This is a genomic window from Arthrobacter sp. ISL-28, from assembly GCF_018613875.1.
GTDB lineage: Bacteria > Actinomycetota > Actinomycetes > Actinomycetales > Micrococcaceae > Arthrobacter.
On sequence record NZ_JAGGPJ010000002.1, the window covers coordinates 144,626 to 202,296 of the forward strand.

Here is a 57,671-nt window from a genome sequence, read left to right on the forward strand (position 1 = left end):
GACGAGGTTTGTTGCCGTCCCCTCAAGAGACGTCAAGACGGCCCTCCCCAAGCTGGCTCCATGAGCTACAGGATTCGCAAGGACCAGCGTAAGTTTTGCCGGCGCCAGGACTATACCGCGCCGGGCGGGAAAGAGCAGCAGAACCAGCAGTATTGCGGCAGTTGCAAAGGCCCTTAAGGTTTGATGACTGTGGCGCAGGTGATCCCCTTGCTTCAATGAGTCGGCAACTTCATCGGCAAGACTGCTCAGGTTAGGGTGGCGAACTCTCACGGCCTCGAGGGCCTTACTCTCCGCACCAGGGACACTGCGCTTCCCATGACGGCAAACGAGACTGACCGTAGCCATGCCAGCGACGGAGCGCCCAGCTTCGGTTTCGGGGAAGCCTGGAGAGGACCCGCGTTTCGTTGTGTGGCCTCGAGAAAAGCGGTCCCCCAGGTAGCGTCGGGCTCAAGATATGCTCCCTCGGCCCATTCGTTCCATGCGTTGATGAAAACGAGCCCCGTCCCCTGGCGGTCATCCTCGGCTCTTCGGGCGTGGGTCAGCCACTCCCCATAACTCCGCGGATTGTGGCCCACATAAATTGTGGCCCTGTTCCCCCTGCGTGCCGTGTTGTCCCACCCGGGGACAACGCCGCGGTACCTGGTGAATGAGGGAGGTCTTCTTCGCATGAATCGTTTGGCCATTCGTTCGTAGGACATGATCCTGCCTGAGAAATCAGACCGAAGCCCTTTGACCGGAAGCAGCTGCGCTGATGCCAAAGTGTTTGAACCTACCGGGGGAAACTCTGAGATTGCATCGACGCCATACCAGGTCGGTTCTATGCCGAACTTTGTTTCAGCCGCAATGATGTGGAGCTCGCCCAGTCCATATTCCTTCGCCAACCGGCGCCAACTAGACATCAGCTCGGCAGCGTCGGGAACGTGATCGACCCTATGGATGACGAGGACCAAGGCGCCGTCGACGCGCAGGTAACGCTCATCCCTGAAGTATGGAAGAAAATCGTCAAAGATTTCCTCGGCTGTGGTGCCAGAGTAGTTCTGACCCATCAGGACCTCATGTTCCTTGCCGTCCCAGCGCCGCGTCCAGTTTTCGTTGGCCCAAGATAGGCAGAAGGGAAAGTTTGGTCCGGCTTGGAGATAGTTGTCGACCGGCCGCTCTAGGAGGCGATGGCCGTCGAACCAGTAAAAGTAGAAGCAGAAGGCGTCGACATCGTGCCGTTTGGCGAGGTCCGCCTGCCGGTGCATGACTTCAACACTCCGCAGGTCGTACTGTCCAAGCGTTTCGACGCGTCTCGGATGGTCATGCCCGTCATACTGAGGCCTTGCTTTCCTGACATTGGTCCATTCCGTAAATCCCGCCCCCCACCATTCGTCATTCTCAGGAATTTGATGGAACTGAGGAAGGTAGTAAGCGACGGTCAAGGACGACGCAATGCGCGACAGGCTGGGCAAACTAAACCTCCGAAGGGGTAAGTGGATAACTCTTGCGGATTGTGGTCCGGGAAAGCGTGTTGGCTTTCACGAAGTGGCCGGCCACCATGGCCAGAAGCAGATAACCGAGCACTTCATACAGTGACCCTCTCAAAACAATGAAAAGGAGGGCCGCGACTGGTGCATCGGTAATACCCGAAATATCGTAGTGATGTCCCGGTGTATGCCCTGTACGTCCCGTCATACGGCTCCCAACTCCACGGAGTCCGTATCCTAAGGCAAAAAACGCCACGACGACTCCCGGCGACGAACCAATCAGATGGGCCTCTCCCCACAGCGGCATCGAAACGTTGGTGTAGCTCATTCCCGTGATGTGGGCTACTACCGGCCCCCCGGCGTCACCTGTCACTTGTGCCGAGAGGAACGGTACCCACCTTAATAAAGGGGCAACGATTAGTTCCGCGGCGGTCGGATAGCTATCCGGGATCTCGCCCCACAGCGAAGTCTCACGGCTAAGCATCTCGAAGGAGTCAAAATCGAACGAGGCAAGCGTTGCCTCTGGCGCGCCAGCTTCAATCGCCGCCGCTCCTGTTCCGTCCCCTCTGAGTAAATCAAGCGTGGGGAACACCGTAACCATCAGCACCACTGCACCTACCGGAATCCACCTGGTCGATGGACGCTGGACCAGCCAGGCACCGACGACTGCAACGAGAAAGCTGCCGGTCAGAAACCTCGAGCCGATGAGGGGGTTGGAGGCCACGAACCCGGCTACAAAGGCTATGGCGATGAGTAAGCGAGGAACTTCGTAACCCACTCGACGGGCGTAAATCGCAAATGCAGGTACAAATATCGCTCCCGCGGTGGAGATGAAATATAAGGTGCCTATTGCCGGAATGTCTGCAAGGTTAATTAGTTGGCTACTAAAAGCCGAACGGCCTGAGAACATAGCCGTCCCCATTGTGGCAACGAAAACAACGGTGGCCGCTGACTGCACGAGGATTAGGATTTTCAGCCGGCTAAGCAGGACCGATTTTGTTTTCTCAGCTGGCTCGTCGAGAGCCCAAGGCGTTGATGCATCGTTCTTACGGCGTAGCGTATACCCCGCGAAAGCGGCCACACATCCGAAAATAACGCTCCATTGAGCAGAGTCAACGATATCAGCGCCGAAGAGTCCGCCCCAAGGAAATGTGCCCTTTGCAAGCTGGAATGCCGGAGCCAGGCCCATGAAAATATATGTCCAGGTCCAGAATATGGCCCATGCAAGACTCCATGTTTTCTTGGCAACCAAAAACACCAAGATCAAGCCAGGAAGAACAGCCAATGCCACGGCTTTAGCAATAACGGCTTGCGGCCATGTGAATCCGTTCAGGAGACCATAGGTGGCGGATGATGAAAGCCATCCCACCACAATGATGGTCGCAGCGAGCGGCAAAATCCTAGGGCGAAGCCGTAGGGTCCGGTTGACGCCTTCCGTTCCGTGGGACTCGGAGGGCAAACTCACGAGGCACCACGTTGCTTTACTGGCGTCCCGAAATTATGGGCCTGTCCCCGCCATCTGCGACGTACGGTGGGAATGGGCGCCAGCAGCAATTCCGGGTAGCGAAAGTAGAAGCGGGACGCCGAGGCTATTTCCCTGATCCAAGGCTGAATTCGAAACGCTTTGGTCTCCCGCTTCCAGGCATGGACCCATGAAACGCCGGGGACCACGATAACCTCTTGCCCGCGAGTCCAGGCGTCCAGTCCAAATGCGTGATCCTCGTAATAAAGGAAATACCTTTCGTCCCATCCGCCGGCGCTTCGGATCCGTTCCGTTTCACCGCACACGGCGGCGCCCATAGCCCACGCAACGTACGTAGGTCCATGTGAAGTGTCAGGAAGGTAGCCCTCCACTGAACTGCCAGGCAGTGTTATGCCGCGATGCGCCAGCTTATCCACGAAAAAGGGCAACCCTCGTCCGTTTGGCTGGATCGTCCCGTCAGGATTCCTCAGTTGGGGACATACAATGGCGTCACGCTCACTGATGATGCGTTCCAGAACCTCGAACGACGAGGCATCAACTTTTACGTCTGGATTGACGAAAGCAACGTACGCGCTTCGCGCTGCCTTCAGCCCGATGTTGTTGGCCCGGCTGAAACCTACATTTTGGCCAAGGCGGATAACTTCGGCACCCAGTCCTTCTGCGAATTCTGGCCCACCGTCGGAGGAGTTGTTGTCGACGACGATCCACTGTGCGCCGTGCTTTTCTGTCCCCTCCCACCACGTACGCAGCTCCTCGCGGTTGTTGTAGGTGACGGTGATCAAGGTCCATGCGGACGCGTCATGCTTCAACCGTGAACTCCTTTAGGGCAGGGGCCAGGACAGAGGCGACAAGGATGGCTGCGACGCGCATTCGTGAACAACGTCCGCGGACGAAGGCGCGCGCGCAAAGAAGGGCCAAACGAGGTGTAGAACGGCCGGACGCGAATGCCTCCAGCACCTCACCCTCGCGGGGCGGCACAGCGTCAAGGCGTTCCAGTGCCAGCCTGCACATGTTCACCCGCCACTGCCACCTGTGATTGACCACATAATGAGCCGCCGCAGTGATCCCAGCGGATCGCCGCCAGAGCTTGACCGCACGAAGCAGGGGATTCCGGTCCATTTCCTCGCCAATGACGTTCGCTCCATGCTGGTGGTAATCCTGAACGACGTCCGGAACAGTCAGGATTCCCTTATCAAGGGCTGCACACAGCCCCAGCCAGTGATCGTGGTACGCCACATCGGTAGCCGCCGGAAAAGGCAGGGCTATTTGGAGAAGATCAGAGCGGAACACGGCCAGGGCGCCACTGATGACATTATCCAGAAGCAGTTCTTCGACGTTGAAAAAGCCGCGACTGGTCTCCCCCAGCACTTTCTGGTCCTCGCCGGCTAACCGCGTACCCACGATCCGCGCCTGGCCTGATACGAGGGACGCGTTGTCGAGGTGGTCAAGCAAGACATTCAGCTTTTCCTCGTACCAGAAGTCATCCTGGTCGGACAGGGCCACCCACTGGGCAGCAGGAGGCACCAGACAAAGTATGCGTTCGAAGTTCCGATAGAAACCAACCCGATTTCCGAATTCGTGGACAACGAACCTAGAGTCGTGCTCGGCCAACCTTCGAATGTGCTCGGCGGTGGCAGTGTCAGTGCCGTCTATTCCTATGATGCAGGTCCAATCCGCAACGGTCTGGCCTGCAATGGAGGCTATTTGTTTCTCCAGCAGGGCAAGGTCAGGTTTGTACACTGCCAGGCAAATGGCGCCATTCTTATCCTGCACGAAGCACCGCCGCCCGCCGGAGATAACCGGCAACCTGCCTTCGGCGCAAACAGGTGAGTGCAACGAGGAGCCCCAGGGACAGGAGCATCAGTGGCCCGGCGTTGTCTGCCAACAAAAGTCCGGTCAGGGTAAGAGTCACTACCACGGCAAACTCCGGAAGAAGCTTCAGCACCGGGATCTCGATCTCACTGCGCCCGCGCCGGATCCATATGCTCATAAACAGTTGGAAGACGTGGAACAAGGGTACCGCTAGGGCCAGAATCCTGATGTCTCGGGGCAAACCGGCAAGTACTGAAATGATCACTAGCAACAATGCGACGCTTGCGGAAATGGGGGTCGTTACGGCGAGGACAGATGTTCTCCCGGAAATGAAAACAAGGTGAATATTGGCAAGGTAGGCCGTCATGAACGGGGTGCCCAACGCCACGATAAGCGCAACCTGAGTGACTGGGAATCCAACGGCGAGTGGGCCAGCTACGAAAGGAACGACGACGGGAGCAAGAGCAGCGAAACCGCATACTACAACCACCACCATCAGCATCATGGTCCTGTATGACGACCACAACACATCGCCACGAGATTCTGTTGGCGTCCGGTAGATCATGGGAGCCCACGCGTTGTTGACCGCACCCAGCAGCATCATAGGAGCTGAACCGATGAGTAAACCGAGCTGGAGGCCGCCTGCAGCCTCAAGGCCGGCGAGGCGGGAAGTCCCAGCCACGAGCAGTAGGGCCAGAAAGCTTAGGGCCATTTGATGCGGAATTGTGGGTAACCCAATACCGAGGCTCTTTACAAACTCCAGCCGGTTGAATTGCGGGCGCTGCCGCGCCAAGCACAGTGCGAGCGCGACGGCCCCCACGCCGAAGTGAATTGCGGATAAGCCGCTTAGGTACGTTTGCGCAGTCCGCTCGATATTTAGCATCAGTACGAGTCCCGCTGATGGCCCCAGCACCGAAGCTGCCACCCCCAGCAACACAAAACTGGCCACTTGCTGCTCAGCGCGGAAAAAGGACTGAGCATTCTGAAGAAATGCCAAGCCAAGGCACGATATGAGTGGGTATATCAGGACGCCCGGACTTGCCCCATGCAGGATGGCAGGACCCCACAGCGGCAACAGCAGCAGCGCAAAACCAAATAATCCAATGGCGCAACCAGCGCCCGCCAGGACAGTCGCGGTTGCACCGGAGCTGCCAGATTCTTCCAGGATGGCCTGGCGTGTTATGGAAGCAGCCAATCCTAAAGTAAGGATCACTATCCCGAATTGGAACAGGGATATGGAGACAGCGACGGCGCCGTAGGACTCAGGTCCCAAGATGCGGGTTACGAACGGCGTAGCCACAAAATTCATCAAGATGGGCGCAATCGAAACCGACGCGTAGACCAATCCTTGACCAAGGAAACGGTTATTCACTGCCAATCAAACCCGCTATATAGGCAACGGCATGCCGTTCGACTGCACATACTGCCGATACCCAAGAAATCCCCCACCCCTCCCATGCAGACCACACGCTTAACGCCCACTACGCGCCATCGAACAAGGTTAGCAGGCAAGGACTTCTCCGTCCGATAGTGAAGCACACGTGCAAATCTCTGATAGCGGCTCATGTAGGCTTGCCGTTAAAATTCTGCCGGTTACTGCATGATGTGCCGCAGGCCAAACAGATATATCGCAGGACATTGCATAGATGCCGCTGCCTGAGTCAACAGGGGGATGCCTTGAACGCGCTTAAAGATGCTTCCGTGCTTATCACCGGAGGCACCGGCTCGCTGGGGAAGGCCCTCATCCGCGAACTGCTGGACAGCGACCAGGTGGCTCGGCTGGTGGTTTTCAGCAGAGATGAGCTAAAGCAGTTAGAGGTCCGCAGGATGTTCGACGATGATCCGCGGCTGCGCTGGTTTATAGGCGACATCCGGGACCGTAAACGTTTGGATCGCGCGCTTCACGGAATCGACTACGTCATCCACGCAGCTGCGTTGAAGCAGGTAGATACCGCAGAGTACAACCCTTTCGAATATGTGGAAACCAATGTCCGAGGTTCGCAAAACGTCATCGATGCCTCGATAGACGCCGGCGTGAAGAAAGTCGTTGCTCTATCCACCGACAAGGCATCCAGCCCCATCAATCTGTACGGCGCAACCAAGTTGTGCGCTGATCGGATGTTCATTTCAGCCAACCATTACGCGGCTTCTTACGAGACCCGGTTTTCTGTGGTGCGCTACGGCAATGTCATGGGTTCTAGGGGCAGCATTGTCCCGATTTGGAAGCAACTGGCGTCCGAAGGCCGTTCCCTTCCAATCACGGATTCCCGCATGACGCGCTTCTGGATCACCCTCCCGCAAGCGGTGGATTTCGTGCTCGACTCATTCGACATGATGCATGGTGGCGAGCTCTACGTCCCAAAAATCCCCTCCATGCGCGTCGCTGACCTTGCTGAGGCAATCGCTCCCGGATCGGCCACCCATGAAATCGGCATCCGCCCGGGGGAAAAACTTCATGAAGAAATGATTGCCCTTGATGATGCCCGGCGCACGCTCCTCCTCGACACACGCTATGTTGTCATGCCGCACGTCAGCGGCTGGGGATTCATACCACCCCTTGAAGGTATTCAGATGCCCGAGGAGTTTTGCTTCCAGTCGCATACCAACGATGAGTGGCTTGATGTGGACCAGTTGCGGGATCTCATCGCTGACGAAGAGATGGCCGGCCGTTGATTCCCTACGGGCGGCAATCCATCAGCGACGAAGATATCGAAGCTGTTGTCCAAGCCCTCAAAAGCGACTGGCTGACAACCGGACCGGCCGTTGAAGCCTTCGAAGTCGCTATAGCGCGAACGGCGCAAGCCAAATACTCGGTATCGGTTACGTCCGGAACGGCTGCTCTTCACGTTGCCTACAGCGCGCTCGGTCTGGCTCAAGGCGACGAGATTGTCACGTCTCCCTTAACTTTCGTGGCTACCGCTTCAACAGCCATACTCCTAGGTGCAAGGGTACGTTTTGCTGACATCGATCCCGATACCGGTAATCTGGACCCGGCCGCTGCGGAATCCGAGATAAACAGTCGAACACGTGCCATCACCGCCGTCGATTACGCTGGACTTCCAACCAAGATCAGCGACTTCAGGTCAATCACGAGTCGTAATCGGCACGTTCTCCTCATCCAGGACGCTGCCCATTCCATTGGATCCCTCCATAGCGGCAAACCTGTAGGGTCACAGGCCGACTTGACTACGTTTTCATTCTTCCCGACCAAAAACCTCACTACGGCAGAGGGCGGGGCGGTTGTTACCAACGACGACGACCTGGCCAGAAATTGTCGGCGCTTTAAAAATCACGGACTCGTCCGGGATCTTGACAGCCTACGCGAGCATGACATCGGCCCCTGGCACCAGGAAGTTCACAACTTCGGGCTTAATTACAGATTGCCCGACGTGCTGGCGGCGCTCGGGTTCAGCCAACTTCAGCGGCTCGAGGACTTCAAGGCTAAAAGGCAGCGGGTCTTCGATTTCTACACGGAGTCGATGCAGGGGATCGATGGACTCAAACTGCCATCGCACATTCCAGGAACAGAACCCATGTGGCACCTGTATCCCATCCGCGTGCCCGCTTCTCGCCGTCGCGCGATATTTGAGCGGCTGCGGGCATCGGGAATCGGCGTCCAGGTAAACTACATCCCGGTCTATTGGCACCCTGTTTTCGAAGACTTGGGCTATAAGCGCGGCTTGTGCCCCGAAGCAGAGCGGTTCTACACTGAGGAAATTTCGTTGCCGATGCATACGGACCTCAAGCACAGCGAGCTGGAGATGATTACTGAGGCGGTTCGGAAAGCTGTCCGATATGCATAGCGTCGGACCGACGGTAAATTTGGGGGCTTTGTGAGTCGCCGGGTAGTGGCCATTGTCCAGGCCCGAATGACGTCCACACGATTGCCTGGCAAGGTCCTCATGCCGCTGGCAGGCAGACCCATCCTGGACTGGGTATTCCGTGCTGGACAGAGCAGCTCGGAAATCGATGAAGTTGTCTTGGCCACGTCTGTGGATGCCAGTGACGATGTGCTTGAACGTTTTGCTTCCAGCCGGGGCATCACCTGTGTGCGAGGGGCCCTTGACGATGTTCTCGGGCGATTTCTGCTCGCTGCCGATGCGGTGAATGCAGATGCTGTGGTTAGGCTGACGGCTGATTGTCCTTTGCTGGATCCGGCACTGATCGACTCCGTCGCCGGCCTCTGGCGCCGCAATATGAGCACGGATTATGTATCTACTACCTTGCAGCGTTCGCTTCCCCGTGGCCTGGACGTTGAATGTGTCAGGGCAGGTGCTCTGAGATCCGTGGATGCCGTAGCCCGCGGCTATCACCGCACTCACGTTACGAGCCTTCTGTACGCTGCGGAGTCCAGATTCTCTCGTCTCGGCCTGGTAACCCAGCCGGATTGCTCGCACTATCGGGTAACCGTCGATACTCCTTTGGATCTGGAGGCCCTCCGCGCGATAACGGACCAAACGGGGGATCGGATCGTTCCATGGCGCGAACTCATTCAAATTCTTGGTGATCGTCCGGGCATCCCCGCGATAAACGGCAGCGTGAGGCAGAAGGAAATAGTTGAGGGTTAGCCAATGAAGGTTCTCTTTACATGCAATGTCACCAAGGCCGGTGGGGCGGGTCATTTGATACGTTCGATCGCCTTGGCCGAGCAGGCTCGAACATCGGGACATGAAGTCGTCTTCTGCGGACGCTTTGAGACTGAATTCGCACAGAAAGTGCTGGCCCTTCGAGGTTTTGACATGAGACCATTCAATGGGCGTTCGGAGGCTCTCGCAGACTTGGCCGCCGCAATGTCTGCTGACTTGGTCCATTGTGACGATTACGACGCGGATGAGGACCTCCACGCCTTTCTCTCATCGCGAGGAATACTTCTTTCCAATATGGAAGACGGAACTTTCGGCGCACGGGCTGCAGACTTCATCCTGGATCCGTCAGCGGGGGCCGAGCGCCTGTACCGATCAAGCGCAGCCTCCGCGACCCATTTGAGGGGGCACGAGTACGTCCCTCTGCGTGCCAGCGTATGTGCTGCGGCCAAGGCCCGAACGATTAATTTTTCTAGGAGCCGGCCAATCGGGACTCCCTTTCGGGTTCTGCTGATTCTTGGGGGAACTGACGCTACCGGCTCCACTCAAAAAATGGCTGAGTTATGGGCGCACGCGGTCCCTGATTCGGTCTGTCACGCCATCCTTCCTACCCTGGAGGAGCGATTCATCGAACAGACCGGATCCTGTCAAATCGAGTGGCTCCCTTCTTCGGAAAACGTTGTCTCACTGTTCTCCGAAGTAGATGCCGCGGTCGCTGCTGCCGGAACCACCGCTTGGGAGCTGGCAGCCGCCGGGGTTCCCACAGCTTTAGTCACACAGGCCACAAATCAGACGAACAACTACGACTACTTGGTCGGACACAACGCTATGTTGGGAATGGGTGATGTGGAGGACCTGCGGGAGAGGTCTGCTGACATCCAACTGATCATGAAACGCCTTCGGGCTGGATGGTCGCCTCACGACAGTTCTGTACCCAATGCGATGGTCGACCTAGAGGGGTCACAAAGAATTATCTCCGAATGGAATGCCCAGGCTGGTCCCAGGAATCGGATTTCGATACGCGAAGCACGCATGAGCGATGCCAGCGTTCTCTTCGATTGGCGGAACGATGAGCAGGTCCGTGCCGTGTCCAGAGACAATGGAACGGTGAGTTGGGATGGGCATGTAGCGTGGCTTCGTTCCTCGCTCGACAACCCGCAACGAGAGGTATTTGTCGGTCATATTGGGCCGGAACTGGTTGGCACTGTCCGTTATGACCAGTCCAAGGCGGACCCAAGCAGCTGGGAGATATCAATCGCTCTCAATCCCGCGCACCGTGGGAGGGGGCTGGGCACCCCGCTGCTGGCCCAGGCCGAAGCTCTTCTGGGCCAGATGCTGAAAGCCCCGTTCGTTTCAAGAGCCGTTGTCAGGGCGGACAACTACGCGTCCAACCGCCTATTCGACACCAACGGATACAGCAAGGACCCGGTCACCGATTCTGATGGGTTCTTTGCTTGGTGTAGAAAGGTCAGCTGATGCATGCTGCCTGCGGTGGCTCAATGATGACCATAGTGAACGTCATCTTTCAGAACAGGTCAGCCGCCCAACGAGCTCCCAAAGCTGGGGAAGCTTATAGCATCATCAAGCGGCGTATATGATCGACCAGCAAGGAACAGATGTGGGGACTTTCCGGCAGCCGGACCCATGGCGTCGGCGTTACGCACGGCGGCTTCAGGTTGTCGACGCCTGCGTTGTCAGTTGGGCAGTTGCCGGTGCCTTTGCGGTCCGCTTTGGCTTAGCTGACTTGGCCAAAGGACAGGTGCAAGAAGGCGAATACGTAGCCCTGTCCCTCGTACTTGCAGCGGTTTGGTGGGCCGTTATGGGTCTCTGGGGTGCGCGGGACGCTACGATACTGGGCGCTGGTTCAGAGGAATACAAGCGCGTTTTTGCAGCATCCGCCTGGCTCTTCGGATTTCTTGCGATCTTCTCCTACGCCCTCCGGATCGATACGGCGAGGGGCTTCGTCGGCTTGGCTTTTCCAGCCGGTGCCATGGGTCTGCTTATCGGCCGATGGCTCGTGCGCCAACACCTCACGGTCGAGCGGAAAAGGGGCAGCAGCAGCGCACGCGTCCTGATAGTAGGAAGTCCCCCATCGACGGACCACCTTATTCGGTCGCTGCGGAGCGTGCCGGCCGCAGGGTACCTGCCGGTCGCAGCCCATTTACCTGGGGCCAGTTCCTCCATGGCCCGGCTGGAGGAAAAGGGCGTGCCGATCACTGGCATTCAATCAGACATAGGTTCCATACTGGAAGTCATTGACTCCTTAAAGGTCGATGCGGTGGCGGTGTCCGCTGGGGTCCACATGACACCGCAGGATCTACGGCGGCTTGGATGGGAACTTGCTGCGCGCGATGTAGGCATGATTCTGGCACCTGCCCTGACTGATGTTGCCGGACCAAGAATCCACACTCAGCCCGTTGCCGGTCTGCCGCTCATCCACGTGTCAACCCCGAAGCTCACTGGCGGAAAAAGGGTGGCCAAGCGGGCGTTCGACCTCGCTTTTGCGAGCCTTCTCTGCATATGTCTCCTGCCACTGATGCTTGTGTTGGCGGCGTTGGTGAAGGCAAGTAGCCGCGGCCCGATCTTCTATAGACAGGAGAGGGTTGGCCTACGTGGCACGACGTTCAAGATGCTTAAGTTCCGATCCATGAAGGAGGACGCCGACGCCGAGCTCCTTACACTGCTTCGAGCACAGGGGTCGAGTGACACCCCGCTGTTCAAGGTAGTGAATGACCCTCGGGTCACGCGGATCGGACGTTTACTCCGTAAATACTCGTTGGACGAGCTGCCGCAACTCTTCAACGTTATAGGCGGCAGCATGAGCTTGGTCGGCCCTCGTCCCCAGCGGGAAGGCGAGGTGGCCCTGTACGATGACGCGGCGCACCGACGGCTCTACGTGAGTCCGGGCATGAGTGGGCTGTGGCAGGTCAGCGGTCGCTCGAAGCTCAGTTGGGAGGAGAGCATCCGGCTGGACCTGTACTACGTCGAGAATTGGTCACTCATGGGCGACATCGTGATTTTGTTCAAAACCTTCAAGGCAGTTCTGAAAACTACCGGAGCGTTTTAGCTCCTCGACCGACCAAGCGCTCGAGCCGTTCGCATCAATCAAAAGGCAAATCATTTCATGGACGAATCTAAAGAATCACGAGGCCGCGAGGGAAAGGGCAGTAAGTCCACCGGCCACAAGCGAAAGCGCAGGCGTCGTCTTATTGCCGCGGCAACTGCCAGCGTTCTGCTGGTCGCGCTAGCCCTGGCTGCGGCTGCCTCTCTGGCAGCGAAGGCCTCTACGATCCGGACGGAACTGGAGTCGGCGAAGCACCTGCTCACACAACTGAAAACGGACATTGCGAGGAATGAGCCGAAAGCTGCACTGCAGACGGTGAATCGGCTCAAGCAGCACACTTCTTCCGCACGCCAACAGTCATCCGGTCCGCTTTGGGCCGCCGCTAGCATCGTCCCTTGGCTGGGCGCGAACTTTCAGGCAGCCAGTGAAATTACAGCGTCGGCAGATGACGTGGTTCGTTTAGGAGCAGAACCATTGGTGACGGAATTCCATTCACTTGACTGGGATTCGCTCGCTCCCAAGAGCACGGGCGTAGACCTTGAGCCGCTCGAAGCGGCCGAACCGAAAATCGCCTCGGCAGCGCACGCTGTTCGCGCATCGGCCCAGCGAATCAATCGAATCAACGGAAGTGCCCTGATTCCTCAAATATCAGAACCATTGGACGAAGTCAGGGAGCAGTTGAATTCCGCGAGCAGCAGCCTGGACGCAGCTGCCAGCGCCGCCGCGCTGCTCCCTCAGATGATGGGCTCAGAAGCACCGAGGCATTATCTCCTGTTGATTCAGAACAATGCAGAGGTCAGAGCTTCCGGCGGAATTTCCGGTGCTCTTGCTGTACTCACCATCGATAAGGGAAAGATCGGCCTGGAATCCCAATCGAGTGCCTCCGAACTCGGCGTGTTTGTTCCGCCCCTCCCTGTCCCGGCTGAGCAGGAGGTCATTTACTCGGAACGAATGGGCCGGTTCATTCAGGACGTCAATCTCACACCAGATTTTCCAACAACCGCGGGCCTCGCCCAGGATATGTGGGAGCGGAAGACGGGCCAAAGGGTTCACGGAGTGGTATCGATCGACCCGGTCTCCTTGAGCTACATTCTGGAGGCAACAGGTCCGGTACAGCTGACCAATCCAAAGGCGCAGTACCCTAGGCTACCCGTCGAGCTGAATGCCAAAAACCTGGTTTCGACACTTCTATCAGATGTGTACGCGGCTATCCCCGAACCAGCCATGCAGGACGAGTATTTTGCTACCGTTGCTGCCGACATATTTGGCGCCCTGTCAACGGGCAAAGCTGACTCTAAGAGGCTTATAGATGGCATTACGCGCGGAACTCAAGAGGGAAGGATCCTTTTGTGGTCAGAAGACAGCAGGGAGCAATCAATACTCGCCGCCCACCCGCTGAGCGGATCAATCGATGGTCCCAGCGTCTCGCCTGCTCAATTCGGGGTGTATTTTAATGACGGCACAGGCGCGAAGATGGATTACTACATGAAGCGCACCGTGCAGTTGGTGAAGGAATGCTCCAGCAACGAATATGGCCGCGTCAAAGTCCGCGTTACCAGCAAGAATACTGCACCGGTCGATGCTGCTACCTCCTTGCCAAAATACGTCACCGGCGGTGGAGCGTTCGGCATCCCTCCAGGCACAGTACAAAGCAACGTGTCAGCATATGGCCCGATGCAAGCAAATGTGGAATCAGTAGTGCAGGACGGAGCGAAGATCCCATTCGGTGCGCAGCGACATGCGGGGCGTCCAGTGGGAACCGTTACTACAAGCCTCGCGCCAGGAAAGAGCAGCATAGTTGAACTGACCTTCAGCAGAATCATTCAGCATTCGGAACCGGAACTCGTTGTCACACCGACCGTTCAAACCGTGAAAGATGTCGCTCTGCCTACAAAGTCCGTGCAGTGTGGGGGAAAGTAGTAGATCCGGTTAAGGCTATGTAAATTAACTTGACAGGCTTTGTGCGGCCCACTGTTTAGTGGTAGCGTCTACACGGGCGGGAGGCAAAAGATTTCACCCTGTGGTCTCTTAGGGATCGGAAATCTGCGCGCTACGTGACGAAGAATTTTAGGTCTCAGGGGGATAAATGAAGAAGTCTTTTGCAGTAATTGCTCTTGCAGGCTCCATCACACTGGCAGGTGCAGTTCCGGCGCTGGCAGATCACGAGGCGCCAGCTTACCCAGGCGGGACCACCCAGGGCACAGTATCTGACGGAACGGTAGCACCGGGCGAAGTTTTCACCTTCTCTGGAACTGGTTTTGAACCAGGCGAAGCCATCACCATCACTGTAACCCTTACGTCCACGCCGCAAGCGAGCGGTGGCATCGGCTCTGGTAGTGCCAGCCTGGCAGTGCCCGTCAAGATCGTGCTGCCGCTTGCCCCCCAAACGTTCAGCACCACTGCCGACAGCAGCGGCGCGTTCGCCTTCCCTCTTACGATCAGCGAACCGGGCACGTACCTCCTCACCGCTGAAGGTGCCTCCGGCCATACTGTGACTGCGACTGTCACAGTTGCTGGCGCAGCCGGAGACACGGATCTTGCAACCACGGGTGGCAACTCCGGAACCGGCGCTCCGCTGGCAAACACCGGCGCCGACCAGAGTCTTGTTCTTTGGTCCTTGGTTGGCGCAGGGGCAGTGGCCGCCGGCGTCACCTCGGTGGTTGTTGTCCGCCGTCGGGCCAAGGCAGACACCGTCTAGTCGCAGGCCCTGCATAGAACAATAGAGGGTGGGTGGCACCGGGAAACCGGAGCCACCCACCCTCTGCTCGTCGTTAACCGTCTAAAGCATAGGGAAACCTTGGCCAAGTACACTTCAATCTGGCATTGGATCCTGGGAGTATATTTCGTTGCCCTCGCCCTGGTCGGTTTCTGGCCAACCCCGGTAGACCAGCCGGCGCAAGGGACACTCGACCGGTTTCTCACTTTCCTTCACAACCACGGTGCACCGTTCTGGTTCAACTACCAATTTGTGGAAGCCGCAGCGAATGTACTGCTATTCGTTCCCGTAGGCCTGGCAGGCACCTTGGCATTCGTGTCAAAAAAACGATGGCACATCGCGGTACTTGGAGTTTGCGCCTCCATGTCAATGGAGGCAGGGCAGTTAATATTTCTTGACAGGCGATTTCCCAGCTTGCTGGATGTTGTCACAAATGTGTCCGGCACGCTCATTGGAATTCATCTTGCCAGCATCTTTCAGAGAGCACTGGTAAATCGCCGGTTCAATGACGAGGGCAAGCTGCTGTAGGTTTCCGCAGGCTTGCTGGTTTCGCAAGCTCAACCAGCGGTGATTTCGACAGGCTCAATCAGCCCTTGAAGTTGGGCTCGCGCTTCTCCTGGAACGCCCGGAAGCCTTCGGCGTAGTCCTCGCTCTTGCAGAGCCGCGCCTGCTCGGCGTTCTCCTCCTTCATGGAGGCCCACAGGCCCAGGCGCTGGTCGCGGATGTGCGCCACCAGTTCCTTGCTCGCTTTGAAGGCACCGGTGGCCCCAGTCGCCACTCGGGAGACGATCAACCGCGTCGACTCCAGCAGCTCATCCCCGGGCATCGCGCGACTGAACATCCCCTGGGCCACTGCTTCGGCACCGCTCATCAGCTCGGCCGTGTAGATCAGGTCCAACGTCCGGTGCATGCCCAGCCGCTCCGTGAAGTACCAGTGCCCGCCCGAATCCAGCGTGGCCCCCAGCTTGGCGAACGGCGAGCCGAACTTCGCGTTCTCCGCCACGTACACGACGTCCGTGGCCAACAGCAGTCCCAAGCCAACACCCAGGCACGCGCCCTGTGCCGCAGCGAACGTCGGCGCCGGGAAAGAAGCCATCTTCTGCAGCAGCGGCTGCACCAGCCCACCCAGGTAGGCCTCGGCGTCGTCGTTCTCCGGCGTCACCCCCGCGATGTCCCGGCCCGCGCAGAAGGCGCGGCCCTCTCCCCTGAGCAGCAGCGCCCGGACTTCACCGCGCGAGGCGGCGGCAGCGGCGTCGTCATACGCCTGTGACAAATCCCTGAGGGCCTGCTCATCGAGGGAGTTCAGCTTGGAGGGGGCGTTAAGGACGACTTCGGCGATGCCGTCGGCGATGGAGAGGGAGATCATTGGTTCCTTCTTTCAGGGTTCGGCGGCCTTGGTCTCGACAAGCTCGACCGGCGGTGACTAGACGTCGAAGTCGACTGTGACTTCCTTGCTCGTGGGGTGCGACTGGCAGGTCAGGACATAGCCCTTGTCCAGCTCATCCTGCTCCAGTGCGTAGTTTTCGTCCATGGTCACGCTGCCGGTGACCACCTTGGCCCGGCAGGTGCCGCACACTCCCCCGGCGCACGCGAACGGCACGTCCGGGCGGACCCGCAGGGCCGCGTTCAGGATCGACTCGCGGGCGTGCGTGGGGCTGGCCACCTCGCCCTGCAGGCCGTCCAGCTTGAACGTGATCTTGTAGGTCTCCTTGGATTCGTCCTCGATGACGGGACGGCCGGCGTTGCCCTCCGGGCGGTCCGGCTTGCCGGAGGTGAACAGCTCGAAGCGGATGTGCTCCGGCTTCACCCCGCGCTCGGCCAGGGTGTCGCGGCACAGCTGCACCAGCTCGAACGGCCCGCACAGGAACCACTCGTCCACATCGTCCGCGTGGATGGCGGTGCCCAGCAGCGCCCGGAGCTTCTCGGCGTCGATCCGTCCGCTCAGCAGCGGCGCGATCCGCTGCTCCCGGGACAGCACGTGGTGCAGCGCCAGGCGCGACGGGTACCTGTCCTTCAGGTCAGCGAGCTCCTCCAGGAACATCACGTCCATGGCGGCCTTGTTGGCGTAGATCAGGTCGAAGCGAGTGTCCGGGTTCGCGGCCAGCAGCGTGCGGGCGATCGCGATCACCGGGGTGATGCCCGAGCCCGCGGCGATCGCCACGAAATTGCCCGGCTGCCCCGCCAGCTCGCCTGCCATTTCCTGGGGGCGGTTCATGGAGTTCATGACGTTCTGGTCCACGGCTTTGCCGTCCCGGCCGTGCTTGGAGACGAACGCGCCCATCGGGCTCATCACCTCGAGGGTGTCCCCGGCCTTCAGCTCGGCGTTCGCCCACGTGGAGAACAGCCCGCCCAGGTCCTTCTTGATGGCCACGCGGATCTCGCTGGTGCCGTCCGCGAAGCTCCGCGGTTCGGCGCAGATGGAGTAGCTGCGGCGGATTTCCTTCGGCTCGCCGTTCTCATCCGGCAGCGTGGTGCGCAGGGCCACGTACTGCCCCGGCAGGTAGTCGAAGTGGCCGGCCAGTTCGGCCGGCACCGCGAACGTCACCTCAATCGCGTCCTCGGTCAACCGGCGCACCTCCTTGACGGTGAGGGTGTGGAAGGACGGACGACGGCGGCCGGTGGCCTGCGCCGATTCGGCGGCAGTCTGGCGGACAACGGGCATGGGAGCACCTGTTCCTTACAAAACTTTGAAGTAGTCGAACGGTTCCTTGCAGTCCTGGCAGACGTACAGCGCCTTGCAGGACGTGGAACCGAAGCGGGTGAGTTCCTTGGTGTTCAGCGACGAGCACTGCGGGCATTTCACGGCGAGGGTAAGGCGGACCGTTCCCCGGGAGGGGTGACCCAGTCCGCCGGCTGCGGCGCGGCCGCTGGGCGGGGCGATGCCGTACTCCTGCAGCTTGGCCTTGCCGGCGTCGGTCATCCAGTCCGTGGTCCAGGCCGGGGCGAGCACCAGTTCCACGTGGACGCTCGGGTAGCCCTCTTTATGGAAGGCGGCCTTGAGGTCGTCGCGGATCGCGTCCATCGCGGGGCAGCCCGAGTAGGTCGGCGTGATGGTGACCTGGACAGCGGGCACCATCCCGCCGTCGTCGAACAGCCGGACTTCGCGAAGAATGCCAAGGTCCTCGATGGTGAGGACGGGGATCTCCGGGTCGCAGACGGTGGCCGCGATGGCCCAGGCCTTCTGCCCGGCGGTGGCCTCCGCGTGCCGGGTGCCCGGTTCCTGGACGTACACGGCAGTCACCAGCTCGCTCCGGGATGCTCGCGGGCCAGCACCTGCATTTCGGCGAGGATGTAGCCCAGGTGTTCGGAGTGCCGGCCGCGGCGGCCGCCGCCCGGAGCTGCCGGAACGTCCGGGACCTCCAGCCCCGCTTCGGCGAGAACCTCGCCGGTGAGGCGGTCAAAGTCCTCTTTGATGCTGGACGGTTCGACGGCGGCACCGGCTTCAGCCAGGCGGTGGGTCAGCTCGTCGTCTTCGAAGAGTTCCTGGACGTACGGCCAGATCAGCCGCAGGCCGTGGATGATGCGGCGGCGGGATTCCTCCGTGCCGAGGGCCAGGCGGAGGATCCACTGCGCGCTGTGGTCGCGGTGGTAGTCCACCTCCTTCACGGCCTTGGCGGCGATGGCGGCCAGCGTGGCATCGCTGGACTGGGTCAGCCGGCGGTACAGCTCGAACTGGTAGTAGCTCACCACGAACTGGCGCGCGATGGTGACGGCGAAGTCCCCGTTCGGCTGCTCAAACAGGTGGGCGGACCGGAACTCGTGCTCGCGGCGGAAGTAGGCGAGATCGTCCTCGCTCTTCTCCCAGGCTCCCCCGGCGTAGCTGAGGAACGACCGGGCGTGGCCCAGCTGGTCCAGGGCGATGTTGCCCAGCGCCACGTCCTCCTCCAGCTCGGGGGCGCGGGAGATCCAGTGGCCCAGGCGCTGGGCGAGGATCAGGGCGTCGTCGCCGAGGCGCAGGGCGTATTCGGCCACGTCCTCGGTGGGCTTGGCCAGGCCGGTGCGCACCTCGAGGGCGATGTCCTCGGGGCGGAGCGCATTGCCGGGCGTGATGCGCGTGGCGCTGGCGGACGAGTCGCCGCTGCCTGCGACGCCGACGGAGATGTCGCCGTGGCCTGTTGTCTCTGTCTGTTCCGGAGCGGTCACAGGTGCTTCACTCCTTCGCTCTTGGTGTAGTACGTGGCATGCCGGTAGTCCTTGCCCTGCGGGGATTCGAAGAACGAACCCTTGGCGTCGGGGTCGCTGGCGGCGATGGCGTCGGCCGGGACAACCCAGATGGACACGCCCTCGTTGCGGCGGGTGTAGAGGTCGCGGGCATTGCGCAGGGCCATGGGGGCGTCCGGGGCGTGCAGGCTGCCCGCGTGGACGTGCGAGAGCCCCCGGCTGGACCGGACAAAGACCTCCCACAGCGGCCAAATGCTGCGATCGCTGGTTGAGCCTGTCGAAACCGCCGAAACCGGATATCCGCTGGTTGGGCTGGTCGAAACTGAAACCTCGGCCGCGGAGCTAGTCAGCACGGAGATTTCCTCACCGTTGCTGCTGGTTGAGCTTGCCGAAACCGAGTCCGGGCCTGCCGGGACCCGGGCTGCGGACCGTTCTCCCTCGCTGGCCGAACCTGCCGGGAACTCCGGGTTGCCGTGAGGGCTCATGCTGCAAATTCCTTCTGTGCGTTTTTACGTGCCTGTTTTGCCGCATAAGCCGCGGCTGCTTCCCGAACCCAGGCGCCGTCGTCGTGCGCTTCCCGGCGGCGTTCCAGCCGCTGGGCGTTGCAGGGGCCGCGTCCGGCGAGGACTTCCTTGAACTCCTCCCAGTCCAGCGGGCCGTGCTCCCATTTCTTGGTCTCTTCGTTGAAACGGACTTCACTGTCCGGGAGGGTGAGGCCCAGAACCCGGACCTGCTCCACCATCATCCCGACGAAGCGGCTGCGCAGTTCGTCGTTGCTGAAGCGCTTGATGTTCCATGCCATGGACTGCTTGGAGTTGGGTGAATCGTCATCCGGCGGGCCGAACATCATCAGCGCCGGCGCGTACCAGCGGTTCACGGCGTCCTGGGCCATCTGCTTCTGCGCGGGCGTTCCGTTGGAGAGTTCCAGCAGGATCTCGAAGCCCTGGCGCTGGTGGAAGGACTCTTCCTTGCAGATGCGGACCATCGCCCGGCCATAGGGGCCGTAGGACGCACGGCAGAGCGGCACCTGGTTGCAGATGGCGGCGCCGTCAACCAGCCAGCCGATCGCGCCCATGTCCGCCCAGGTGAGGGCCGGGTAGTTGAAGATTGAGGAGTAGCGGGCCTTGCCGGCGATGAGGTCGTCCATCATCTTGTCGCGCGACTGGCCGAGCGTCTCGGCGGCGGAGTAGAGGTACAGGCCATGGCCGGCCTCGTCCTGGACCTTGGCCATGAGGATGGCCTTGCGCTTCAGGCTCGGGGCGCGGGAAATCCAGTTGGCTTCCGGCTGCATGCCGATGATCTCGGAGTGCGCGTGCTGCGAAATCTGGCGCAGGAGGGTCTTTCGGTATGCCGCGGGCATCCAGTCCTTGGGCTCGATCCGGGAATCCTCAGACATGACGCGGTCAAAGTACGCCTGCCCCTCCGCCTCAAGCTGTGCCGCCCGCTCCTGTTCTCCCTTCAACCCTTCGGGCGATAGTGCGTCAGGCACTGACTGCAGATTCTGCGCTGCCATGGTTGCTCCTATGCATTCACGTGCGTACTTGGAAATTATTTACCGACCGTTCGTTCAGGATATGCGGAAGCCGTGATGGGCGTCAAGCACGAGGCGCAGCTGCGGGGCGTTGTTTCTCGGGATCGCTCCCCACGACGATAGGCTTCTCTGTGGGGTCCTTGGCCCGCCCGAAAACAGGCCACACAAACCTTGGGGAAAGCCGTGGGTGGACTGTTGGCACCGGTCAAACTGTCAGGGCCGGGGCGCGGGACACTGGCGGTCCTCCTGTGGGCTTCAGTTGCCGGGCTGCTTATCGCGGTCGTCTCCACCGGGTTCGAGATCTATAGCATCTGGCAGGGCGAGGCTTCGATGTCCGTCAACGTGGCAAACAGCTACTTCCCCGAGTTGGCCGAGGATAATCCCCGCGTGCTGTCAGGCTCGTATGAGACGGCCTGGCTCACGGTTGAGGGCATGCCTGCCGCTGCCAGATGTCTGCTGTCGGCGGCGGTTGTGATGAGGCACCTTGTGGTGGTGGCCGTTTGTGCTGCCATGGCCCTTGTCTGCCGCCGCATCCTCCAATACCGGCCCTTCGCCAAATCCAGCGCGATTGCCCTTGCAGTAGTGGGCGCCGTATTTGTCGCCACAGCCGTGCTTCCGGGCATGTTTGAGTCAGTGGCAACCATCATTTCCGCCGAGTCTCTCGGCTTGCCTGGTCCGGACCAGATCGAGACGAGGGAAGTGGTGGACGTCCCCATGCCGCCTATCGACGTACCGCTGGTCGCATTGGGCCTGTTCTTCGGCATGATCGCAACCTCCCTGCAGATGGGCGGACGGATGTTCCGGGATCCACCTTCGCCGGCGGCAACCCTGCCGTACGGCCCCGAGGGCATGGTCTTCCCTAGCCACAGCAACTTTTCAGGCCGCAATGTGGCAGGGATGTCCGCTACTTGAGATAGTCCTCCAAGGCGTCCGCCACTAGGCGGGGAGTGAATCCTGCGGCGCGGATCTTTTTCAGATCGAGTGCGCTGTTCATCGGCCTCGGAGCTGCCGCCTTATCCTTGAAGTACTCCGCGGTGCTGACGCCTGTTACTTCATTCCTTGAGGAACCTACAAGCTCGTATACGTCGGCGGCGATGTCTGCCCACGACTGTGGCACGCCGTCATTGCTGAGGTTGTAGGTACCGTATGGAGCCTTTGACTCGAGCAGGTGCACAAGGCCGGCCGCAATGTCCTTGGCGAAGCTAAGACGCCCAACCTGGTCATTGACCACGGAAGGATTAATGCCCCGCTGCGCCAGGGTCTGCATGGTGCGGACGAAGTTATTTCCCGCACCAATCACCCAACTGGTTCGCACGATATAGTGCCTCCGCACCACGCTAACCACTGCGTCTCCTGCGGCCTTGGTCTGACCGTAGACGCCCAGCGGACTAAACAATTCGTTTTCGTCGTGTATGTCACGTGTACCGTCGAAGACGTAGTCCGACGACACGTGAACGAGGGTCAGGTCATGCTCCACTGCTACACGAGCCAACCGCGCCACAGCAGTGACGTTGACCTCCCAGGCGGCTGCCCGGCCTTCGGGAGTTTCCGCGGCGTCTACAGCCGTATAGGCGGCAGCGTTAATGATGGTGCTGTAGTTTTTCCAGTTCCTGCTGCTAAACGCCGCATCGCTGGACAAATCGAACTCCCCCCGTCCAGCAAACTCGACGGAAGTGTCCCCTTCGTAAAGCGCACGGAGGGCCTTACCGAGCTGTCCGTCGGCTCCGAGCACGAACGTCTTCCTGGGTGCCATCGGGACAACCTCACCCAGCTGCGGATGAGCTTTGTCCTTGTCCGACAGCTCTGCCTCGTCCAGGGGAATCGGCCAGGGGATTGCGACGGTTTCGTCGGCCAGGTTCAGGAATGTGTACTGCTCCTGGGCGTCGGCGGACCAGTGGTCGTTCACGAGGTACGTGTACGCCGTATTGTCCTCAAGTGTTTGGAACGCGTTGCCCACTCCCCGCGGGATGAAAATGGCCTGACTGGCATCCAGTTCGGCAGTAAATACAGCCCCAAAGGACGGCCCTTCGCGCAGATCCACCCAGGCACCGAAGATCCTGCCCGTGGCGACAGAGATGAACTTATCCCAAGGCTCGGCGTGGATGCCACGGGTTGTCCCGGCTCTTTCATTGAAGGAGATGTTGTTTTGGACGGGCCGGAAGTCCAGCAAGCCTAGCCCGATCATTTTCTCGCGCTGCCAGTTCTCCTTGAACCAACCCCGATTGTCGCCATGCACGGGAAGGTCGTAGAGCACCACGCCAGGGATAGGTGTCCCGCGGGAGCTGAGCTGCTTCGAGAATTCGATTGTCATGCCTTATTGGCCCTGTTCCTTGTACTTTGCTTCCGTAGCGGCTTTCTGTGGACGCCACCAGTCTTCGTTTTCCCGATACCAGGCGATGGTGTTCTCAATGCCTGAATCGAAGTCAGAGAATTCAGGTCGCCAGCCCAGCTCGTTGCGCAGCTTCGAAGAATCGATGGCATACCGCAGATCATGCCCGGCCCGGTCCACTACATGGTCATAGGAGTCTGGGGACTCCCCCATGTGCTTCAGGATGAGTTCCACAACGTCCTTGTTGTTCTTCTCACCGTCGGCGCCGATCAGATAGGTCTCGCCGATCCTGCCGTTGGCGATGATGGCCAGGACCGCCGACGAATGGTCATTTGCGTGGATCCAGTCACGGACATTTTCGCCCTTGCCGTAAAGCTTGGGGCGGATGCCATCGATTACATTGGTGATCTGACGCGGGATGAACTTTTCCACGTGCTGGTACGGACCGTAGTTGTTCGAGCAGTTGCTGATGGTTGCCTGTAGGTCGAAGGACCGAACCCAAGCTCGGACCAGCAAATCCGAGCCGGCTTTGGTCGAGGAGTACGGACTGGACGGGTTGTAGGGAGTGTTCTCCGTGAAACGCTCCAAATCATCCAGCTCCAGGTCCCCATAGACCTCATCCGTAGAGATGTGATGGAAGCGCTTGTCATGCTTCCGTGCCGCCTCGATCAGCGAGTAAGTCCCGATGATGTTCGTATCCAGAAACGGGCGCGGATCATGGAGGGAATTGTCGTTATGTGACTCAGCTGCGTAATGGACCACAACATCGCAATTAGCCACCATGCCGTCAACGAACGCTGCATCTGCAATATCCCCCTCGACCAGCTGGAAGCGATCAGCAGGCAGGCCTGCCAGAGAGGCCCGATTTCCGGCGTAAGTGAGCTTATCTAGGACCGTGACATGGTTGTCCGTGTGCCCCAGAACATAGTGGACGAAGTTGGAACCAATGAAGCCTGCGCCACCGGTCACGAGGAGTTTCTGCATGTTTTCCATAGTTCCATAACGCCGCGATTTGGTTGAACTCCGAATGATCCGGAAACTTGGATTTATGCGCGGAATTATCCTCGCCGGGGGGACCGGTTCAAGACTTCATCCGATTACATTGGGCATCAGCAAGCAGCTGGTTCCGGTTTATGACAAACCGATGATTTACTACCCTCTGTCTACCCTGATGCTCGCCGGCATTCAGGACATCCTGATCATCACCACACCTCACGACGCTGACCAGTTTCAGCGGCTGCTCGGTGACGGCAGCCAGTTCGGTGTCAACATCACTTACACCCAGCAGCCCTCTCCCGACGGACTTGCCCAAGCCTTCGTTCTAGGCGCAGAGCATATCGGCGATGGCCCAGTAGCACTGGTTCTTGGCGACAACATTTTCTACGGCCATGGCATGGGCACCCAACTCCGGCGCTTCTCGAACATCGATGGAGGCGCTGTCTTCGGCTACCACGTCGCAGACCCCACGGCCTACGGCGTAGTGGAATTCGATGAATCAGGCAAGGCCATCTCCCTAGAGGAAAAGCCGGAAAAGCCGAAAAGTCACTATGCAGTACCGGGCCTCTACTTCTACGACAACGACGTTGTCGAAATCGCTCGGAATCTCAAGCCCTCACCGCGCGGAGAACTCGAGATCACCGACGTCAACCTCGAGTACCTCGAACGTGGCAAACTCCAAGTGGAGATCCTCCCGCGCGGAACCGCCTGGCTGGACACCGGTACCTTTGACTCTCTCAACGAAGCCTCGGAATTTGTCCGAACCGTTCAGAAACGACAGGGACTTTCCATCGGTTGCCCAGAAGAAATTGCCTGGCGCCTCGGTTTCCTGAGCGACGACGAACTGCAGGAACGGGCCGAGCCGCTGGCCAAGAGTGGCTACGGTCGCTACCTGCTGGACCTCATCGCCGAAAGCGCTACAGATCTTCCCACGGAACGCCTCGAACTTTCACTCCGCTAGTTGGGCAGGTAAGGCGGCAGACGATCGAGTCTGCGTGCAGGTAGGAGAGTTCGGCCACTTTACTTCTGTCGGGCTTCGAACGAGACAGCTTCAGAAGCCTTGTTCCGGCAGACGACATCGGCATGAACGTTCTGACGCTCCACGATGCTTGGGTAATCGCATACATGGCTCCCTGACCGCCGGGAGCCGACCTTGAACGGTGCCGTGTCGCTGGAACTAAAGGACCGACGTCGTGCTCTCCCGGACCGGGACCAGCGGTCCCTCAACTGGCGCTGTCGGCTCCTACCGGAAGATGTTGTACGGCCCCCACCCGCTGCCCTCCATGGTGCGGGTCCCCCAGGTCCCATTCAGGATGGGGTAGTAGGCGAGCCTGCCGTCGGTGAACCGGCCCATCAACCCGTAGCTGCCGGGGCCTTGGTAGCCTTCGAGTTTGGTGATGCTGTTGATGCTGTTCCAGCCACTGCCGATAACAGGACGCGTGCCCGGCTGGAAACTTCCGGCGCCGGTCGAGCGGTACAGCACCAGGCTGCCGTCGCTGCGTTTGGCTAGGATGTCCTGGGCGCTGTCTCGGTTGTAGTCGGCCATGGTGAGGTACAGCCCGTTCCAGCCGGTACCGATCTTGGTACGGCTTCCGAAGATCGTTCCGGTGGTGTGGGGATAGTGCCAGAGAGTACCGGCGGCATCATACGCCACCACGCTGGGGTACGTGTCAGCCTTACGCCAGCGGCCCACGGTCACGTGGAAGTTGCTCCAGCCCGAGCCGATGGTCTGTCCTGCGGCCAGGCCTCCCGCTGCCACTCCTTGGTAATAGCTCATGCGGCCGTCTTTCCATTGGGCGATCACGTCAAACACGCCGTCCTGGTTCCAGTCGGTGACGAATCCGTTCTTCAGCCCGCTCCAGCCGGCGCCGATCTTAACGGGCGGCTGCAAGCCGCCGTTGCCGTCGGCTGGGTAGTTCCAGAGCACCCCGTCGGGTCCTGCGGCCACAATGTCAGCCGGCCCACTGATGGAGGGGGTGGCGCCCGGGTCGACCGTGATCGTCGTCGTGCTCGACGTCGAGCCTGCTTCGTTGGCGGCGGTCAGCGTCGCCGTGTACGTCCCGGCCGCGGTGTAGGTGTGAGACGGGTTCTGGGCGGTTGCAGTCGCACCGTCCCCGAAATCCCAGGCCCACGACCTCGTATCTCCCATGGAGGTGTCCGTGAAGTTAACCGTCAGGGGGGCCCTGCCGGCCGTCGGTGTCGCAGTAAATGAAGCGGCCGGCGGAGTGCCGATGCTCCGGTCCGAGAACCAGTAGCGCTTGGCGACGTGGTCGGTGGACATGACGACGATCCCGGTCGCGGCGTTCACGCTCTGCTTGGTGCTGGTCACGTTGTTCATGTTCGCCGAGTTTGCGTCTTCGATGACGACGGTGCCGCGACCGGTCCCGAAGACCGGGTTGTCCATGGACGCGGTCTTTTCGTAGATGCTGCCGGCCACGCCGTCGAAGGCGCAGCCGCTGACGGAGGTCGAGGGCGCGGTGTGGAACGCGCGGACCAGGTTGTTCGCGGTATCGAGCATGATCTGCGGACGCGTCACGCAATCACCGGTCCGGGCAATCGTGGTCTGTTCAAAGACACCGGTGCCCGGTTTGAACACCACCAGCACCTCCTGGGGCAAATCCGGGTTCGTCGAGGCGGAACTGTGGCCGGTCTTCACCACGGCGTAGACCCGGCCGCTGGCGTCGGCCTGCAGCGCCTTGATGTTCAGGTGGTCATCGACCAGCCGACTGCCGCGGATGGCTTCCCGGTGCCGCCATGACGACGCGGCCCTGGGATCGTCGCCGTCGGTGTGGGTCGACCAGTACGCGGACCCGGTGGCCTGGTCGGTCCACATGATCCCGATTTCATCGCCTTTGAAGGCGACGATGGCCGAGAGGTCATCGGGCATCGGGTTCGGGTCCGCCGCCCCCGGCACCACGAACGGTTCCCCCCACCCGGTGCCGCCGGGCAGGGAGCTGTTGACGAAGACGGTGCTGGTGGTGCCGGAGGCCTGGGTCCAGGTGGCCCAGATTGCGTCGGTGGAGTCCTGGGCGATGGTCAGGGACTCGCTGCTATTGTTCGAGATGGTTTCGGGGAACCCGCTGTCCAGCGTGTAAGTCCCGGCCGAGTAGCTGTAGCGGTACAACAGGGCCTGCTGTCCGGCCCCGGAATCGCCTGCAGTCACAACGTTGGACGCAATGTACAGGTGGATGCCGTCCCACAACGTGTCGGACGATGTAGTGCCCCGGCTGTCGCTCCGGCCCCCCGTGTCAACCCACGTGGCTGTACCCCGGTCCAGGCGGTAGATGGACCATCCGCTGCCGGTCTTCCACATGTTCGCCCACCAGGAACCGTCATTCCACCACAGCTTGCTCTGCGGCTTGTCCGCCGTCGGCGGGTTGCTCACCCCCGAATACGTAATGCTCGGGGTACCGACAGTGGCCGCCTGGGCGCTGGTGGAGGTACCCACCAGGCCTCCCGCGACGGCGAGGGACAGGACGACCAGTTGGCTCAGCCGGCGGAGGCTCTTCTTCATCGTGATCAGCATTTCACTTGGGCGGGGAAAGTCTCTTCAGCCGGATCGGGCAGCGTCCGATCCAGGATCAACGAGGGCCCCATCCGCGGGCCCACGGGAACTGCGATGGCAATTTATCGTGCATCCGCAACGTTCTGAAAACCTTGGAGAAACTACTGCCGCACGGGAATTTCCCCCGGTTTTGGGGGCTTGCCGGGGCCGAAAACCGGCCAGCTGCAGGCATCTTCGCCCTCAGCCCCTCCCCCGGCTGGCGCCCGATGCCTACCGGAAGATGTTGTAGGGCCCCCACCCGCTGCCCTCCATGGTGCGGGTCCCCCAGGTTCCATTCAGGATGGGATAATAGGCGAGCCTGCCGTCAGTGAACCGGCCCATCAGCCCGTAGCTGCCGGGGCCTTGGTAGCCTTCGAGTTTGGTGATGCTGTTGATGCTGTTCCAGCCGTTACCGATAACAGGACGCGTGCCCGGCTGGAAACTTCCGGCGCCGGTTGAGCGGTACAGCACCAGGCTGCCGTCGCTGCGTTTGGCCAGGATGTCCTGGGCACCGTCCTGATCGTAATCAGCCATCGTGGTGTACAGCCCGCTCCAGCCGGTACCGATCTTGGCACGGCTTCCGAACGTTGTTCCGGTGGTATGGGGATAGTGCCAGAGGGTACCCGCGGCGTCATACGCCACCACGCTGGGGTACTCGTCAGCCTTACGCCAGCGGCCCACGGTCACCTGGAAGTTGCTCCAGCCCGAGCCGATGGTCTCTCCTGCGGCCAGGCCTCCCGCTGCCACTCCTTCGTAATAGCTCATGCGGCCGTCTGTCCATTGGGCGATCACGTCAAACACGCCATCCTGGTTCCAGTCGGTGACGAATCCGTTCTTCAGCCCGCTCCAGCCGGAGCCGATCTTAACCCGGGGCTGCAATCCGCCGTTGCCGTCGGCTGGGTAGTTCCAGAGCACCCCGTCGGGTCCTGCGGCCACGATGTCGGCCGGTCCTCTGATGGAGGGGGCACCGCCGGCCGGGTCGACAGTGATCGTCATGGTTCTCGAGTTAGAACCGGCCTCGTTGGTGGCGGTCAGCTGCACCGTGTAGATCCCGGCCGCGGTGTAGGTGTGGGACGGGTTCTGTTCGGTTGAGGTGCCGCCGTCCCCGAAGTCCCACGCCCACGACCATGGAAAACCGGTCGAGGTATCGGTGAAGCTCACCGTCAGGGGCGCCTTGCCCGACGTGGGCGAGGCCGTGAAGGACGGCGCTGGGGGGGTCGGATCTGCCGGGGGCGCCATGCCGAGTCTGCGTTCCCCGAACCAGTAACGTTTGGCCACGTGGTCGCTGGCCATGACGACCAGCCCGGTCGCAGCGTTCACGCTCTGCTTGGTGCTGGTCACATCGTTCATGTTGGCCGAATTGGCGTCTTCGATAATCGGGGTGCCGCGGCCGCTCCCGAAGACGGGGTTGTTTATCGGGGCGGTCTTTTCATAGATGCTGCCAGCCACCCCGGCGAAAGCGCAGCCGCTGACCGAGGTCGAGGGCGCCGTGAAGAAGGCGCGAACCAGGTTATTGGTGGTATCGAGCATGATCTGCGGGCGGCTAACACAATCACCGGTCCTGGCGATCGTGGTCTGCTCAAAGGAACCCGTGCCGGGCTTGAACACCACCAGCACCAACTGGGCCAGATTCGGATCGGACGAGCCATCGTCGAGACTGGTCTTCACCGCGGCATAGACCCGGCCGCTGGGATCGGCCTGTAGCGTCTTGATGTTCAGATGGTCATCGACCTGGTTGTCTCCCGTGATGGCTTCCCTCACCTTCCACGACGAGGCCGCCTCTGGCTCCGCGCCGTCCATGTGACTGGCCCAGTACGCCGTTCCGGTGGCCTGGTCGGTCCACATAACCCCGATTTCGTCGCCTTTGAAGGCGACGATGGCCGAGAGGTCGTCCGGCGTCGGATTCGGATCCACCGCCCCTGGTACGACGAACGGCGTCCCCCACCCGGTCCCGCCGGGGTCGGAGCTATTGACGAAGACAGTGCTGGTGCTGCCGGAGACTTGCGTCCACGTGGCCCAGATAACCCCCGTGGAATCCTTGGCGATGGTCAGCGACTCGCTGCTGTTGTTCGAAATTGTGGCAGGAAAACCAGTGTCCAGCGTGTACTTCCCGGCCGAATAGCTGTAGCGGTACAACCGGGCCTGCTGCCCGGACACAGAACTCCCCGCAGCCACGACGTTGGAGGCGATGTACAGGTGCGTGCCATCCCAGAGCGTGTCGGAAGAGGCAGTGCCGCGGCTGTCGCTCCGGACCCCGGTGTCCACCCAGGTGGCCGTGGCCCGGTTCAGGCGGTAGATGCTCCATCCGCTGCCGGTCTTCCACATGTTTGCCCACCAGGAACCGTCATTCCACCACAGCTTGCTCTGCGGTTTATCTGCCGTCGGAGGGTTGCTGACCCCCGAATAGGTGATGCTGGGGGTACCGACCGTGTCCGCCTGGGCGGCGGTGGAGATACCCACCAGGGCCCCCGCGACGACGACGGACAGGACGACCAGTTGGCTCAGCCGGCGGAAGGTCTTCTCCATCTTGATCAGCATTTCAGTTCGGCGGTGAGAGTCTCTTCATCCGGATAGGGCGGCACCCGATCCGGGATAAGCGAAGGCCCCATCCACCTCATGGCCGGGCCGACGTGAACTGCGATGGAAGTTCATGGTACACCGGCAAACTCTTGATAACCTTCGAGAAATACTGCTGCACGGGAATGCCCCACCCCCTCCCCGGCTGGCGCCCGATGCTCCTTACCGGAAGATGTTGTAGGGCCCCCACCCGCTGCCCTCCATGGTGCGGGTCCCCCAGGTTCCATTCAGGATGGGATAGTAGGCGAGCCTGCCGTCGGTGAACCGGCCCATCAGCCCGTAGCTGCCGGGGCCTTGGTAGCCTTCGAGTTTGGTGATGCTGTTGATGCTGTTCCAGCCGTTACCGATAACAGGAGGCGTGCCCGGCTGGAAACTTCCGGCGCCGGTTGAGCGGTACAGCACCAGGCTGCCGTCGCTGCGTTTGGCCAGGATGTCCTGGGCACCGTCCTGATCGTAATCAGCCATCGTGGTGTACAGCCCGCTCCAGCCGGTACCGATCTTGGCACGGCTTCCGAACGTTGTTCCGGTGGTGTGGGGATAGTGCCAGAGGGTACCCGCGGCGTCATACGCCACCACGCTGGGGTACTCGTCAGTCGTACGCCAGTGACCCACGGTCACCTGGAAGTTGCTCCAGCCCGAGCCGATGGTCTCTCCTGCGGCCAGGCCTCCTGCTGCCAGTCCTTCGTAATAGCTCATGCGGCCGTCTGTCCATTGGGCGATCAGGTCAAACACGCCGTCCTGGTTCCAGTCAGTGACGAATCCGTTCTTCAGCCCGCTCCAGCCGGAGCCGATACTAACCGGGGGCTGCAATCCGCCGCCGCCGTCGGCCCGGTAGTTCCAGAGCACCCCGTCAGATCCTGCAGCCACGATGTCAGCCGGTCCGCTGATGGAATGTGCACTCGTCGACGCTAGGGAAGGTTTGCCGACGGCCCGCTTGACGGTGATGGTCCTGGCGCTGGAATCCGAACCTGCCGCGTTGCTGGCGGTCAGGCGTACCGTGTAGGTCCCGGCCGCGGTGTAGGTGTGGGACGGGTTCCGTGTGGTTGAGGTGCCGCCGTCTCCGAAATTCCAAGCCCAGGAGGCGGGCGAACCGGTGGAGGTGTCGGAGAAGTTAACCGTCAGGGGAGCCCTGCCGGACGTGGGGGAGGCGGAGAAGGACGCCACCGGGGCGGTCGGGGCCGGTGGGGGGTTCGGGCCCGGGGGCGGGGCTACCGAAGTGCCGAGGCTGCGGTCCGAGAACCAGTAGCGCTTGGCGATGTGGTCGGTGGCCATGACGACGATCCCGGTCGCGGCGTTTACGCTCTGCTTGCTGCTGGTCACGTTGTTCATGTTGGGAGAGTTGGCGTCTTCGATGACGACGGTGCCGCGGCCGGTCCCGAAGACCGGGTTGTCCATGGACGCGGTTTTTTCATAGATGCTGCCGGCCACCCCGGAGAAGGCACAGCCGCTGACCGAGGTCGAGGGCGCCGTGTGGAAGACGCGGATCCGGTTGTTCGCGGTATCGAGCATGATCTGTGGACGGGTGACACAATCACCGGTCCTGGCGATCGTGGTCTGCTCAAAGGAACCCGTGCCGGGTTTGAACACCACCAGCACCAGCTGGGCCAGATTCGGATCGGACGAGCCGTCGTCGAGACTGGTCTTCACCGCGGCATAGACCCGGCCGCTGGGATCGGCCTGCAGCGTCTTGATATTCATGTGGTCATCGACCTGCCGGTCCCCGCGGATGGCTTCCCGGTGCCGCCAGGACGACGCGGCCCTGGGATCGTCCCCGTCGGTATGGGTCGCCCAGTACGCCGTCCCGGTAGCCTGGTCGGTCCACATGATCCCGATCTCGTCGCCGTCAAAGGCGACGATGGCGGACAGGTCATCCGGCGTCGGATTCGGATCCACCGCCCCTGGTACGACGAACGGCGTCCCCCACCCGGTCCCGCCGGGGTCGGAGCTATTGACGAAGACAGTGCTGGTGCTGCCGGAGACTTGCGTCCACGTGGCCCAGATAACCCCCGTGGAATCCCTGGCGATGGTCAGCGACTCGCTGCTGTTGTTCGAAATTGTGGCAGGAAAACCAGTGTCCAGCGTGTACTTCCCGGCCGAATAGCTGTAGCGGTACAACAGGGCCCGCTGCCCGGCCGTGGAATTGCCGGAGGTCACTGCGTTGGAGGCGATGTACAGGTGGGTGCCGTCCCACAACGTGTCGGACGAGGCAGTGCCCCGGCTGTCGCTCCGGACCCCGGTGTCCACCCAGGTGGCTGTGCCCCGGTCCAGGCGGTAGATGCTCCATCCGCTTCCGGTCTTCCACATGTTTGCCCACCAGGAACCGTCATTCCACCACAGCTTGCTCTGCGGTTTGTCCGCGGTCGGCGGGTTGCTGACGCCCGAATAAGTGATGCTCGGGGTACCGGTGGTGGCCGCCTGGGCGGTGGTGGAGATAGCCACCAGGCCCCCCGCGACGACGACGACGGACAGGACGACCAGTTGGCTCAGCCGGCGGAGGCTCTTCTTCATCGTGATCAGCATTTCAGTTCGGCGGTGAGAGTCTCTTCATCCGGATCGGGCGGCGCCCGATCCGGGATAAGCGAAGGCCCCGTCCACCTCATGGCCGGGCCCACGAGAACTGCGATTGCAATTCATCGTGCATCGGCGAGGTTCTAAAAACCTTGGAGAAATACTGCGGCACCGGTAAATGCCCCACCGGTGTTGGGGGTCTGCCGGGGCCGAAAACGCGCCCAACTGCAGGCCGCTTCGCTCTCAGCCCCTCCCCCGACTGGCGCCCGATGCCTACCGGAAGATGTTGTAGGAGCCCCACCCGCTGCCCTCCATGGTGCGGGTCCCCCAGGTTCCATTCAGGATGGGGTAGTAGGCGAGCCTGCCGTCAGTGAGCCGAGCCATCAGCCCGTTGCTGCCAGCGCCCTGGTAGCCTCGGATTCTGGTGATGCTGTTGATGCTGTTCCAGCCGTTGCCGATAACAGGACGCGTGCCGGACTGGAAACTTCCGGCGCCGGTTGAGCGGTACAGCACCAGGCTGCCGTCGCTGCGTGTGGCCAGGATGTCCTGGGCACCGTCCTGGTCGAAATCGGCCATGGTGAGGTATAGCCCGCTCCAGCCGCCACCGATTTTGACGCGGCCTCCGAACGCTGTTCCGGTGGTGTGGGGATAGTGCCAGAGAACACCCGCGGCGTCAGAGGCCACCACGCCAGGGTATTTGTCAGATTTGCGCCAGCGGCCCACGCTCACCTGGTAGTTGTTCCAGCCGGAGCCGATGGTCTGTCCCGGAACGAACCCTCCTGTGGCTTTTCCCTGGTAATAGCTCATGCGGCCGTCTTTCCATTGGGCGATCACGTCAAACACGCCGTCCTGGTTCCAGTCGATGACGAATCCTTTTTTCAGCCCGCCCCAGCCAGCGCCGATTGCGACGCGGGGCCGCAATCCGCCGCCGCCGTCGGCCCGGTAGTTCCAGAGCACCCCGTCAGATCCTGCGGCTACGATATCTGCCGGTCCACTGATGGAGTGTGCAGTCGGCGATGTTGGGGAAGGGCTGTCCAGAGCCGAGTTGACGGTGATGGTCCTGGCGCTGGAATCCGAACCGGCCGCGTTGCGCGCGGTCAGGCGTACCGTATAGGTCCCGGCCGCGGTGTACGTATGGGACGGGTTCCGTGTGGTTGAGGTGGCGCCGTCCCCGAAATTCCAGGCCCAGGAAGTGGGCGAACCGGTGGAGGTGTCGGAGAAGTTTACCGTCAGGGGAACCCTGCCAGACGTGGGGGTGGCGGAGAAGGAGGCCACCGGGGCGGCCGGGGTCGTCGTGCCGAGTCGGCGGTCGGAGAACCAGTAGCGTTTGGTGATGTGGTTGCTGGCCATGACGACGATCCCGGTCGTGGCGTTCACGCTCTGCTTGGTGCTGGTCACGTTGTTCATATTCGCCGAGTTCGCGTCTTCAATGACTACCTTGCCGCGGCCGGACCCAAAGACCGGGTTGTCCATGGACGCGGTTTTTTCGTAGATGCTGCCGGCCACGCCGGAGAAGGCGCAGCCGCTGACGGAGGTCGAGGGTGCGGTGTGGAACGCGCGGACCAGGTTGTTCGCGGTATCGAGCATGATCTGTGGACGGGTAACACAATCACCGGTCCTGGCAATCGTGGTCTGGCTAAAGGAGCCCGTGGCGGGTTTGAACACGACCAGCACCAGCTGGGCCAGATTCGGGTCGGACGAGCCGTCGTCGAGGCTGGTCTTCACGGCCGCATAGACCCGGCCGCTGGGGTCGGCCTGCAGCGTCTTGATATTCATGTGGTCATCGACCTGTTTGTTCCCCTTGATGGCTTCCCTCACCTTCCACGACGAAGCGCTCCGCGGACTTTCCCCGTCGTCGTGCGTGGCCCACCACGCCGTCCCGGTAGCCTGGTCGGTCCACATGATCCCGATCTCGTCGCCGTCAAAAGCCACGATGGTTGAGAGGTCATCGGGCGTCGGCCTAGGATCCACGGCTCCCGGCACCACGAAGGGCGTCCCCCAGCCCCTGCCACCAGGCAGGGAGTTGTTGACGTAAACGGTGCTGGTAGTGCCGGCAGCCTGGGTCCACGTGGCCCAGATGACCCCCGTGGAATCCCTGGCGATGGTCAGCGACTCGCTGCTGTTGTTCGAAATTGTGGCAGGAAAACCGGTGTCCAGCGTGTACTTCCCGGCCGAATAGCTGTAGCGGTACAACCGGGCCTGCTGCCCGGACACAGAACTCCCCGCAGCCACGACGTTGGAGGCGATGTACAGGTGGGTGCCATCCCAGAGCGTGTCGGAAGAGGCAGTGCCGCGGCTGTCGCTCCGGACCCCGGTGTCCACCCAGGTGGCCGTGGCCCGGTTCAGGCGGTAGATGCTCCATCCGCTGCCGGTCTTCCACATGTTTGCCCACCAGGAACCGTCATTCCACCACAGCTTGCTCTGCGGTTTGTCCGCGGTCGGCGGGTTGCTGATCCCCGAATAGGTGATGCTGGGGGTTCCCACAGTTGCCGCCTGGGCGGCGCTGTTGACGCCCAACAAACCTCCAGCGACGACGACGGACAGGACGACCAGTTGGCTCAGCCGGCGGAGGATCTTCTTCATCGTGATCAGCATTTCAGTTCGGCGGTGAGAGTCTCTTCATCCGGATCGGGCGGCACCCGATCCGGGATAAGCGAAGGCCCCATCCACCTCATGGCCGGGCCCACGGGAACTGCGATTGCAATTCATCGTGCATCGGCCACATTCTGAAAATCTTGGAGAAAATGCTCTTAAACCTTGGAAAAACACTGCTGCACGGCAAACCCCACCGGTGTTGGAGTTTGCCGTGCAGCAGTGAATCACGGACGGGCTAGGCCTGTTTGAGCCCGTCCTCGTACTCCGCATCGGGGCCGGCGGACACCTCGGCCGACGGCTTCAGGTGCATTTGCGGCTGCATTCCGGCAGGCATCCCGGGGCCGAAAACGCGGCCAGCTGCAGGCCGCTTCGCCCTCAGCCCCTCCTCCGACTGGCGCCGGATGCGGCGCAGCACCCACGGGAGGAAGTAGTTCCGGGCCCAGACCAGGTCCCCGGCTCCGGCCTGCCGCCAGCTCCGCTCGGGCAGCTCACGCGGCACAAGAGGCTCAAGCGTGTGCGGGACGTTCAGCGCATTGAGCACACAGATGGCAATCGTGTGGTGCCCAAGCGGTGAGAAGTGCACCCGGTCAGGGTCCCACATCCGCGGATCCCGGAGTTCCCGCAAAGCCCACAGATCAGCCACGATGCAATGGTGCCGGGCGGCGATCGCATGGATATTTTCGTTGAAAATGGCCACTTTGGCCCGGTTCCGCCCAAGTACCGGAGTGTGCCACCAGTCGGGCCCGGTGAACAGCACCATGGTCGCCCCTGTGGTGCTCAGCCGTTCAACACCTGCATCCAGCCTGCCGGCGAGCTTGTCCGGATTGCCGTTGCGGAAGATGATGTCATTCCCGCCTCCGGAGAGCGTGATGAGGTCCGGCTTCAGCGCCAGCGCCGGCTCCGTCTGTCGGTCCAGGATTTCCTGCAGCAGCAGGCCGCGGACGGCCAGGTTCGCGTAGGCAAAATCCTCATGCCCCACGCTCAGCTCCTCCGCGACGCGGTCTGCCCATCCCCGCAAGCCGCCCGGGCTGCGCTCTTCGGGGTCACCGACCCCCTCCGTGAACGAATCTCCCAGGGCCACATAACGGCTCCAGGGATGCGGAGTTGTTCTGTTGCTGGCAGCACCGCTGAGTTCAAAGCGGCCGACGGCGTCCATCACCTCATCCTTTCCTTCGCCGCCCACAGGCTCCCCAGCAAGAAGGGGCTTACTACAGAAACACTTTTGTTTTCTCGTGCATTCCAAGATCACGTGGAAATTCCTGCGCGAGCGGGCCTCAAATAAGGATCAGGCGTACCGCCCACATTCCCCGATCAGTAAGTTTCAGGAAGGTCGCGGTAGCTGTTCTGGTACAGGAATCTGCCGTCCATATCCCGTATGACGTGGTCGACGCAGTCGCGGACCGCACACAACCTGCCGGCTTTCAGGGCTTCAGAACGTTTCGTGCTGACGACGATGGACTGGGCGCTTCCTTCGCGCCGGGTCTTCCACAGCATGTCTTCATAGAACGTCTCGACATTCGTTTGGGCCATCACAGATTTCCTTCCTCAAGAACACTGCCCGGCTGCTGGCCGCGACCCCTCTGCACGGCCGCCTGTAATCAGTCTGATGCCAGAAACTCAAGACCAGAGCAGCGACACCTAAAGATCGGGTCAAGAAAAAGATCAGGAATCCCATAGTCACGAATCCTGCCTGGTCCCGATAAACGTCCCCGGCGGCATGCCTGCTCCGAAAACCGGGCCAGCCGCCGGCCGCTTCGCTTTCAGCTCTTCCTCCGTCTGGTGACGGATGCGCCGCAGCACCCAAGGGAACAGGTACTTCCGCGCCCAGACGAGGTCCTCGGCACGGGCATGGCGCCAGCTGTTCTCCGGGAGGGGCCGGGGCTCATGGGGCTGCAGCGTGTGCGGAACATTAAGGGTGTCCAGCACCATCATGGCGATGGTGTGGTAGCCCAGCGGGGAAAAATGCAGCCGGTCCGGGTCCCACATCCGCGGATCGGTCAGCTCCCGCAGAGACCACAAATCGGCGATCACCGCGTCATGCCGGCTGGCCACGATCCGGATGTTCTCATTGAAGATCGCCACCTTGCCCCGGCTGTGTCCCAGCACCGGCGTCCCGCCCCAGTCCGGCCCACCGAACAGCACAATCGTCGCTCCCGTGGAACTTAGCAACTCGACGCCGGCATCCAGTTTGGCAGCCAGCTTGTCAGGATCGCTGCCGCGGAAAACAAGGTCATTGCCGCCGCCCGAGAGGGTAATCAGGTCCGGTTTCAGGGCCAGGGCCGGCCCCGTCTGCTGGTCCAGGATCTGTTCCAGCAGCAGGCCCCGCACCGCGAGGTTTGCGTAGGCGAAATCCTCATGGCCCACGCTCAGTTCCTCAGCCACCCGGTCCGCCCAGCCCCGCAGTCCGCCCGGGCTCCGCGGCTCCGGATCCCCCACGCCTTCGGTGAACGAATCCCCGAGCGCCACGTATCTGCTCCACGGATGCGGCGCAGCCAGTCCCTCAACGTAGTCGCGGGCATCAACGCGCGAGCCGGAGGCGCTCATGCCCCCTTCCTCCGCCACCCTGCCCGCGTGCGGAAGCGAAGAACGCACGACGGCGGTTCGGTCACCGGAGGAGGTGACCGATCCGGCGTCGTACTTCTTGAATGGACGGTGCATGGGACTGCCAGGTTTCTGCCGGGTAGGCGTCCTTGTGGTTCAAGGTGTTACTCCGCACCATCGTGAGACCGGCGGCTCCGGAAAACCTTGGGGAACCTTCCTGATTCCCGGGAGCGCACCCCCAAATTGGGTCACCCCGTGCACTCATGGGTGTTAGGTTCGAGATTGAAGATTTTTCCGCTCCACACCACCGGAAAGAGCAACAACCGTGGAATCGCCTGCACCTGTCCGGATCCTGACCGTCTGCACGGGGAACGTCTGCCGCTCCCCCGTTGCTGAGCGGCTCCTCCAGGCCGGGCTGGACCAGGTGCTGCCCGGCGGCTTCGAGGTCCGCAGCGCCGGCACCCGCGCCCTGGTGGGCGATCCTGTGCAGCCCTTGTCCGCCGACATCATCCACACCTTCGGCGGCACGGCGGACGGCTTCGCGGCGCGGCAGCTCACGGGCAAAGTCCTGCGCAAGGTGGACCTTGTCCTGGCGATGAGCTCGGCGCACCGCGGCGAGGTGTTGCAGCTCGATGCCTCGCTGCTCAAGCGCACGTTCACCATCCGGGAGTTCGCCCGGATGCTCGATATGCTCGAGGACCGTAAGGGCCCGGGAGCCCAGGCGGGCCCTGGCGTCAAGGTCATCGGCGACCGGATCAACGCAAACACCGAGCTGTGGCGCAGTCTTCCCGCCCGGGCTGCGTCGGTGCGGCACCTGTCCCTGGCTCCCGAGGCAACCGACAATGACGTCATCGACCCCTACCGCCGGAGCGCCGACTATTATCGCCAGATGGAAGACGAACTGGCCCCGGCCATCATCTCCATCCTCCGCTTTGCCAGGCTGAACGCACCCGCCTAAGTTCCGCGCGAACCGCTTCCTTGCGTGCCGTTCCGGGCCGGATGTATAGTCGCTCATCCCTGAAACGGGATCCGCCCGCTACGGTCAGGACTAACGGCGATGAAGAAGATTATGTGGGCCGTTGCCGCTGCGGCCGTGGTTTTTCTGATCGTTGGCGGCACGGTGGACGCACTCGAATTCCTGCTCTGGCTGGCGCCCGTCCTGTTGATTGTGGCCGTGTTGCTGTTCTTCCTCAGCCGCTCCGGCGGCCACCGCATCCCCTGACACTGCGTCAGCTTTGGAGCTCCCGATTCGGCTGGTTTTCACCGCCTATTCGGTTCTTGCCTTGCGGCCCAGCCGCCGAGCGGTGAGCCGATCAGGATGCCGACCAGGGCGGCCGCGGCGATCAAACCCTGCCAGGGCGAGACGCCATCTCAGGCTGATGCGGACCGCTGCCGAACGGGAACTAGCTAGCGAGGCGGCGTCCACTGTGAAACGCCCGACTGCCACCTGCGGCTGTCATAGCCGACGTCACCGAGCTTCTGCGTCGCCGGCAGGCTCGTCTTCAGGCGTTATTCCTGTGAGCGGGACCGACCGCAGTCACCACACAGGCCCAGGAGTTCGACGGTGTGGGAGACGGCGGCAAAGCCGTGGTCGCGGGCTGTCCGGTCTGCCCAGCGTTCGACCGTCGTTGCCGTGACTTCCACTGTGTGGCCGCACCGGCGGCAAACCAGGTGATGGTGGTGTTCCTGTCGGTCGCAGCGCCGGTACCGGGCCTCGCTGTCAGCGGTCCTCAGGACGTCAATTTCACCCTCGCGGGGCCATGGCCTGCAGCGTACGGTAGACCGTGGCGAGGGAGACCCGTTCCCCGTGTTCATGCAGCAGGTGGTGCAGCTGTTGGGCGCTGCGGAATCCCGCCGTCTGTTCCAGCAGGTCGTTGAGCGCCACGCGCTGCCGGGTCATCCGTTCCACGCTAGGTGCCCTCCTGGAGCCTGACGTCGTCCTCCGCATCCAGGTGCGGGTCCTTTGCCCGGGCCGGCCGGGCAAACAGCGGCCGGGCTAACGCGACCACGGCGTAGACGCCGATGGCGAGCACTACGATCGTGGCGCCCGGTGAGAGGCGGTAGAAGTAGGTGATGGAGAGCCCCGTGATACAGACCGCAGCGCCGATGACCATCGCCGTCGTCATCGTGGCGCGGAACGACCGTGCGGTCAGCTGTGCGATCGCCACCGGAACGATCATGAGGGCCGAGACGAGGAGCACGCCGACCACCCGCATGGAGACGGAAACCGTCAGGGCAGCCAAGACGGCGACGAGGATGTTCAGGGCCCGGATCGGCAGGCCGGTGGCGCGGGCGAATTCCTCGTCGTGGCTGAGGGCGAAGAGCGCGGGGCGAAGGCCCAGCCCGATGCCCAGGATCAGGGCGGCGAGTCCGGCCGTGAGCCAGACGTCCAGGGAAGTGACCGTGGAAATGGAGCCGAAGAGGTAGCCGGTCAGGTTGGCTGCAGTGCCGCCGGCAATGCCGATGAGGAGCACGCCGCCGGCGATTCCGCCGTAGAACAGCAGGGCCAGGGCGACGTCTCCGCTGGTTTTGCCTTTTTCCCGTACAAGTTCGATGAGCACCGCTCCGATGACGGCGGCGACCACCGCTCCAGGGACGGCGAGCACGTCGTGGGGGGTGAGTCCTGCGGCGCTGCCGGCAAGCCATCCCATGGCCACACCTGTCAGTGCCACGTGGCCGATGCCGTCGCCGAGCAGTGCCAGTCTGCGCTGGACCAGATAGGTTCCCATCACGGGTGCCGATACGCCGACCAGCACCGCGACCAGCAGCCCGCGCTGCATCAGCGGGCTGGCGAGCATCGCCATCAGGGCGTCAAGGAAAGCCATCACCACTCCGAACGCAGATCAGGGACAGTGTGTCCGGGTGGGGCCGTGTCCGCGTGGGCGTGCACGTGGTCATGGTCCGGATGGTCATGCCCGGGCGCCGCGGAAGGCGGCAGACCGTCGAAGATCACCCGTCCGTGGCGGAGCACCACGGCCCGCTCCAGCATGCCGGCCAGTTCGCCGAGCTCGTGAAGCACCACAAGAACCGTTGTGCCGTTGCCGCGCATGCGGGCAAGGGTGCGGGCCAGCGCCTCTTTTGATGCGCGGTCAATCCCGGCCAGCGGTTCATCCAGGATGATCAGGTCAGGATCCCGCACCAGGGCGCGGGCGATGAGGACGCGCTGTTGCTGGCCACCGGAGAACACCTGGACGCTGTCATGGGCCCGGTCCGCCAAGCCAACCTGGTCCAGGGCTTCGAGCGCCTTCTTCCGTGTGGCCCGCCCGGTCCGCAGGCGCCTATTGTGCAGCAGCCCGGACGCCACGACTTCCACAGCCGTGGCCGGAACGCCGGAACTGGGCCCCAACCGCTGGGGCACGTAGCCGATCCGCGACCAGGGCACGGAGCGGCGGGCAGCCGTGATGTCAGCGCCAAAGATCTCGGCGCTGCCCGAGGTGATCGGAACAATCCCCACCATCGCCTTGATCAGCGTGGATTTGCCTGATCCGTTGGCACCAAGCAGCGCCACGGCCTCACCGTCAGTGACGGTCAGGTCGATGCCGTGCAGGATGGTGCCGGTCTCGACCGAGACAGACAGTTTCTGTGTCCGGATCGGGGGCTGGGAGGCGTCCGGCACTGGCTAGGCGCAGTTCAAGGCCGTGCGCAGGGCGGTGAGGTTGTTGTGCATGACCTTCTCATAGTCGGAGCTTGCGTCGGTCAGACCCTCGAGCGGGTCCAGGACGGCGGTCTTGATCTTCAGGTCTCCGGCGAGCGTCTCGGCGACCTTGGGATTGACCAGGGATTCAGTGAAGATGGTGTTCACCCCTTCATCCTTGACCACCTTACCGATTTCTGCCAGACGGGCCGGGGAGGGTTCGCTGTTTGGGTCCAGGCCGGAAATGCCGGTCTGCTTCAGGCGGTACTTTTCCGCGAGGTATCCGTAGGCTTCATGAGAGACCACCATGGTGCGCGTCTTGCAGGTCGCCAGGCCCTTGCTGAACTCCTTGTCCAGTGCCGTCAGCTTTTCAGAGAGTGCTTTGGCGTTGGCCTCGTAGGCAGCGGCGTTCCCAGGGTCGGCTTTGCCCAATTCTCCGGCAACGGCTTGGGCCGCGTGGGCCAGGCGTTCGGGCTCAAGCCAGAAGTGCGGGTCGTGGGCTTCGCCCTCGGCGTGTCCGGCCTCCGCAGAGTGTCCGGCCTCCGCGCTGGCCCCGCCGGCCTCTGCGGCGTGTTCTTCCTCGGAGTGTCCGGCCGGCAGGGTTGCTTCCTCCGAGACATCCAGGGCGTGGGCGGGCGAGGCCTGCTTAATGGCGTCATCCACGGCGGGCTGGAAACCGGAGAGGTACACCACGGCTCCCGCGCTTTCCAGGGAAGCAACTGAGGCCGGCGACAGCTCAAGGTCGTGCGGCTCGGTGCCCGGGGGCGTGAGCGATTCGACCTCCACCTTGTCCCCTCCGACCTGCTCCGTAATGTACTGCAGGGGGTAGAACGAAGCCATCACCTTCAGGGGCCCGGCGTCACCGCCGGCCGCGGTTGCCCCGGTTCCCGCCGGGCCGGCAGGCGCGCAAGCCGCCAGCATGAGGGCGGACAGGAGGGGCACGGCAAGGGAAAGGCGCGTCAGGGGTTTCATGCCCTCCATTGTCGCCGCAAATGAGAATGAGTGTCAATTTCGAGGAATGCCGGGTCGTGCAGTCGACTATCTTTGCGAATGAGAATAATTCTCATATAAGGTTCTGGGCATGCCCATTACTGTTGTCAGTTCCCTTGATGTGTTTTGCCGGCAAGCCGCATGTGCGGACTTGGCCGGGAAGCTGCCCGGAGCCGTTGTCATTTTCCATGATTTGCTCGAAGAGGGGCTCGTCGTTCGCCGGATCTTTGCCGACGGCGTGCTCATGGAACGTGAGGAATCCAGGCTTGAGCACGGCTGCCTTAGCTGCACCGTCCGCCTCGACGTCGTGCCCACAGTGGACCGGTTGCTCGCCCGCGGCGAGTCCCACATCATTGTCGGGCTCCCCCCGGCGGTGGCCTCATCGGCCGCCGTGCACGCCCTCGTGAAGGGACTTGCCCGCCCGTTCACCATTGATTCGGTCATCCTGGCCTGCGCTCCCGATGCGCTGGAGGACCAGATCTGGGATCACCACAGCCTGTTCGAGTCCCGCTTCACGCCGGTCCCGGAAGATGACCGGACACCGGGGGAATTCCTCATCGGGGAACTCTCGTTCAACGACAGCGTCCTGCTGGCGGATCCGGCCCTGGTCCCGGTCGAACCGGCAGGCCGTGCGAGGGGTGTGCACTTGATCAGGGAACTGGCCCCGCATGCAGACGTGACGGACGGTGCCGACGGCGTCCGGCCCGGGCGCCACAACCTGCAGGAAGCAATCGCCCGGACAAGGCCCGGGACTATCCGGGTACCGGCTGAGTCCTCCTCGCCATTCACCACTGTGGTGCAGCGGATCGAGCGGCCTCTGCATCCGACACGCTTCCGCCACACCCTGGCCACCCTTGCCGAAGGATGCTGCTGGCTGCGCGGCCGGCTCTGGGTGGCGTCAGCTCCCGGCTGCAAGATTGCGCTCCAGGGCATCGGGCCGCGGATCTGGCTGGAAAACACGGGGCCGTGGCTCGCCGACCGCAGCCCGCAGCCACCACGAACCCAAGGCGCATGCCCAGACGCGGCACTGGACTGGCATCCCGACTTCGGCGACCGACGAACAGTCGTGGCCGTTACCGGCGATGACATCGATCCTGCCGACATCGCCAGGCTGTTCGCCGCCTGCGAGCTTACGGAGGCCGAGATGGCCTCCGGAACCAGCGGCCTGGAGGACCCCTTCGGACTGAACAACACCCATGAAACACACCCAAGGAGCAATTCATGAAAGTAAGAAACTCACTGCGTGCCCTGAAGAAGATCCCGGGAGCCCAGATCGTCCGCCGCCGCGGCCGGACCTTCGTCATCAACAAGAAAAATCCACGCATGAAGGCCAGACAGGGCTGAGGGAAGAATTGAAGGAATTAAGCATGTCCTGGAAAAGGATTAAGGCGGCCGGAGTTTCGGCCGTCACGGTAGTGATGTTGGCGGCCTGCGCCGGGGAGAGCGCAGCGGGCGGTCCGGCATCGGCGCAGCCGCTGAAAGTCGTCGGGCCGTTCGAAGTGCATAGCTTGGACCCGTCCACCAGCGGTGGGATCTTCACCCGGCTTCAGGTCGCAGAGACCCTGGTCGAGGCGGACAACCGTGGCGAACTGGAACCCGGGCTAGCTACCGCCTGGGACGTCGCACCGGACAGGAAGACCTGGCGGTTCACGATCCGCACTGGCGCACAGTTCCACGACGGCACCCCCGTCACGGCTGAAACGGTCGCTGCCGCGCTCAAGGTCGCGGACAGCAAAGCTGGAACCCCGCTCTCGACGGTCCCGGTAAAGTCCATCCGCGCGGACGGGCAGACCGTGCGCCTGGACCTGACAGAACCGTACGGCCCGCTCCCTGCGGTGCTGGCACACACGAGCACGCAGATCCTGGCCCCCTCGTCGTATGGACATGGCCAATCCGTCACCAAGATCGTGGGCTCGGGTCCCTACCGCGTGACCCGGTTGGAACAGCCCTCCAGCGTCGAAGTTGCGGCCTTTGAGCAATGGCAGGGCAAGAAGCCCGCCATCAAAGAGGTGAGCTATCAGGCCGTCGGCCGGTCCGAGAGCCGGGCGCTGATGGCCGAAAGCGGCCAGGCCGACGTCACCTTCGGCATGGATCCGACCAGCCTTCAAAGGCTCAAGCAGGCGGGCAGCCTGGACATCAGTTCAGTCACACTGCCCAGGACAATCCTGCTGAAGGTCAATGCCGGCCACGAAATCCTCTCAGACGTTCGGGTGCGTCGGGCACTGAGCCTGGCCCTTGACCGCGAGGGCATGGCCAAAGCCCTGCTCCGCGACCCCGAGATGGCCGCCGGGCAGCTGTTCCCGCCGTCCCTGCCGGGATGGCACCAGCCCTCCGTCGCACCGGTGCAACAGGACGAGGCCGCGGCCCGCGCCCTCCTCGCCGAGGCCGGCTGGACCCCGGGACCCGATGGCGTCCTCGCCCGGAACGGACGGACATTCGTGGTTAGCCTGCGCACCTTCCCGGACCGGCCGGAACTGCCGCTCCTCGCCACCGCAATCCAGGCCAAGCTCAAGGAGCTTGGCCTCATGCTGGATGTGAAGGTCGGCAACTCCAGCGAGATCCCGGCCGGACACAAGGACGGCACCCTCGAGCTCGGCCTGTACTCACGGAACTTCGCCCTCGTTCCCGACGCACTGGCCACCCTGGCGGACGACTACGGCCCCAAGGGCGCGGAGTACGGCGCGATGGGCTGGAACAGTACGGAACTGACCGCCACCCTGCAGGACATGGCGAAAGGTACCGACTCCGCCGGCGCGGAAGCCGGACGCAAGAAGGTATCGCAGATCCTGCAGGAGGAACTGCCCGTCATTCCTGTTGCGTGGTACCGCCAGAGCGCCGTGGTGAGCAAGCGGGTCGAAGGACTGGCTTTGGACCCGCTGGAACGTTCCCTGCGCCTGACCGACCTCAACTGGGCCAGCTAGGGCGATGCGGACCTCCATGAACCAGCTAGTTCGGCACGAGTCCTTCCTCGTGCCTGCCGCCCTTGTGCTCCGCCAGCGCGTCATCCAGGCGGTCGCGGTGGCGCTGTTCGTCTCTGCCGCGTGCTTCGCAATTGTGCAGAGCCTTCCCGGCGACATCGCTTTCCGGATCGCAGCCGGCCGTTACGGCTACGACCAGGTCACCGCCGCGTCGGCCGAGGCCGTCCGGGCCGATCTGGGACTGGACCGCCCGGCCTGGCTGCAACTGCTCGATTGGCTGGCCAGCCTCGCCCGGTTCGACCTCGGGACCTCCCTGGTGACAGGCGGCAACGTCGCAGGGGAATTGGCCCTGCATCTGTCCGGCAGCCTGCAGCTCGCCGCCGCGGCGCTGGTGCTGGCCTTCCTCGCTGGCACGGCGGCCGGTACCCTGGCCGCGTTCCGGCCCGGAGGGACGCTGGACCGCGCCCTGACGTTCTGGGTTTCGGCCGCGCGGGCACTGCCTCCGTTCCTCCTCGGGCTGGTCCTGATCCTCGTCTTCTCTGTGCACCTCGGGGTGCTGCCTGCCACGGGCCACGGAGAATCGACCAACATCGTGCTCCCGGCCCTCACGCTCGCAACGGGCCTCTCCGGCCTGTTCGCACGCGTCAGCCGTGACGCCGTTATCCGGATCCGGCAATCGGACTACGTCCGGTTCGCCGCAACCAAGGGTCTGGGCGGCCGCCTGATCTTCATCCGCCACGTGCTGCGGAACACCGGCGTGACCCTGGTCCCCTACATCGGCGTGCAGGCGATCATCCTGATCGAAGGCGTGGTGGTCATTGAGAGCCTCTTCGCCTGGCCAGGGCTGGGCCACGCGCTGGTGCATGCGATCTTCTGGCGCGATGTTCCCATGATCCAGGCCACAGCCCTCGCACTCGCCCTCCTGGTCGTGCTCCTCAACACGGCCACTGATCTGGCGGTACTCGCCATCGATCCCCGTCCCCGCACCAGTCAGGCGGCCAGCTGATGACCCAGACCATTACCCCAACACCCGGCGGTACACCCGACACCACTTTGCCGTCCCCCGCGCTCCAGAACGATGCGCCTCCTGCGAACCGCTGGTACTCCGGACGCAGCACGGGCCAGCTGCTGGCCATGTCAGGCTTGGCCCTGTTGGTGCTCTTCGCCCTCCTCGGGCCGCTGCTGTGGACGGAGCACGCCGTCCAGGACTTGTCACGGTTCCTCGAACCGCCGAGCCTGGCGGATCCCCTCGGCCGGGACCACCTCGGCCGAAGCGTTGTTGCCCGGCTCGCCCACGCCACGCGGCTGTCACTGCTGCTGGCCGTTCTGGGCGTGGTCACCGCGCTGGCCGCGGGGACACTCGCCGGTATTGTCGCCGCATGGCGCGGCGGCTGGGTGGACGCTTCCCTGAACGCGATGTCAGAGGCACTCATTGCCCTCCCGGCGATTCTCGTCGTCCTGCTCTTCTCGGCGATGGCAAACGGTGAACTGTGGACGCTCTATGCGGGGCTGGCCCTGGCCCAGTGGGTGGAATACTTCCGCATGGTGCGGGCCCGCAGCAGCCTGGTGCTCGCCGGCCCGGCCGTCGAAGCCGCGGGCCTGCTCAAGCTCGGCCGCGCGCACATCCTCCGCCGCCACCTCTGGCCGGAGCTCCGGCCGCTGCTGGCCACCATGGCAACCTTCGGGATCGGCTCCTCCATCCTCGCCCTGTCCACCCTGGGATTCGTCGGCATCGGAATCCGCCCGCCCACCCCCGAACTCGGACTCATGATCACTGAAGCGTTCCCCTACTACAACGAGGCCCCCTGGATGTCCCTGGCACCCGTCCTGGTTCTCACCACCACCCTGATCGGGCTCCTGGGCCTGCGGAACAAGGAGTCCCGCGCGTGAGCATGCACCTACAACACCTCATCGTCAGCCACTCCGGCCAGACTCTGGTCAACGTCTCCGAACTGCAGCTGGAACCCGGCCGGCCCCTGACCATCGTCGGTGAGAGCGGGTCCGGCAAGTCCCTGCTCGCCCACGCCATCATGGGCACCCTGCCCGGCAGCCTCACGGCGCGAGGGAGCCTGACGGCGGACGGCACGACCTACGACCTGGCCGACCCGTCCAACAGGCGCAGGCTCTGGGGCCGGGTGATGTCCCTGCTGCCGCAGGAACCCATGCTCGCCCTCGACCCCACCATGCGGGCCCAGGAACAGGTCGCCGAAGGCGCGGCCACGTTCGGAACGGACCCGGGAAGCGCACGCGGCCGAGCGCGTGGCATGCTGGCGGCCCTCGGCCTGGGCGGCGCTGCCCGCTCGTTTCCGCACACGCTCTCCGGGGGCATGGCCCAGCGCGTCGCCTTCGCCGCCGCCACGATCGCGGACGCGCCCATGCTCATCGCCGACGAGCCCTCCAAGGGCCTCGATGAAGCCGCGAGGGCAGACCTTGCGGAACTGCTGAAACGGCACCTCCACGGCGGAGGCATCCTGCTGACCATCACCCATGACCTCGACCTCGCCCGCGAGCTCGGAGGCGACGTGCTGGTGATGAAAGAGGCCGAAATCATCGAACAGGGCCCCGCACGGCGCGTGCTCGAAACACCCGCACACCCCTACACCCGGCGGCTGATCGCCGCCGAACCGGCGCACTGGGCCCACTCCTGGATGCGGCGGCCCGCCGGCGACGAGACAAAGCCTGCGCTCATCACGGCAGAAGGGCTCACGAAGGCCTTCGACGGCAAGACGCTTTTCGCAGATCTCTCCCTGACCGTCCGCGCCGGGGAGCGGGTGGCCATCAGCGGCCCCAGCGGCTGCGGCAAGACCACCCTGGGCAACGTGCTGCTCCGCCTCGCACGGCCAGGCAGCGGACAGGTGCACCACGCCGAAACGCTGGGAGGAGGCCGGCTACAAAAGCTCTATCAGGATCCGGCCCTGTCCTTCCCTGCCAGCGTTCCGCTCCGCGACAGCTTCGGCGACGTCATCCGCCGTCACCAGGTGCCCCCTTCCCGCCTCGACGAGCTGATGGACGCCCTGCGCCTCGCCCCGGCGCTCCTCACAAGACAGCCAGGGCAGGTCTCAGGAGGGGAACTGCAACGGCTCGCGATCATCCGGACGATGCTGCTCGAGCCGGCTCTGGTCTTCGCCGATGAACCCACCTCGCGCCTGGACCTCATCACCCAGGAGGAAACCATCCGGTGCCTCATGGACCAGGTTGGCCGCCAGGACTGTGCATTGCTGCTGGTCACCCACGACAAAACGCTCGCCGGCGCTGTCGCAGACCGCCAGCTCGCACTCACCCCCGAGGAAGCACCGAGGGGGACAGTAACTCCCCGGGAGGCAGTTACGGCAATCGCCTGACGGGTGCCGGCCCCCGGACGGAACGCTCAGAGCGTGGCGAGGAGCCCAGCCGTCGTCTTCTCCAACCGTCCGGCACCCGTGCGCTGCAAGATCAATGCCGGTTTCCTGGCATGTGGACCGAAAGACGATGATGGGTCCATGACCATTGCGAAATCCGTCGTCCTGTTCATCCTTGCGGCCGTTGCCGAGATCGGAGGTGCGTGGCTGGTCTGGCAGGCTGTCCGGGAGGACAAGTCATGGTGGTGGGCAGGACTCGGAGTCATAGCCCTCGGCATTTATGGATTTATCGCCACGCTCCAGCCAGACGCGCACTTCGGCCGAATCCTGGCGGCTTACGGTGGAGTGTTCGTGGCGGGGTCGCTGGCCTGGGGCATGGTTTTCGACGGATTCCGCCCCGATCGGTGGGATGCCATTGGTTCCGTTGTGTGCCTGGCGGGTGTCGCCATCATCATGTACGCGCCGCGGAATGCGGGTTGATCTTAGATCCTCGCGAGCATGCCCGCGACGTCGTCCAAAGCGCCAGGGGCCAGGGAGAAGTAGGCCCACGTACCTCGCTTTTCGCGGTGCAGCAGCCCCGCTTCGACCAGGATTTTCAGGTGGTGGGAGACCGTGGGCTGGCTCAGATCCAGCGGCTCGGTCAGATCACACACGCAGATCGCCCCGGAGGACGCGGCCTTGATGATGGAGAGCAGCCGGAGCCGGTTCGGATCGGCCAGCGCCTTGAAGACCAGGGCCTGCTGCTTCGCCTCCTCGGCGTCCAGAGCGGGCGCCCCCGCCGGCGGGCAGCAGGCTTCCTCCATGGCCGGCTCGAGGATGGGCAGCAAGTTCATGTACCCATTATGCGCCAATATTGACGAGCATCAATGTATCGCCAAAGACCCGCCAGGCCAGGTTTAAGAGCTGGTCTTTTCCGAGTCGTGCGGGAGCACGACGTCGTCGGCGGCGCGGGCCGCCAAGGGGAACAGGATGAGGAGGAGGCCCAGGCCGGCCGCGGCGCCAACAAGCTGCGCAATGACGAACCCGGGTACGGAGGCCAGGGCAATGCCCGCGAAGGTGTCGCTGAAGATACGGCCGACTGTCACGGCGGGGTTTGCGAAGGACGTCGAGGACGTAAACCAGTACGCGGCTCCGATGTAGGCACCCACCGCCGGTGCGGCAAGGACGCCCCGCTTGGTGGCGGCGAGGGTGAAGATCAGCAGGATGAGCCCGGCGGTCGCAACGACCTCCCCCAGCAGATGACCAGGAGTGGCGCGGTCCTTGCCGGAGATGGAAGTCCCCACCTCAAACATGGCATTCGCGACAATGCTGCCGCTGATCGCGCCCAGCGTCTGCGCGGCCACATAAGTGCCAAGCTCCGGCAGCGTCAGCCCCGTACCGCCGTGCCGGCCCAGTACCCAGTCGACCAGGGAGACCACCGGGTTGAAGTGCGCGCCGCTGACCGGGCCGAATACAAGGATCAGTACCGTCAGGCCCAGCACCGTGGCCGTGCTGTTCTGCAGGAGCTGCAGTCCGACGTCGTTGGGGGAGAGTTGCTGTGCGGCAATCCCCGACCCCACAACGATCATCACGAGCAAGCTGGTGCCAAGAAGTTCAGCAACGGCCCGGCGCCACAACGGTGGCTGGTTAGAAGTCATGGAACCAGCTTGACCGATGAAATTAACTCAGTCAAAATTGAGTCAATGAAAACTGAGTCGAGGGACGCCTTCCAAGCGCGGGTCGCCAAGCATGCAGCCCTCGCCGATCCTGCGCGGCTGCGTATTGTCGATCTGCTCACTCTCGGGGATTTCTCCCCCACGGAACTGCAGGCCGAGCTGGGAATGCCCTCAAACCTGCTGTCCCACCACCTGCGCACCCTGGAAGCAGCAGGCCTGGCCACCCGCCACCGCTCCGAAGCCGACAGGCGCCGCAGCTATATCCGGCTCGCCGCCGGCGCGCTGGAAGGCCTCCCGCCAGGGGCCGAGCATGGCGCCAAGCGTGTTCTGTTCGTCTGCACGCGAAACAGTGCCCGGTCCCAGCTGGCCGCCGCACTCTGGACCCAGGTCAGTGAGATCTCCTCAGCCTCGGCAGGAACACACCCCGCAGACCGCATTGCACCGGGAGCCATCAAAGTCGCCCGCCGGCACGGGCTGGACCTTGCAAACCTTCCCCCGCAGAGGCTGGACCAGGTAGCTGATGACGGGGACTTCGTCATAACCGTATGCGACAACGCCCACGAGGAACTCACCAGCCTCAGCGGCATCCACTGGTCTGTGCCGGATCCTCTGCGGATCAATACCGAGGAAGCCTTCGAAAACGCCTTCTCCGACATCTCCCACCGCGTCCACGACCTTGCACCCCGGGTGCACGCCGCCTAACCCGACGATTCCGGAGGACTAGCGCCCCCAGCCGCCCAGAGAGACAATCAGCCCGACCTCGCTCAACACATTGACAATCATCAATCTATCGCCCGATACTCCATACATCGACAACCATCAATATTCATGGAGGGACGCAGGACATGCGGGCGTGAAGACTCAAAAAGACCGATCTGCCCGTCACCTAAATGATTTCAGGAGAAAACCCTTGACTACCGAAACCGCCAAGAAGCCGTCCGTCCTGTTCGTCTGCGTGCACAACGCCGGCCGCTCCCAGATGGCCGCCGCCTTCCTCACTTCCCTTTCTGAAGGGCAGATCGAGGTCCGCTCCGCGGGTTCCCAGCCGGCCGACAAGATCAACCCGTCAGCCGTCGAGGCAATGTCCGAGGTCGGCATCGACATGTCCGCCGAGATCCCCAAGGTCCTCACCACCGAGGCCGTCAAGGATTCCGACGTCGTCATCACCATGGGCTGCGGCGACGAATGCCCCTACTTCCCCGGCAAGCGCTACGAGGACTGGGTCCTCGAGGATCCCGCGGGCAAGGGCGTCGACTCCGTCCGCCCCATCCGCGACGAGATCCGCGGCCGCGTCGAGGGCCTCATCAGCGAACTGGTGCCCGCCCGGCACACGGACGCCCAGTAAACTGCCGGACCTACCCGCCTCAAAAAGGAGCCAGCCGTGAGCACACCCAACGCAAACCCTGACAACGTGACCACCCAGCAGCTGATCATCATCGGGTCCGGCCCCGCCGGCTATACCGCTGCGATCTATGCCGCCCGCGCCGGCCTCAAGCCCCTCGTCCTGGCCGGCTCCGTCACCGCCGGCGGCGCCCTGATGAACACCACCGACGTCGAAAACTTTCCCGGCTTCCCGGACGGCATCCAGGGCCCCGAGCTCATGGACGGGCTGCAGCAGCAGGCCGAAAGGTTCGGCGCGCAGGTGGTGTTCGACGACGTCACCCACGTCACGCTGGCCGGGCACCTCAAGCGTGTGGTCACGGGCGCCGGAGAGATCCACCAGTCCCCCGCCGTCATCCTCGCCACGGGCTCCGCCTACAAGGAGCTCGGCCTGCCGGAGGAGAAGAAGTTCAGCGGGCACGGGGTCTCCTGGTGCGCCACCTGCGACGGGTTCTTCTTCCGTGACCAGGACATCATCGTGGTCGGCGGCGGTGACTCCGCCATGGAGGAAGCCACCTTCCTGACCCGCTTCGGAAAGTCCGTCACCATCGTGGTCCGCAAGGGCGAGCTGCGCGCTTCCCGGATCATGGCCCAGCGCGCCAAGGACAACCCGAAGATCCGCTTCGCGTGGCACTCGGCCGTCACCGCCATCCATGGCGACGGCAAGGTCACCGGTGTGACGCTGAAGGACACCCGCACCGGCGAAACACGCGAACAGGCCGCCACCGGCATTTTCGTGGCGATCGGGCATGTGCCGCGCACCGAACTCGTGGCCGGGCAGGTGGAGCTCGACGCCGAGGGCTACATCAAGGTGGACTCCCCCACCACCGTCACCAACCTCTCGGGCGTGTTTGCGTGCGGCGACGCCGTGGACCACCGCTACCGCCAGGCCATTACCGCCGCCGGCACCGGCTGCGCTGCGGCCCTCGACGCCGAACGCTACCTCGCCGCGCTCGAGGATGCCGACAGCATCGCCACCGCGCTGGTGGAGGAACCCACCCACGCCTAACCAAGGACGGGAGAGGGGGTGAGCTGAATGAACACCGGATGCTGCGGCGATGGCTGCTGCGACGACGATCAGGACTGCTGCTGACGCCCACGCTTCCGCCCAACCAGGTAGCAGCGGGGCGTCGTTTTGAGCGCTCAGAACGAGGCATGCTGCTACCTGGTTGCGTGCCGCCCTAGTTGGCTCGCCGCCCGCCACGCCGCTCGACAGAACAGAGGACACTGTGGATTCAGCGAAGAACCTTCCCGTCGCCGTCATCGGCGCAGGTCCCGTGGGCCTTGCCGCCGCTGCACACCTCCTCGAACGCGGCCTGGAGCCGCTGATCTTCGAGGCAGGCCCGACGGCGGGCGCCGCCATTGAACAGTGGCGCCACATCCGGCTGTTCTCACCGTGGCGGTTCAATATCGACGCCGCCGCCGTCCGCCTGCTCGAGCCCTCCGGCTGGGAATCGCCCCGGCCCACGGCCCTGCCCTACGGCGGGGAACTCATCGATAATTACCTCGCTCCGCTGGCCGCGCTGCCGGCCATCAGCTCCCGGCTGCTCACCGGCGCCCGCGTGGTGGCGCTGACCCGCAGCGGGCTGGACAAGACCCATGTCCGGGACCGGGACGCCACGCCGTTCGTGGTCCGCGTCGAGCATGAGGGCGGCGAGCTCCGCGACTACAGCGCCGCCGGGGTCATCGATGCTTCCGGCACCTGGTCTGTGCGCAATCCGCTGGGCACCTCCGGACTTCCTGCCCTGGGCGAAGCCGCACTTGCCTCCGCCATTTCCTCGCCACTGCCGGACGTGCTGGACCGGGACCGGACCCTCTTTCGCCGGCCGCCGCGTCCTCGTGGTCGGCGCCGGCCACTCGGCAGCCAACACGCTCATCAGCCTGTCGGAACTGGCCAAGGCCGAACCCGGAACCCGGATCCTCTGGGCCGTCCGAGGTCCGTCCGCGGCGAAGGTCTACGGCGGCGGGGACCTCGACGGCCTGCCCGCCCGAGGCCAGCTCGGCGCACGCGTCCGCCGCCTGGTCGAAGCCGGAACCATCGAGCTGCACACCGGTTTCGGGGTGGCTGCGCTGGCGGCGGCCCGCGCTCCAGCTGACGACGGCGGAACCTCACCCGCCGCAGTCGACGGCCCTTCGGTGACCGTCACCGCCGTCGACGGCCGCACCCTGCAGGCCGACGTCGTGGTGCCCTGCACCGGTTTCCGCCCCGATCTGAACATCCTTCGGGAACTACGCCTCAACCTCGACCCCGCCGTTGAAGCCCCCACCGCTCTGGGCCCTCTGATCGACCCCGAATTCCACTCCTGCGGCACCGTCCCGCCGCACGGTGCCGCGCTCCTCGCCCACCCGGACAGAGACTTCTACATTGTGGGGATGAAGTCCTACGGCCGGGCGCCGACCTTCCTGCTGGCCACCGGCTATGAGCAGGTCCGTTCCGTCGCCGCTGCCCTGGCCGGAGACCGCGCCGCCGCCGACACGGTCCAGCTCGAGCTGCCCGAGACCGGGGTCTGCTCCACCGACGCCGGCACCAGCTGCGACGTCCCGGTGCCCTCCCGGGAAACAGCCGGCGCTGGAGCAGCCACCGGTAGAACAGCGGCAGGTGCGGCGGACGTCGTCGAGCTTGAACCGGCCTGCTGCGGCACTCCGGAACCGGTGCTCGTCGGTTTCCCCACCGGGCTGTCCCACGGCCGCTCCGGCGAGTAGACCAGGGCTAAAACCCCTGGCCGCACCGTTCGTCCAAACCCGTTCATCCATGCCTGTCGTCGTCCACACCGCTCCTCAACAAGGAAGAATAAACCCCATGACCGAGTCCACGAAAAGACCCAGCGTCCTGTTCGTTTGCAGCAAGAACGGCGGAAAATCCCAGCTCGCTGCCGGGCTGATGAACCAACTGGCCGCAGGAACTGTCGCCGTCTACTCCGCAGGCACCAAGCCGGGCAACTCGCTCAACCCCCAGGCTGTGGAGTCGCTGTCCGAACTCGGCATCGACATCACAGCGGAACACCCCAAGCCGGTCGCAGACAACGTCCTGGACAGTGTGGACGCCGTCATCGTCCTCGGCACCGAAGCGAAGCTCGAGCCGCACGAAGGCACGCGCTTCGAGGTCTGGGAAACGGACGAGCCGTCCGAGCGCGGCATCGAAGGCATGGAACGCATGCGCCTGGTCCGGGACGATATCCAGGACCGGGTCCGGAAGCTGTATGCGGAGCTCACGGGAAACTAGATCGTGCAGGCGCGCCCGGCCCCATTGCGGGGCGGGCCTGACCCTGTCCCGTAGAATGGTCGAAGGTGCGCCGGGAAGTCTGGTCGGCATGATTTTGTTGACCCGACTTTTAGGACTCCATCATGAGCCAAACGCCGCCCGCCATCCCCCCACGCTTCACGGTCTTCGGGCGCGGCAGTTACGCCGAGTCATTGCGCATCGGGGAAATCCTCCGGAAGGAAACAGTCGGCGGCGCCCTGCTGGTTGCGGCGGCGGTCGTCGCGCTCATCTGGGCCAACTCCCCGGCATCGGAGAGCTACTTCGCACTCCGTGACTTCCAGATCGGTTACGAACCCTGGCATCTGGACCTCAGTCTGGGGACATGGGCCGCCGACGGGCTGCTCGCCATCTTCTTTTTCCTGGTCGGCCTCGAGCTCAAGAGGGAGTTCGTTGCAGGCGACCTGCGGCAGCTGAACAAGTCGGTCGTTCCCGTCGCCGCGGCAGCAGGCGGGGTTGTTGTTCCGGCGCTCATCTACGCTGCGGTCAACCTCACCAGTCCGGAGACCCTGCGCGGATGGGCCATCCCCACGGCCACCGACATTGCCTTCGCGGTAGCCGTGCTGGCGATCATCGGCTCACACCTTCCCAGCGCCCTGCGCATTTTCCTGCTCACGCTGGCCGTGGTGGACGATCTGCTGGCGATCAGCATCATCGCAATCTTCTACTCCAGCGACATCCAGCCCGGCCCGCTGCTGCTGGCCCTGATTCCCCTGGCGCTGTACACGTTCTTGGCGCAGAAATACCGGCGCTTCTTCGGCACGAAAACTGCAGCCGCCTGGATCATCCTGCTCCCCTTGGGCGCCGCTACGTGGGCGCTGGTCCATGCTTCCGGCATCCACGCCACGGTCGCCGGCGTCCTGCTGGGCTTCGCCATTCCCGTGATCCGATCCCAAGCGAGCGGCGGGCCCGCGGCCGGACCCGGACTGGCCGAAATCTTCGAGCACCGGTTCCGGCCCATTTCGGCCGGGGTGGCTGTCCCGATCTTCGCATTCTTTTCCGCCGGCGTGGCCGTGGGAGGCTGGGACGGGCTGGGCTCGGCCCTGGCGGATCCTGTAGCCCTTGGCATCATCCTGGCGCTCGTCCTGGGCAAGCCGATCGGGATCATGGGAACCACCTGGGTTCTCACCAAAGCCTCCAGGGCACGGCTGGACGACTCGTTCAAGTGGATTGACGTTTTCGGCGTCGCGCTCCTGGCGGGGATCGGCTTCACGGTGTCCCTGCTGGTGGCCGAGCTGAGCTTTGGCCAGGGAAGCCTGCAGGATGACCACGCCAAGGTGGGCATCCTGGCGGCCTCCCTGCTGGCAGCGGCTCTGGCCACGGTGGTGCTGCGCATCAGGAACCGCCAGTACCGCCTCGCCGAGGAAGCAGAAAAGGTCGACTCCGACCACAACGGCATCCCCGACGTCTATGACACGCAGAACAGGCCCTGAGATACCGGGCTAGTACGGCCCCAGGACCTGTTCTGGTGCTGCCTTCTGCAGCACCCCGTGCAACCGGACGGTCAGCCGACGGCGGCCGGTCAGGTCTGGCCGGCTCCGGTTGTCCCGAACATGAGGGTCCGCCGCGACACGTCATAAAACACGGTTGCTGCGGTCGAGAGGAGGTGCTGGAGATTGTCGGTGTCCTGCGCATCGAGCGTCAGCACCTCTTCCCATGCCCCCTGGTCAAGGACCAGCTGGAGAGTCCAGGTGCCGGGCTTACCCGGCTGACCGGCGACCCAGCTGAATTGGTAGTGATTGACCTGACGCACCTTGATGCTGTCATCGGTCAGCGGCTGTTTGGGTGTCGGACTCATGATCTCCTCCTGGACATCGCTGGTTGCAGGGCCCGCGGCAGCGGACCCCTTTGCAATCTAGACCCGTGTCCCGGCTCGATCCAGACCCCGACGCTTTCCCGCAGGACGGGGGCTCCTACGGCCTAGTGTCCGGCGCCGAGCTGGCCGCCGAGGCGCTCGCGCATCAGGATGCTGGCGTCGTTGAGGCCGACGATTTTCACATCCTTGCCGTGGCGGCGGTACTTCTCCGTGATGGCGTCCAGCGTTGCGATGGTGGAGGCGTCCCAGAGGTGGGAGGCGTGCATGTCGATCACCACATGCTCCGGGTCCAGCGCGTATTCGAACTGTGTGTAGAGATCGTTGGAGGACGCGAAGAAGAGCTCGCCGTCCACCACATAGGTGGCAGTCTCCTGCCCGTTGGTTGTTGTCACGGTCCGTTCGACGGTGACGAAGTGGGCAACCCTGCGGGCGAACAGCACCATGGCCACAAGCACGCCCGCACCGACGCCGATGGCAAGGTTATGGGTGGCGACGACGACGATGACGGTGGCGACCATGACAATGGTTTCGCTCTTGGGCATCAGCTGCAGGGTCCGGGGATGGATGCTGTGCCAGTCGAAGGTGGCCCAGGAGACGAAGATCATCACGGCTACCAGTGCCGCCATCGGGATCACGGAGACGACGTCGCCCAGCGCCACCACGAGGATGAGCAGGAACACGCCGGCCAGGAACGTGGAAATCCGGGTGCGGGCTCCGGAGGCCTTGACGTTGATCATGGTCTGTCCGATCATCGCGCAGCCGCCCATGCCGCCGA

54 protein-coding genes and 1 pseudogene (2 of these 55 running past the window's edge) are annotated in these 57,671 nt (G+C 63.0%); 25 read left to right on the forward strand and 30 right to left on the reverse strand.

The annotated features are described in order from the left end of the window. From J7E80_RS01440 to J7E80_RS01465, 6 genes are all read right to left on the reverse strand, one after another. Positions 1-36: the beginning of a hypothetical protein gene (locus J7E80_RS01440; RefSeq protein ID WP_215049696.1), read on the reverse strand. Its footprint begins 1,026 nt before the window's first position; only the first 36 of its 1,062 coding nucleotides appear in the window; it begins with the start codon at positions 34-36; the stop codon falls past the left edge of the window. Between the two features lie 230 nt (positions 37-266). Beyond that, positions 267-1,451, reverse strand: a complete 1,185-nt coding sequence (locus J7E80_RS01445) for a glycoside hydrolase family 99-like domain-containing protein (protein ID WP_215049697.1) — start codon at positions 1,449-1,451, stop codon at positions 267-269. Position 1,452: 1 nt separating this feature from the next. Further along, a complete protein-coding gene (locus J7E80_RS01450; RefSeq protein WP_215049698.1) occupies positions 1,453-2,862 on the reverse strand; it encodes a hypothetical protein in 1,410 nt (469 codons plus the stop codon). Positions 2,863-2,927: 65 nt separating this feature from the next. Continuing rightward, positions 2,928-3,758, reverse strand: coding sequence for a glycosyltransferase (locus J7E80_RS01455; protein WP_215049699.1), 831 nt, complete (start codon positions 3,756-3,758; stop codon positions 2,928-2,930). After that, on the reverse strand, positions 3,748-4,722 hold the full coding sequence (locus J7E80_RS01460; protein WP_215049700.1) for a glycosyltransferase: 975 nt from the start codon (positions 4,720-4,722) through the stop codon (positions 3,748-3,750). The genes J7E80_RS01455 and J7E80_RS01460 overlap by 11 nt, the downstream gene beginning before the upstream one ends. Beyond that, positions 4,712-6,133: an oligosaccharide flippase family protein gene (locus tag J7E80_RS01465; protein WP_311380743.1), complete on the reverse strand. Its 1,422-nt coding sequence runs from the start codon at positions 6,131-6,133 to the stop codon at positions 4,712-4,714. The genes J7E80_RS01460 and J7E80_RS01465 overlap by 11 nt, the downstream gene beginning before the upstream one ends. 305 nt (positions 6,134-6,438) lie before the next feature. Between J7E80_RS01465 and pseB the strand changes: the two genes are divergently transcribed. The 8 genes from pseB (at position 6,439) to J7E80_RS01505 (ending at position 15,652) form a co-directional block, all read left to right on the forward strand. Further along, positions 6,439-7,434, forward strand: coding sequence for a UDP-N-acetylglucosamine 4,6-dehydratase (inverting) (gene pseB, locus J7E80_RS01470; RefSeq protein WP_215049702.1), 996 nt, complete (start codon positions 6,439-6,441; stop codon positions 7,432-7,434). Then, positions 7,431-8,564, forward strand: a complete 1,134-nt coding sequence (locus J7E80_RS01475) for a DegT/DnrJ/EryC1/StrS aminotransferase family protein (RefSeq protein ID WP_215049703.1) — start codon at positions 7,431-7,433, stop codon at positions 8,562-8,564. The genes pseB and J7E80_RS01475 overlap by 4 nt, the downstream gene beginning before the upstream one ends. A 45-nt stretch (positions 8,565-8,609) precedes the next feature. Then, on the forward strand, positions 8,610-9,329 hold the full coding sequence (locus J7E80_RS01480) for a cytidylyltransferase domain-containing protein (RefSeq protein WP_311380737.1): 720 nt from the start codon (positions 8,610-8,612) through the stop codon (positions 9,327-9,329). 3 nt (positions 9,330-9,332) lie between these two features. Further along, the gene (locus J7E80_RS01485) at positions 9,333-10,820 is read left to right on the forward strand and encodes a bifunctional UDP-2,4-diacetamido-2,4,6-trideoxy-beta-L-altropyranose hydrolase/GNAT family N-acetyltransferase (protein WP_215049705.1); all 1,488 of its coding nucleotides are present in this window, start codon (positions 9,333-9,335) and stop codon (positions 10,818-10,820) included. A 118-nt stretch (positions 10,821-10,938) separates the two neighbouring features. Then, positions 10,939-12,411, forward strand: a complete 1,473-nt coding sequence (locus J7E80_RS01490; protein WP_215049706.1) for a sugar transferase — start codon at positions 10,939-10,941, stop codon at positions 12,409-12,411. A 57-nt stretch (positions 12,412-12,468) separates the two neighbouring features. Next, positions 12,469-14,328, forward strand: coding sequence for a DUF4012 domain-containing protein (locus J7E80_RS01495; protein ID WP_215049707.1), 1,860 nt, complete (start codon positions 12,469-12,471; stop codon positions 14,326-14,328). A 166-nt stretch (positions 14,329-14,494) separates the two neighbouring features. Next, positions 14,495-15,106, forward strand: a complete 612-nt coding sequence (locus J7E80_RS01500) for an LPXTG cell wall anchor domain-containing protein (protein ID WP_215049708.1) — start codon at positions 14,495-14,497, stop codon at positions 15,104-15,106. A gap of 99 nt (positions 15,107-15,205) precedes the next feature. Beyond that, on the forward strand, positions 15,206-15,652 hold the full coding sequence (locus J7E80_RS01505; RefSeq protein WP_215049709.1) for a VanZ family protein: 447 nt from the start codon (positions 15,206-15,208) through the stop codon (positions 15,650-15,652). 58 nt (positions 15,653-15,710) lie between these two features. On the opposite strand, the gene J7E80_RS01510 is transcribed toward J7E80_RS01505, so the two are convergent. The 6 genes from J7E80_RS01510 to paaA form a co-directional block, all read right to left on the reverse strand. Beyond that, entirely contained in the window at positions 15,711-16,490 is a 780-nt protein-coding gene (locus J7E80_RS01510) for an enoyl-CoA hydratase/isomerase family protein (protein ID WP_215049710.1), read from the reverse strand. 57 nt (positions 16,491-16,547) lie between these two features. Further along, positions 16,548-17,786: a 1,2-phenylacetyl-CoA epoxidase subunit PaaE gene (paaE, locus tag J7E80_RS01515; RefSeq protein ID WP_215049711.1), complete on the reverse strand. Its 1,239-nt coding sequence runs from the start codon at positions 17,784-17,786 to the stop codon at positions 16,548-16,550. Between the two features lie 15 nt (positions 17,787-17,801). Then, positions 17,802-18,365, reverse strand: coding sequence for a 1,2-phenylacetyl-CoA epoxidase subunit PaaD (paaD, locus tag J7E80_RS01520; RefSeq protein WP_215049712.1), 564 nt, complete (start codon positions 18,363-18,365; stop codon positions 17,802-17,804). Beyond that, positions 18,362-19,267, reverse strand: a complete 906-nt coding sequence (paaC, locus tag J7E80_RS01525; protein WP_215049713.1) for a 1,2-phenylacetyl-CoA epoxidase subunit PaaC — start codon at positions 19,265-19,267, stop codon at positions 18,362-18,364. The genes paaD and paaC overlap by 4 nt, the downstream gene beginning before the upstream one ends. Continuing rightward, on the reverse strand, positions 19,264-19,539 hold the full coding sequence (gene paaB, locus J7E80_RS23570) for a 1,2-phenylacetyl-CoA epoxidase subunit PaaB (RefSeq protein ID WP_311380744.1): 276 nt from the start codon (positions 19,537-19,539) through the stop codon (positions 19,264-19,266). Before paaB ends, paaC begins: the two co-directional genes overlap by 4 nt. A 227-nt stretch (positions 19,540-19,766) precedes the next feature. Beyond that, positions 19,767-20,798, reverse strand: a complete 1,032-nt coding sequence (paaA, locus tag J7E80_RS01535; protein ID WP_215049715.1) for a 1,2-phenylacetyl-CoA epoxidase subunit PaaA — start codon at positions 20,796-20,798, stop codon at positions 19,767-19,769. Positions 20,799-21,011: 213 nt separating this feature from the next. Here paaA and J7E80_RS01540 point away from each other — a divergent pair, with 213 nt between their 5' ends. Further along, entirely contained in the window at positions 21,012-21,728 is a 717-nt protein-coding gene (locus J7E80_RS01540) for a hypothetical protein (RefSeq protein WP_215049716.1), read from the forward strand. Here the strand turns inward: J7E80_RS01540 and J7E80_RS01545 are convergent. Beyond that, positions 21,721-23,127, reverse strand: coding sequence for a bifunctional dTDP-4-dehydrorhamnose 3,5-epimerase family protein/NAD(P)-dependent oxidoreductase (locus tag J7E80_RS01545; RefSeq protein WP_215049717.1), 1,407 nt, complete (start codon positions 23,125-23,127; stop codon positions 21,721-21,723). The two genes, J7E80_RS01540 and J7E80_RS01545, sit on opposite strands and share 8 nt — an antisense overlap. A gap of 3 nt (positions 23,128-23,130) precedes the next feature. Further along, entirely contained in the window at positions 23,131-24,129 is a 999-nt protein-coding gene (gene rfbB, locus J7E80_RS01550) for a dTDP-glucose 4,6-dehydratase (RefSeq protein WP_215049761.1), read from the reverse strand. Positions 24,130-24,193: 64 nt separating this feature from the next. Between rfbB and rfbA the strand changes: the two genes are divergently transcribed. Continuing rightward, positions 24,194-25,102, forward strand: coding sequence for a glucose-1-phosphate thymidylyltransferase RfbA (gene rfbA / locus J7E80_RS01555; RefSeq protein ID WP_215049718.1), 909 nt, complete (start codon positions 24,194-24,196; stop codon positions 25,100-25,102). Between the two features lie 282 nt (positions 25,103-25,384). Here the strand turns inward: rfbA and J7E80_RS01560 are convergent, their stop codons facing one another. The 7 genes from J7E80_RS01560 to J7E80_RS01590 all read right to left on the reverse strand — a co-directional run bounded on the left by J7E80_RS01560 (position 25,385) and on the right by J7E80_RS01590 (position 37,909). Then, positions 25,385-27,655, reverse strand: a complete 2,271-nt coding sequence (locus J7E80_RS01560) for a PKD domain-containing protein (RefSeq protein WP_215049719.1) — start codon at positions 27,653-27,655, stop codon at positions 25,385-25,387. Positions 27,656-27,916: 261 nt separating this feature from the next. Next, a complete protein-coding gene (locus tag J7E80_RS24170) occupies positions 27,917-30,211 on the reverse strand; it encodes a PKD domain-containing protein (protein WP_285291776.1) in 2,295 nt (764 codons plus the stop codon). Between the two features lie 213 nt (positions 30,212-30,424). Further along, entirely contained in the window at positions 30,425-32,770 is a 2,346-nt protein-coding gene (locus tag J7E80_RS01570; protein WP_215049721.1) for a PKD domain-containing protein, read from the reverse strand. Positions 32,771-33,043: 273 nt separating this feature from the next. After that, positions 33,044-35,353, reverse strand: a complete 2,310-nt coding sequence (locus J7E80_RS01575; RefSeq protein WP_215049722.1) for a PKD domain-containing protein — start codon at positions 35,351-35,353, stop codon at positions 33,044-33,046. A 247-nt stretch (positions 35,354-35,600) separates the two neighbouring features. After that, the gene (locus tag J7E80_RS01580; protein WP_215049723.1) at positions 35,601-36,521 is read right to left on the reverse strand and encodes an SGNH/GDSL hydrolase family protein; all 921 of its coding nucleotides are present in this window, start codon (positions 36,519-36,521) and stop codon (positions 35,601-35,603) included. Between the two features lie 155 nt (positions 36,522-36,676). Beyond that, complete coding sequence (locus J7E80_RS01585) at positions 36,677-36,895, reverse strand: DUF2188 domain-containing protein (protein WP_215049724.1); 219 nt, start codon at positions 36,893-36,895, stop codon at positions 36,677-36,679. A 147-nt stretch (positions 36,896-37,042) separates the two neighbouring features. Continuing rightward, positions 37,043-37,909 carry an SGNH/GDSL hydrolase family protein gene (locus J7E80_RS01590; RefSeq protein WP_215049762.1) on the reverse strand — a complete coding sequence of 289 codons (867 nt, stop codon included), beginning with the start codon at positions 37,907-37,909 and terminating at the stop codon, positions 37,043-37,045. Positions 37,910-38,231: 322 nt separating this feature from the next. Here J7E80_RS01590 and J7E80_RS01595 point away from each other — a divergent pair, with 322 nt between their 5' ends. Together J7E80_RS01595 and J7E80_RS01600 are read left to right on the forward strand one after the other, a co-directional pair. Beyond that, positions 38,232-38,864: a low molecular weight phosphatase family protein gene (locus J7E80_RS01595; RefSeq protein ID WP_215049725.1), complete on the forward strand. Its 633-nt coding sequence runs from the start codon at positions 38,232-38,234 to the stop codon at positions 38,862-38,864. A 99-nt stretch (positions 38,865-38,963) separates the two neighbouring features. Then, positions 38,964-39,128, forward strand: a complete 165-nt coding sequence (locus tag J7E80_RS01600) for a hypothetical protein (protein WP_215049726.1) — start codon at positions 38,964-38,966, stop codon at positions 39,126-39,128. A 287-nt stretch (positions 39,129-39,415) separates the two neighbouring features. On the opposite strand, the gene J7E80_RS01605 is transcribed toward J7E80_RS01600, so the two are convergent. From J7E80_RS01605 to J7E80_RS01620, 5 genes are read right to left on the reverse strand one after another with little or no spacing between them, the layout of a single operon-like run. After that, positions 39,416-39,721: a transcriptional repressor gene (locus tag J7E80_RS01605; RefSeq protein WP_311380738.1), complete on the reverse strand. Its 306-nt coding sequence runs from the start codon at positions 39,719-39,721 to the stop codon at positions 39,416-39,418. Beyond that, a complete protein-coding gene (locus tag J7E80_RS24405; protein WP_311380739.1) occupies positions 39,651-39,806 on the reverse strand; it encodes a transcriptional repressor in 156 nt (51 codons plus the stop codon). Before J7E80_RS24405 ends, J7E80_RS01605 begins: the two co-directional genes overlap by 71 nt. A gap of 10 nt (positions 39,807-39,816) precedes the next feature. Then, positions 39,817-40,731: a metal ABC transporter permease gene (locus J7E80_RS01610; RefSeq protein ID WP_215049727.1), complete on the reverse strand. Its 915-nt coding sequence runs from the start codon at positions 40,729-40,731 to the stop codon at positions 39,817-39,819. Next, a complete protein-coding gene (locus J7E80_RS01615) occupies positions 40,731-41,522 on the reverse strand; it encodes a metal ABC transporter ATP-binding protein (protein WP_215049728.1) in 792 nt (263 codons plus the stop codon). The genes J7E80_RS01610 and J7E80_RS01615 overlap by 1 nt, the downstream gene beginning before the upstream one ends. A gap of 3 nt (positions 41,523-41,525) precedes the next feature. Further along, complete coding sequence (locus J7E80_RS01620; RefSeq protein WP_215049729.1) at positions 41,526-42,512, reverse strand: metal ABC transporter substrate-binding protein; 987 nt, start codon at positions 42,510-42,512, stop codon at positions 41,526-41,528. Between the two features lie 109 nt (positions 42,513-42,621). On the opposite strand from J7E80_RS01620, the gene J7E80_RS01625 reads away from it, so the two are divergent. The 7 genes from J7E80_RS01625 (at position 42,622) to J7E80_RS01655 (ending at position 49,266) form a co-directional block, all read left to right on the forward strand. Beyond that, complete coding sequence (locus tag J7E80_RS01625) at positions 42,622-43,755, forward strand: GTP-binding protein (protein ID WP_215049730.1); 1,134 nt, start codon at positions 42,622-42,624, stop codon at positions 43,753-43,755. Continuing rightward, positions 43,752-43,874, forward strand: a complete 123-nt coding sequence (gene ykgO / locus J7E80_RS01630; RefSeq protein WP_011693081.1) for a type B 50S ribosomal protein L36 — start codon at positions 43,752-43,754, stop codon at positions 43,872-43,874. The genes J7E80_RS01625 and ykgO overlap by 4 nt, the downstream gene beginning before the upstream one ends. A gap of 23 nt (positions 43,875-43,897) precedes the next feature. After that, entirely contained in the window at positions 43,898-45,451 is a 1,554-nt protein-coding gene (locus J7E80_RS01635; RefSeq protein ID WP_215049731.1) for an ABC transporter substrate-binding protein, read from the forward strand. 16 nt (positions 45,452-45,467) lie between these two features. Beyond that, positions 45,468-46,454 (forward strand): ABC transporter permease, encoded by a 987-nt coding sequence (locus J7E80_RS01640; RefSeq protein WP_215049732.1) that lies wholly within the window; start codon positions 45,468-45,470, stop codon positions 46,452-46,454. Then, a complete protein-coding gene (locus J7E80_RS01645) occupies positions 46,454-47,338 on the forward strand; it encodes an ABC transporter permease (protein ID WP_215049733.1) in 885 nt (294 codons plus the stop codon). Before J7E80_RS01640 ends, J7E80_RS01645 begins: the two co-directional genes overlap by 1 nt. A 2-nt stretch (positions 47,339-47,340) precedes the next feature. Next, positions 47,341-48,789 (forward strand): ABC transporter ATP-binding protein, encoded by a 1,449-nt coding sequence (locus tag J7E80_RS01650; RefSeq protein ID WP_251036319.1) that lies wholly within the window; start codon positions 47,341-47,343, stop codon positions 48,787-48,789. Between the two features lie 138 nt (positions 48,790-48,927). Beyond that, positions 48,928-49,266, forward strand: coding sequence for a YnfA family protein (locus J7E80_RS01655; protein ID WP_215049735.1), 339 nt, complete (start codon positions 48,928-48,930; stop codon positions 49,264-49,266). Between the two features lie 2 nt (positions 49,267-49,268). Here J7E80_RS01655 and J7E80_RS01660 read toward each other — a convergent pair whose 3' ends face one another. After that, entirely contained in the window at positions 49,269-49,619 is a 351-nt protein-coding gene (locus tag J7E80_RS01660) for a helix-turn-helix transcriptional regulator (RefSeq protein ID WP_215049736.1), read from the reverse strand. Between the two features lie 63 nt (positions 49,620-49,682). Beyond that, positions 49,683-50,423 carry an aquaporin gene (locus J7E80_RS01665; RefSeq protein ID WP_215049737.1) on the reverse strand — a complete coding sequence of 247 codons (741 nt, stop codon included), beginning with the start codon at positions 50,421-50,423 and terminating at the stop codon, positions 49,683-49,685. Between the two features lie 45 nt (positions 50,424-50,468). Here J7E80_RS01665 and J7E80_RS01670 point away from each other — a divergent pair, with 45 nt between their 5' ends. The 6 genes and pseudogenes from J7E80_RS01670 to nhaA all read left to right on the forward strand — a co-directional run bounded on the left by J7E80_RS01670 (position 50,469) and on the right by nhaA (position 56,513). Then, a complete protein-coding gene (locus tag J7E80_RS01670) occupies positions 50,469-51,143 on the forward strand; it encodes a helix-turn-helix domain-containing protein (protein WP_215049738.1) in 675 nt (224 codons plus the stop codon). Between the two features lie 208 nt (positions 51,144-51,351). Next, positions 51,352-51,786 (forward strand): arsenate reductase ArsC, encoded by a 435-nt coding sequence (locus J7E80_RS01675; RefSeq protein ID WP_215049739.1) that lies wholly within the window; start codon positions 51,352-51,354, stop codon positions 51,784-51,786. 66 nt (positions 51,787-51,852) lie between these two features. Beyond that, positions 51,853-52,830, forward strand: coding sequence for a thioredoxin-disulfide reductase (trxB, locus tag J7E80_RS01680; RefSeq protein WP_215049763.1), 978 nt, complete (start codon positions 51,853-51,855; stop codon positions 52,828-52,830). Between the two features lie 220 nt (positions 52,831-53,050). Further along, positions 53,051-54,524 (forward strand): annotated as a pseudogene (locus J7E80_RS01685) (FAD-dependent oxidoreductase). A gap of 97 nt (positions 54,525-54,621) precedes the next feature. Beyond that, positions 54,622-55,044, forward strand: a complete 423-nt coding sequence (locus tag J7E80_RS01690) for a low molecular weight phosphatase family protein (protein ID WP_215049740.1) — start codon at positions 54,622-54,624, stop codon at positions 55,042-55,044. 122 nt (positions 55,045-55,166) lie between these two features. Continuing rightward, positions 55,167-56,513, forward strand: coding sequence for a Na+/H+ antiporter NhaA (gene nhaA, locus J7E80_RS01695; RefSeq protein WP_215049741.1), 1,347 nt, complete (start codon positions 55,167-55,169; stop codon positions 56,511-56,513). A gap of 89 nt (positions 56,514-56,602) precedes the next feature. Here the strand turns inward: nhaA and J7E80_RS01700 are convergent, their stop codons facing one another. After that, positions 56,603-56,878, reverse strand: a complete 276-nt coding sequence (locus tag J7E80_RS01700; protein WP_215049742.1) for a hypothetical protein — start codon at positions 56,876-56,878, stop codon at positions 56,603-56,605. Between the two features lie 122 nt (positions 56,879-57,000). Then, a protein-coding gene (locus tag J7E80_RS01705) for a SulP family inorganic anion transporter (protein ID WP_215049743.1) crosses the window boundary here: on the reverse strand, positions 57,001-57,671 show its 3' end. It continues 853 nt past the right edge of the window; only the last 671 of its 1,524 coding nucleotides appear in the window; the start codon falls outside the window, past its right edge; it ends in the stop codon at positions 57,001-57,003.

Bases quoted from the DNA above. Each gene is read 5' to 3' on its own strand.
- J7E80_RS01485 (WP_215049705.1), top strand. From the start codon at position 9,333: ATGAAGGTTCTCTTTACATGCAATGTCACCAAGGCCGGTGGGGCGGGT.
- J7E80_RS01490 (WP_215049706.1), top strand. From the start codon at position 10,939: ATGATCGACCAGCAAGGAACAGATGTGGGGACTTTCCGGCAGCCGGAC.
- J7E80_RS01495 (WP_215049707.1), top strand. From the start codon at position 12,469: ATGGACGAATCTAAAGAATCACGAGGCCGCGAGGGAAAGGGCAGTAAG.
- J7E80_RS01500 (WP_215049708.1), top strand. From the start codon at position 14,495: ATGAAGAAGTCTTTTGCAGTAATTGCTCTTGCAGGCTCCATCACACTG.
- J7E80_RS01510 (WP_215049710.1), bottom strand. From the start codon at position 16,490: ATGATCTCCCTCTCCATCGCCGACGGCATCGCCGAAGTCGTCCTTAAC.
- paaE (WP_215049711.1), bottom strand. From the start codon at position 17,786: ATGCCCGTTGTCCGCCAGACTGCCGCCGAATCGGCGCAGGCCACCGGC.
- paaA (WP_215049715.1), bottom strand. From the start codon at position 20,798: ATGGCAGCGCAGAATCTGCAGTCAGTGCCTGACGCACTATCGCCCGAA.
- J7E80_RS01545 (WP_215049717.1), bottom strand. From the start codon at position 23,127: ATGACAATCGAATTCTCGAAGCAGCTCAGCTCCCGCGGGACACCTATC.
- rfbB (WP_215049761.1), bottom strand. From the start codon at position 24,129: ATGCAGAAACTCCTCGTGACCGGTGGCGCAGGCTTCATTGGTTCCAAC.
- rfbA (WP_215049718.1), top strand. From the start codon at position 24,194: ATGCGCGGAATTATCCTCGCCGGGGGGACCGGTTCAAGACTTCATCCG.
- J7E80_RS01560 (WP_215049719.1), bottom strand. From the start codon at position 27,655: ATGAAGAAGAGCCTCCGCCGGCTGAGCCAACTGGTCGTCCTGTCCCTC.
- J7E80_RS24170 (WP_285291776.1), bottom strand. From the start codon at position 30,211: ATGGAGAAGACCTTCCGCCGGCTGAGCCAACTGGTCGTCCTGTCCGTC.
- J7E80_RS01570 (WP_215049721.1), bottom strand. From the start codon at position 32,770: ATGAAGAAGAGCCTCCGCCGGCTGAGCCAACTGGTCGTCCTGTCCGTC.
- J7E80_RS01575 (WP_215049722.1), bottom strand. From the start codon at position 35,353: ATGAAGAAGATCCTCCGCCGGCTGAGCCAACTGGTCGTCCTGTCCGTC.
- J7E80_RS01580 (WP_215049723.1), bottom strand. From the start codon at position 36,521: ATGGACGCCGTCGGCCGCTTTGAACTCAGCGGTGCTGCCAGCAACAGA.
- J7E80_RS01585 (WP_215049724.1), bottom strand. From the start codon at position 36,895: ATGGCCCAAACGAATGTCGAGACGTTCTATGAAGACATGCTGTGGAAG.
- J7E80_RS01590 (WP_215049762.1), bottom strand. From the start codon at position 37,909: ATGAGCGCCTCCGGCTCGCGCGTTGATGCCCGCGACTACGTTGAGGGA.
- J7E80_RS01600 (WP_215049726.1), top strand. From the start codon at position 38,964: ATGAAGAAGATTATGTGGGCCGTTGCCGCTGCGGCCGTGGTTTTTCTG.
- J7E80_RS01605 (WP_311380738.1), bottom strand. From the start codon at position 39,721: ATGAACACGGGGAACGGGTCTCCCTCGCCACGGTCTACCGTACGCTGC.
- J7E80_RS24405 (WP_311380739.1), bottom strand. From the start codon at position 39,806: ATGACCCGGCAGCGCGTGGCGCTCAACGACCTGCTGGAACAGACGGCG.
- J7E80_RS01610 (WP_215049727.1), bottom strand. From the start codon at position 40,731: ATGGCTTTCCTTGACGCCCTGATGGCGATGCTCGCCAGCCCGCTGATG.
- J7E80_RS01620 (WP_215049729.1), bottom strand. From the start codon at position 42,512: ATGAAACCCCTGACGCGCCTTTCCCTTGCCGTGCCCCTCCTGTCCGCC.
- J7E80_RS01625 (WP_215049730.1), top strand. From the start codon at position 42,622: ATGCCCATTACTGTTGTCAGTTCCCTTGATGTGTTTTGCCGGCAAGCC.
- ykgO (WP_011693081.1), top strand. From the start codon at position 43,752: ATGAAAGTAAGAAACTCACTGCGTGCCCTGAAGAAGATCCCGGGAGCC.
- J7E80_RS01635 (WP_215049731.1), top strand. From the start codon at position 43,898: ATGTCCTGGAAAAGGATTAAGGCGGCCGGAGTTTCGGCCGTCACGGTA.
- J7E80_RS01640 (WP_215049732.1), top strand. From the start codon at position 45,468: ATGAACCAGCTAGTTCGGCACGAGTCCTTCCTCGTGCCTGCCGCCCTT.
- J7E80_RS01645 (WP_215049733.1), top strand. From the start codon at position 46,454: ATGACCCAGACCATTACCCCAACACCCGGCGGTACACCCGACACCACT.
- J7E80_RS01650 (WP_251036319.1), top strand. From the start codon at position 47,341: ATGCACCTACAACACCTCATCGTCAGCCACTCCGGCCAGACTCTGGTC.
- J7E80_RS01655 (WP_215049735.1), top strand. From the start codon at position 48,928: ATGACCATTGCGAAATCCGTCGTCCTGTTCATCCTTGCGGCCGTTGCC.
- J7E80_RS01660 (WP_215049736.1), bottom strand. From the start codon at position 49,619: ATGAACTTGCTGCCCATCCTCGAGCCGGCCATGGAGGAAGCCTGCTGC.
- J7E80_RS01665 (WP_215049737.1), bottom strand. From the start codon at position 50,423: ATGACTTCTAACCAGCCACCGTTGTGGCGCCGGGCCGTTGCTGAACTT.
- J7E80_RS01670 (WP_215049738.1), top strand. From the start codon at position 50,469: ATGAAAACTGAGTCGAGGGACGCCTTCCAAGCGCGGGTCGCCAAGCAT.
- J7E80_RS01690 (WP_215049740.1), top strand. From the start codon at position 54,622: ATGACCGAGTCCACGAAAAGACCCAGCGTCCTGTTCGTTTGCAGCAAG.
- nhaA (WP_215049741.1), top strand. From the start codon at position 55,167: ATGAGCCAAACGCCGCCCGCCATCCCCCCACGCTTCACGGTCTTCGGG.
- J7E80_RS01700 (WP_215049742.1), bottom strand. From the start codon at position 56,878: ATGAGTCCGACACCCAAACAGCCGCTGACCGATGACAGCATCAAGGTG.